This is a genomic window from Paraplanobispora siamensis, from assembly GCF_016863175.1.
Taxonomy (GTDB): Bacteria; Actinomycetota; Actinomycetes; order Streptosporangiales; family Streptosporangiaceae; genus Planobispora; species Planobispora siamensis.
In genome coordinates, this window is record NZ_BOOJ01000024.1 from 1 (window position 1) to 57,671 (window position 57,671).

The 57,671-nt window shown below is 72.8% G+C and carries 43 protein-coding genes (1 of these 43 running past the window's edge); 26 read left to right on the forward strand and 17 right to left on the reverse strand.

Annotation, left to right across the window (positions count from 1 at the left end; genetic code table 11):
- Positions 1-262: 262 nt before the first annotated feature.
- Together Psi01_RS13085 and Psi01_RS13090 are read right to left on the reverse strand one after the other, a co-directional pair.
- A complete protein-coding gene (locus Psi01_RS13085; RefSeq protein ID WP_204064264.1) occupies positions 263-976 on the reverse strand; it encodes a JAB domain-containing protein in 714 nt (237 codons plus the stop codon).
- Between the two features lie 255 nt (positions 977-1,231).
- Complete coding sequence (locus Psi01_RS13090; RefSeq protein WP_204064265.1) at positions 1,232-1,957, reverse strand: GntR family transcriptional regulator; 726 nt, start codon at positions 1,955-1,957, stop codon at positions 1,232-1,234.
- A 416-nt stretch (positions 1,958-2,373) separates the two neighbouring features.
- Here Psi01_RS13090 and dapA point away from each other — a divergent pair, with 416 nt between their 5' ends.
- The 5 genes from dapA to Psi01_RS13115 all read left to right on the forward strand — a co-directional run bounded on the left by dapA (position 2,374) and on the right by Psi01_RS13115 (position 7,694).
- Positions 2,374-3,300: a 4-hydroxy-tetrahydrodipicolinate synthase gene (dapA, locus tag Psi01_RS13095; protein ID WP_204064266.1), complete on the forward strand. Its 927-nt coding sequence runs from the start codon at positions 2,374-2,376 to the stop codon at positions 3,298-3,300.
- A gap of 166 nt (positions 3,301-3,466) precedes the next feature.
- Entirely contained in the window at positions 3,467-5,152 is a 1,686-nt protein-coding gene (locus tag Psi01_RS13100) for a ribonuclease J (protein WP_204064267.1), read from the forward strand.
- 201 nt (positions 5,153-5,353) lie between these two features.
- The gene (gene kduI, locus Psi01_RS13105; protein ID WP_204064268.1) at positions 5,354-6,157 is read left to right on the forward strand and encodes a 5-dehydro-4-deoxy-D-glucuronate isomerase; all 804 of its coding nucleotides are present in this window, start codon (positions 5,354-5,356) and stop codon (positions 6,155-6,157) included.
- Positions 6,157-6,912 carry an SDR family oxidoreductase gene (locus Psi01_RS13110; RefSeq protein ID WP_204064269.1) on the forward strand — a complete coding sequence of 252 codons (756 nt, stop codon included), beginning with the start codon at positions 6,157-6,159 and terminating at the stop codon, positions 6,910-6,912. The genes kduI and Psi01_RS13110 overlap by 1 nt, the downstream gene beginning before the upstream one ends.
- A 17-nt stretch (positions 6,913-6,929) precedes the next feature.
- The gene (locus tag Psi01_RS13115; RefSeq protein WP_204064270.1) at positions 6,930-7,694 is read left to right on the forward strand and encodes an IclR family transcriptional regulator; all 765 of its coding nucleotides are present in this window, start codon (positions 6,930-6,932) and stop codon (positions 7,692-7,694) included.
- A gap of 74 nt (positions 7,695-7,768) precedes the next feature.
- On the opposite strand, the gene Psi01_RS13120 is transcribed toward Psi01_RS13115, so the two are convergent.
- Entirely contained in the window at positions 7,769-8,701 is a 933-nt protein-coding gene (locus Psi01_RS13120) for a sugar kinase (protein WP_204064271.1), read from the reverse strand.
- A 51-nt stretch (positions 8,702-8,752) separates the two neighbouring features.
- Here Psi01_RS13120 and Psi01_RS13125 point away from each other — a divergent pair, with 51 nt between their 5' ends.
- A complete protein-coding gene (locus Psi01_RS13125) occupies positions 8,753-8,938 on the forward strand; it encodes a tautomerase family protein (protein WP_204064272.1) in 186 nt (61 codons plus the stop codon).
- 114 nt (positions 8,939-9,052) lie between these two features.
- Here the strand turns inward: Psi01_RS13125 and Psi01_RS13130 are convergent, their stop codons facing one another.
- Positions 9,053-10,549, reverse strand: a complete 1,497-nt coding sequence (locus tag Psi01_RS13130) for a sodium:solute symporter family protein (protein WP_204064273.1) — start codon at positions 10,547-10,549, stop codon at positions 9,053-9,055.
- Positions 10,550-10,813: 264 nt separating this feature from the next.
- On the opposite strand from Psi01_RS13130, the gene Psi01_RS13135 reads away from it, so the two are divergent.
- From Psi01_RS13135 to Psi01_RS13160, 6 genes are all read left to right on the forward strand, one after another.
- On the forward strand, positions 10,814-13,354 hold the full coding sequence (locus tag Psi01_RS13135; RefSeq protein WP_204064274.1) for a DNA translocase FtsK: 2,541 nt from the start codon (positions 10,814-10,816) through the stop codon (positions 13,352-13,354).
- A gap of 81 nt (positions 13,355-13,435) precedes the next feature.
- Positions 13,436-14,317 (forward strand): helix-turn-helix domain-containing protein, encoded by an 882-nt coding sequence (locus Psi01_RS13140; protein WP_239127580.1) that lies wholly within the window; start codon positions 13,436-13,438, stop codon positions 14,315-14,317.
- Between the two features lie 73 nt (positions 14,318-14,390).
- The gene (rimO, locus tag Psi01_RS13145; RefSeq protein WP_204064275.1) at positions 14,391-15,800 is read left to right on the forward strand and encodes a 30S ribosomal protein S12 methylthiotransferase RimO; all 1,410 of its coding nucleotides are present in this window, start codon (positions 14,391-14,393) and stop codon (positions 15,798-15,800) included.
- Between the two features lie 25 nt (positions 15,801-15,825).
- A complete protein-coding gene (gene pgsA, locus Psi01_RS13150) occupies positions 15,826-16,434 on the forward strand; it encodes a CDP-diacylglycerol--glycerol-3-phosphate 3-phosphatidyltransferase (protein ID WP_204064276.1) in 609 nt (202 codons plus the stop codon).
- Positions 16,431-16,934, forward strand: coding sequence for a CinA family protein (locus tag Psi01_RS13155; RefSeq protein WP_204064277.1), 504 nt, complete (start codon positions 16,431-16,433; stop codon positions 16,932-16,934). The genes pgsA and Psi01_RS13155 overlap by 4 nt, the downstream gene beginning before the upstream one ends.
- A gap of 207 nt (positions 16,935-17,141) precedes the next feature.
- The gene (locus Psi01_RS13160; protein ID WP_203873147.1) at positions 17,142-17,537 is read left to right on the forward strand and encodes a helix-turn-helix domain-containing protein; all 396 of its coding nucleotides are present in this window, start codon (positions 17,142-17,144) and stop codon (positions 17,535-17,537) included.
- Positions 17,538-17,615: 78 nt separating this feature from the next.
- Here the strand turns inward: Psi01_RS13160 and Psi01_RS13165 are convergent, their stop codons facing one another.
- Together Psi01_RS13165 and Psi01_RS13170 are read right to left on the reverse strand one after the other, a co-directional pair.
- A complete protein-coding gene (locus tag Psi01_RS13165; RefSeq protein WP_204064278.1) occupies positions 17,616-18,404 on the reverse strand; it encodes an Fpg/Nei family DNA glycosylase in 789 nt (262 codons plus the stop codon).
- A gap of 166 nt (positions 18,405-18,570) precedes the next feature.
- Positions 18,571-19,020: an RrF2 family transcriptional regulator gene (locus tag Psi01_RS13170; protein WP_204064279.1), complete on the reverse strand. Its 450-nt coding sequence runs from the start codon at positions 19,018-19,020 to the stop codon at positions 18,571-18,573.
- Between the two features lie 258 nt (positions 19,021-19,278).
- Here Psi01_RS13170 and Psi01_RS13175 point away from each other — a divergent pair, with 258 nt between their 5' ends.
- Positions 19,279-20,457 carry an ROK family transcriptional regulator gene (locus tag Psi01_RS13175; RefSeq protein ID WP_204064280.1) on the forward strand — a complete coding sequence of 393 codons (1,179 nt, stop codon included), beginning with the start codon at positions 19,279-19,281 and terminating at the stop codon, positions 20,455-20,457.
- Positions 20,458-20,586: 129 nt separating this feature from the next.
- Here the strand turns inward: Psi01_RS13175 and Psi01_RS13180 are convergent, their stop codons facing one another.
- From Psi01_RS13180 to Psi01_RS13195, 4 genes are all read right to left on the reverse strand, one after another.
- Positions 20,587-22,041: a glycoside hydrolase family 3 protein gene (locus Psi01_RS13180; RefSeq protein WP_204064281.1), complete on the reverse strand. Its 1,455-nt coding sequence runs from the start codon at positions 22,039-22,041 to the stop codon at positions 20,587-20,589.
- 99 nt (positions 22,042-22,140) lie between these two features.
- Positions 22,141-22,992 (reverse strand): carbohydrate ABC transporter permease, encoded by an 852-nt coding sequence (locus Psi01_RS13185; protein ID WP_204064357.1) that lies wholly within the window; start codon positions 22,990-22,992, stop codon positions 22,141-22,143.
- Between the two features lie 59 nt (positions 22,993-23,051).
- Positions 23,052-24,062: a carbohydrate ABC transporter permease gene (locus Psi01_RS13190; RefSeq protein WP_204064282.1), complete on the reverse strand. Its 1,011-nt coding sequence runs from the start codon at positions 24,060-24,062 to the stop codon at positions 23,052-23,054.
- A gap of 2 nt (positions 24,063-24,064) precedes the next feature.
- Positions 24,065-25,387: an extracellular solute-binding protein gene (locus Psi01_RS13195; protein ID WP_204064283.1), complete on the reverse strand. Its 1,323-nt coding sequence runs from the start codon at positions 25,385-25,387 to the stop codon at positions 24,065-24,067.
- 209 nt (positions 25,388-25,596) lie between these two features.
- On the opposite strand from Psi01_RS13195, the gene Psi01_RS13200 reads away from it, so the two are divergent.
- A complete protein-coding gene (locus tag Psi01_RS13200) occupies positions 25,597-26,757 on the forward strand; it encodes an ROK family transcriptional regulator (protein ID WP_204064284.1) in 1,161 nt (386 codons plus the stop codon).
- 23 nt (positions 26,758-26,780) lie between these two features.
- On the forward strand, positions 26,781-27,413 hold the full coding sequence (locus Psi01_RS13205; protein ID WP_239127582.1) for a M15 family metallopeptidase: 633 nt from the start codon (positions 26,781-26,783) through the stop codon (positions 27,411-27,413).
- 12 nt (positions 27,414-27,425) lie between these two features.
- Here Psi01_RS13205 and Psi01_RS13210 read toward each other — a convergent pair whose 3' ends face one another.
- The 5 genes from Psi01_RS13210 to Psi01_RS13230 all read right to left on the reverse strand — a co-directional run bounded on the left by Psi01_RS13210 (position 27,426) and on the right by Psi01_RS13230 (position 34,255).
- The gene (locus Psi01_RS13210) at positions 27,426-29,264 is read right to left on the reverse strand and encodes a N,N-dimethylformamidase beta subunit family domain-containing protein (protein ID WP_204064286.1); all 1,839 of its coding nucleotides are present in this window, start codon (positions 29,262-29,264) and stop codon (positions 27,426-27,428) included.
- A 67-nt stretch (positions 29,265-29,331) separates the two neighbouring features.
- Positions 29,332-30,681, reverse strand: coding sequence for a condensation domain-containing protein (locus Psi01_RS13215; protein WP_239127612.1), 1,350 nt, complete (start codon positions 30,679-30,681; stop codon positions 29,332-29,334).
- Positions 30,681-30,920, reverse strand: a complete 240-nt coding sequence (locus Psi01_RS13220; RefSeq protein WP_204064288.1) for an acyl carrier protein — start codon at positions 30,918-30,920, stop codon at positions 30,681-30,683. The genes Psi01_RS13215 and Psi01_RS13220 overlap by 1 nt, the downstream gene beginning before the upstream one ends.
- Complete coding sequence (locus Psi01_RS13225) at positions 30,913-31,131, reverse strand: MbtH family protein (RefSeq protein ID WP_204064289.1); 219 nt, start codon at positions 31,129-31,131, stop codon at positions 30,913-30,915. Before Psi01_RS13225 ends, Psi01_RS13220 begins: the two co-directional genes overlap by 8 nt.
- A 1-nt stretch (position 31,132) precedes the next feature.
- Complete coding sequence (locus Psi01_RS13230; RefSeq protein ID WP_204064290.1) at positions 31,133-34,255, reverse strand: non-ribosomal peptide synthetase; 3,123 nt, start codon at positions 34,253-34,255, stop codon at positions 31,133-31,135.
- Positions 34,256-34,617: 362 nt separating this feature from the next.
- Here Psi01_RS13230 and Psi01_RS13235 point away from each other — a divergent pair, with 362 nt between their 5' ends.
- From Psi01_RS13235 to Psi01_RS13265, 7 genes are all read left to right on the forward strand, one after another.
- Positions 34,618-36,123 (forward strand): class I adenylate-forming enzyme family protein, encoded by a 1,506-nt coding sequence (locus Psi01_RS13235; protein ID WP_204064291.1) that lies wholly within the window; start codon positions 34,618-34,620, stop codon positions 36,121-36,123.
- A gap of 7 nt (positions 36,124-36,130) precedes the next feature.
- Positions 36,131-37,456: a condensation domain-containing protein gene (locus Psi01_RS13240; protein ID WP_204064292.1), complete on the forward strand. Its 1,326-nt coding sequence runs from the start codon at positions 36,131-36,133 to the stop codon at positions 37,454-37,456.
- Positions 37,457-37,566: 110 nt separating this feature from the next.
- Positions 37,567-37,797 (forward strand): phosphopantetheine-binding protein, encoded by a 231-nt coding sequence (locus Psi01_RS13245; RefSeq protein ID WP_203873131.1) that lies wholly within the window; start codon positions 37,567-37,569, stop codon positions 37,795-37,797.
- Positions 37,790-38,734: a thiamine pyrophosphate-dependent dehydrogenase E1 component subunit alpha gene (locus Psi01_RS13250; RefSeq protein ID WP_204064293.1), complete on the forward strand. Its 945-nt coding sequence runs from the start codon at positions 37,790-37,792 to the stop codon at positions 38,732-38,734. The genes Psi01_RS13245 and Psi01_RS13250 overlap by 8 nt, the downstream gene beginning before the upstream one ends.
- Positions 38,725-39,714: an alpha-ketoacid dehydrogenase subunit beta gene (locus Psi01_RS13255; RefSeq protein ID WP_204064294.1), complete on the forward strand. Its 990-nt coding sequence runs from the start codon at positions 38,725-38,727 to the stop codon at positions 39,712-39,714. The genes Psi01_RS13250 and Psi01_RS13255 overlap by 10 nt, the downstream gene beginning before the upstream one ends.
- The gene (locus Psi01_RS13260; RefSeq protein WP_204064295.1) at positions 39,707-41,011 is read left to right on the forward strand and encodes a 2-oxo acid dehydrogenase subunit E2; all 1,305 of its coding nucleotides are present in this window, start codon (positions 39,707-39,709) and stop codon (positions 41,009-41,011) included. The genes Psi01_RS13255 and Psi01_RS13260 overlap by 8 nt, the downstream gene beginning before the upstream one ends.
- Positions 41,008-46,596: a non-ribosomal peptide synthetase/MFS transporter gene (locus tag Psi01_RS13265; RefSeq protein WP_239127584.1), complete on the forward strand. Its 5,589-nt coding sequence runs from the start codon at positions 41,008-41,010 to the stop codon at positions 46,594-46,596. The genes Psi01_RS13260 and Psi01_RS13265 overlap by 4 nt, the downstream gene beginning before the upstream one ends.
- Here the strand turns inward: Psi01_RS13265 and Psi01_RS13270 are convergent.
- Positions 46,580-47,197: a hypothetical protein gene (locus Psi01_RS13270; protein WP_204064296.1), complete on the reverse strand. Its 618-nt coding sequence runs from the start codon at positions 47,195-47,197 to the stop codon at positions 46,580-46,582. The genes Psi01_RS13265 and Psi01_RS13270 overlap by 17 nt on opposite strands.
- A gap of 221 nt (positions 47,198-47,418) precedes the next feature.
- On the opposite strand from Psi01_RS13270, the gene Psi01_RS13275 reads away from it, so the two are divergent.
- Positions 47,419-49,641 (forward strand): sensor histidine kinase, encoded by a 2,223-nt coding sequence (locus tag Psi01_RS13275; protein WP_239127586.1) that lies wholly within the window; start codon positions 47,419-47,421, stop codon positions 49,639-49,641.
- Positions 49,642-49,795: 154 nt separating this feature from the next.
- A complete protein-coding gene (locus Psi01_RS13280) occupies positions 49,796-50,482 on the forward strand; it encodes a response regulator (protein WP_204064297.1) in 687 nt (228 codons plus the stop codon).
- 129 nt (positions 50,483-50,611) lie between these two features.
- On the opposite strand, the gene Psi01_RS13285 is transcribed toward Psi01_RS13280, so the two are convergent.
- Entirely contained in the window at positions 50,612-55,795 is a 5,184-nt protein-coding gene (locus Psi01_RS13285; RefSeq protein ID WP_239127588.1) for an Lhr family helicase, read from the reverse strand.
- Positions 55,796-55,926: 131 nt separating this feature from the next.
- Here Psi01_RS13285 and Psi01_RS13290 point away from each other — a divergent pair, with 131 nt between their 5' ends.
- Positions 55,927-57,264, forward strand: a complete 1,338-nt coding sequence (locus Psi01_RS13290; protein ID WP_204064299.1) for a pyridoxal phosphate-dependent decarboxylase family protein — start codon at positions 55,927-55,929, stop codon at positions 57,262-57,264.
- A 77-nt stretch (positions 57,265-57,341) separates the two neighbouring features.
- Positions 57,342-57,671 carry the 5' portion of a VOC family protein gene (locus tag Psi01_RS13295; protein ID WP_203873123.1) on the forward strand. The gene runs 159 nt beyond the window's last position, so the window shows 330 of its 489 coding nt (coding positions 1-330); its start codon is at positions 57,342-57,344; its stop codon lies off the right edge, out of view.

Consider the following 57,671-nt stretch of genomic DNA (forward strand, 5'->3'; position numbering starts at 1 on the left):
CCGGGTGCTCCGGTGTCCTGGTGTTCGGGTGTCCTCGCATCTGAGTGGTCGGGTGTTCTGGTGTTGGGGCGTCCTCATGTCCGAGTGGTCGGATGCCCCGGTGTCGTGGGTGGGCTCGGCATCGTCGGCGCAGCCTGGGTGGGCAGCACCCGCCCTGCCGCGGACCCGCCTCACGGGTGGGCAGCACCCGCCCTGCCGGCGGGCGCATCCCGCAGCCGGGTCTGCGCGGCGCGCACCGGCGCACCCCCTGCCGCTTCGGGACTCACCCGGCTGACGGCTCTGGGAGATTCAGGGGGTCCGGGAGGTTCGGTGTGTCCCCGGGATCCGGGATGCGGCGCCAGGCGGTGTCGGTGACGATCAGGTGGTCGAGGAAGCGCAGGCCCACGGTCTCGGCGGCTCGGCGCAGACGGGCGGTGACGTCGAGGTCGGCGGGGCTGGGGTCGAGGCGGCCGCTGGGGTGGTTGTGGGCCAGGCCGAAGGAGGCGCCGCCGGAGGTGAGGACGGTCGTGACGATCTCGCGGACGGGGGCGAGGGCGTGGTCGCTGCCGCCCTCGCTGACGATCACCCGCCGGATCACGGAGCCGCCGGGGTCGCAGACCACGGCGACCACGCGCTCGTGGCCGAGGCAGCGCAGCAGGGGAGAGGCGACCGCGGCCAGGTCGCCCGAGCAGGTGACGCGGTGGCGCTCCGGCTCCTTCTGCGCCTGCCGTACGAGATGGAAGGCGGCGACGACCCGGGCCGCCTTGGCCGGGCCGACGCCCGGGACCGTCATCAGGCGGTGGGCGTCGGAGCGGGCCAGCCCGCGCAGGTCGCCGCAGTGGGCGATCAGGCGGGAGGCGAGCTCGATCGCGTTGGCGCCCCGGCTGCCCGAGCCGAGCAGTAACGCCAGGAGCTCGCGGTCGGCCAGGGCCGCCGCCCCGGTCGACAGGAGCCGCTCGCGCGGCTGGTCGCTCGGGGGCATGTCCTTGACGCGCAATCGGCACCTCCGGCGTGGGAAACCGTCCCCGTTCTACCAGCGGGTGCCGACATTCCGTGCCGGCGTGATCACCGTGGGTCCGCGCGGACGCGCCGGTCCGGCTCAGGTGATCCTGCCCGGGGATGCGGGGCCGGGCAGGTCCTCAGGAGCGCGGGGGAGGCCTCAGGAGCGCAGAGGGCGCCGAGGACGCAGGGGGCGCCGAGGACGCAGGAGCGCCAGGGACGCGGAGGGCGCCTCGGTCGTGCGGGGAGCGCCTCAGGGGTGTAAAGAGTGGGAGTAGACCAGCCGGAAGCGGTCGCCGGGGATGACGATGTCGCTGGTCTCGACGGGCCGGTCGCCGGCCCAGTGGGTGCGTTCGACGTGCAGGACGTGCACGCCGGCGGGGAGGGCGAGCGCGTCGCTCTCGGAGGGCTGGGGCACGCGCGTGTAGACCTCCTCGACGACCTCGGTGATCTTCATGCCGGCCGACGAGATGCGGTTGATCAGGGCCCGCTGGGTCTCGTCCGACACGGGCTCGCCGAGCCCGGCGGGTTCGTAGGAGGTCGCCAGCTGGACGGGTTTGCCGTCGCCGCGGAACACGTAGCGGATGCGGGTGACGGGGGCCGACTCCTTCAGGCGCAGGCGCTGGGCGATGTCGGGGGTGGCCTCGGCGGGTTCGGCGCGCCAGTCCCAGGTGGTACGGGCGCCCTGCGACGGCAGGTCGGCCCCGAAGGGGACGCGGTTGTCGTGGAACCGCCATCGGTACAGCGGCAGGAGCACGGGTCTGGCCCGGACGTAGTGACCGGAGCCGACGCGGCCGACGATGAGGCCTTCGGCGGCGAGCACGCGTAACGCGTGGCGTGCCGCGGTTTCACCGACGCCGTATTTACGGGTGAGCTGGGCTCGCGAGGGGATCGGGGCGCCGGGGGGCAGTGATCCGTCGACGATCTGGCGGCGGATGTCTGCGACGACGCGCAGGTAGACCGGATCGGAACTTGCCACGTGATCCATCCCAAGGTTCTTGGACGATGCCCCATCCTGGCGTATTCGGCGGAAAACTCAGGGTAATGGCGGTAATTTGGAGCTCCAACTTTAGGCCCTTCCACAGGCCTTCTCTCGGAAGGGAAAAATCTCTCGGAGATCGTGTAACGCCTCCGTGGGCGTCCCCGATTGAACGGTAGAGGTCGTCGATGTGTGTACCCCCGAGCACATATCGGCGGCCTCTTTCGCGTGCGCGGAGGAAGTTCTGGGGCTTTGATCGGGAAATGTCCCATAAAAGTAGAGTTATGGGTTATTAGTGCTTCTTTGGGATTATTGACCGTTCGGTGGGCCCGTACACGGCCGTGAGCACCCCGCCGGGCGGGCGGAGCGGGGTGGCGGCGTCCACCGTTCCGCCGGATCCGGGTACCGTTCCGTCTATGGCAGCACCAATGACGACCTCCGACGCCCCCTTCGGCCGCATGCTGACCGCCATGGTGACCCCGTTCACCGATGACGGCGCGGTCGACTACGAGGCGGTGCAGCGCCTGGCGACCTACCTGGTGGACGAGCAGAGCAACGACGGCCTCGTGGTGAGCGGCACGACGGGCGAGTCCCCGACCACCACCGACGAGGAGAAGGAGCGCCTTCTGCGCGCCGTCCTGGAAGCGGTCGGCGACCGCGCCGTCGTGGTGGCCGGAGCGGGAAGCAACGACACCCACCACAGCATCGAGCTGGCCCGCGCCGCCGAGCGCGCCGGGGCCCACGGCCTGCTGGTGGTCACGCCGTACTACAACAAGCCCCCGCAGGAGGGGCTCTACCGGCACTTCACCGCCGTGGCCGACGCCACGGGGCTGCCGGTCATGCTCTACGACATCCCCGGCCGCAGCGGCGTGCCGATCCAGAGTGAGACCCTCATCCGGCTGGCGCAGCACGAGCGCATCGTCGCGGTGAAGGACGCCAAGGCCGACCTCTTCGCGGGGTCGCAGGTGATGGCGGCCACCGACCTGATCTTCTACTCGGGCGACGACACCCTGAACCTGCCCTGGCTCTCGGTCGGCGCCGCCGGATGCGTGAGCGTCGTGGGCCACGTCGTGGGCGCCGAGATCGCCACCATGATGGAGCTGTACCGCTCCGGCGACGTCGCCGGAGCGCTGGCCGTCCACCGCCGCCTGCTCCCGGTCGTCACCGGGATCATGATGCAGGCCGGGGGAGCGATCATGGCCAAGGCGGCGCTGGCGCTGGTGGGCCGGCCGGTGGGGCCCGCGCGGCTGCCGCTGGTGGAGGCCACCGAACAGCAGATCGCGCGACTGCGCGAGGACCTCGTCGCGGGCGGCGTGAAGCTGTCCGACGGGGTCGTGGCATGAAACGGAACGTCGCGGCCGCAGAGAGCCGCTGGAGGGAGGAACGACGGTTTGAACGACCGACGCAGGGACCCGATGGAGTCCGGAGTGCTCGGCGAGGGGGCAGTCCGGTCGTCCGGGAGGTTCGTTCGTACATGTGAGTTCGTACATGTGAGAGAGGTGTGACCGGATGAGTCACCCCCATCCCGAACTCGGCCCGCCTCCTCCGCTTCCCGAGGGCGCGCTGCGCATCGTGGCGCTGGGCGGGCTCGGGGAGATCGGCCGCAACATGGCGGTGTTCGAGTTCGACGGCCGCCTGCTGATCGTCGACTGCGGAGTGCTGTTCCCCGAACCGGAGCAGCCCGGAGTCGACCTGATCCTGCCCGACTTCGACTACATCCGCGACCGCCTGGACGACGTCGAGGCCGTGGTGCTGACGCACGCCCACGAGGACCACATCGGCGCGGTGCCGTACCTCCTGCGCGAACGCCGGGACATCCCGGTCGTCGGCTCCAGGCTCACCCTGGCGCTGATCGAGGCCAAGCTGACCGAGCACCGCATCCAGCCGGTCAAGGTCGAGGTCGCCGAGGAGCAGCGGCACCGGTTCGGGCCGTTCGGCTGCGAGTTCTTCGCGGTCAACCACTCGATCCCGGACGCGCTGGCGGTCGCGATCAGGACGCCCGCGGGCATCGTCCTGCACACCGGCGACTTCCGGATGGACCAGCTGCCCAGCGACGGGCGCCTGACCGACCTGGGCGGGTTCGCCAGGCTCGGCCGCGAGGGCGTCGACCTGCTGATGTCCGACTCCACCAACGCCGAGGTGCCGGGCTTCGTCACCAGCGAGCGGGAGATCGCGCCGGTCATCGACGAGGTGGTCCGCACCGCGACCAAGCGCGTGATCGTGGCCAGCTTCGCCTCCCACATCCACCGCGTCCAGCAGGTCATGGACTCCGCGGAGAGGCACGGCCGCAAGGTCGCGCTGATCGGCCGTTCCATGGTCCGCAACATGGGTGTGGCGCGCGACCTGGGCTACCTGAAGGTGCCGCCGGGCCTGATCGTCGACTCCAAGGAGATCGAGGGCTGGCCGCCGGAGGACGTGGTGCTGATCTGCACCGGTTCCCAGGGCGAGCCGATGGCCGCGCTGTCGCGCATGGCCAACCGCGACCACCCGATCCGCATCGCCGAGGGCGACACCGTGCTGCTGGCCTCCTCTCTGGTGCCCGGCAACGAGACGGCCGTCACGAAGGTGATCAACGGGCTGACCCGCTGGGGCGCCCGCGTCGTGCACAAGGGCAACGCCAAGGTGCACGTGTCCGGGCACGCGGCCGCGGGTGAGCTGCTGTACGTGCTCAACCTGACCCGGCCGTCCAACTTCATGCCGGTGCACGGCGAGTGGCGGCACCTGCGGGCGCACGCCAAGCTGGCCGCGCTGACCGGCGTGCCCGACGACCACATCGTGATCGCCGAGGACGGCGTGGTGGTCGACCTCATCGACGGCCGCGCGCGGATCTCGGGCGCCGTCCAGGCCGGCTACGTCTACGTGGACGGCACCTCCGTCGGCGACGTGACCGACTTCGCGCTGAAGGACCGCAGGATCCTGGGCGAGGAGGGATTCATCTCGATCGTCGTCGTGGTCGACTCGAACACCGGCAAGCTGACGGCCGGGCCCGAGATCCACGCCCGCGGCTCGGGCATCGACCCCGACCGCTTCGACGAGGTCATCCCCCAGGTCGAGAGGGCCCTGGAGGACAACGCCGCCGACGGGGTGGTCGACATCCAGCAGATCCGCCGCGTGGTCCGCAGGACCGTGGGCCGCTGGGTGAGCGACACCTACCGCCGCCGCCCGATGATCATCCCGGTGGTCGTCGAGGTCTGAGCCGCCCGCCCGTACGGCGACGCGGACCGGGGTGCTCCCGCCCGCGCACCCTGTCGTCTCCGACACCGCCTCCCGGCCTGATGCGCCGGGAGGCGGTGTCGTTGTATGCTCCTATCGTTTCATGTAGCAATTTTTCATTCTGTGTAATGAAACAAACTCAGTGAAGACAGAGTCGGAACACGAGCGGGACGTGGAGGGGCGATGGAGGTACGGCACGCCACGGCGCCGGATCAGATCCCGGGGGCGACGACCGACTGGTTGCGCGCCCGGTTCCTGGTGGAGGACCTGTTCGCCCCCGGTGAGGTGCGGCTGGTCTACTCGCACGAGGACCGGATGGCGGTGGGCGGGGCGGTGGGGCCGGCGCGCCTGCCCAACCCCGATCCGCTGCGCGCGGAGCACTTCCTGGAGCGGCGCGAGCTGGGCGTGGTCAACGTGGGCGGGCCCGGCGTGGTGACGGTGGACGGCACGCCGTACGAGCTGGGGGGCAAGGAGTGTCTCTACGTCGGCCGCGGGGCCCGCGAGGTGACCTTCGACGAGGGCGCGTTCTATCTCGTCTCCACCCCGGCGCACACCGAGCACCCGACGGCCAAGAGCACGCTGGAGGACGCCGAGCCCGTACGGCTGGGCGGCGCGGAGGGCTCCAACGACCGCACGATCTACAAGCACATCCACGCCAAGGGCGTCCAGAGCTGCCAGCTCGTGCTCGGCGTCACCGTGCTGGAGCCCGGCAGCATGTGGAACACCATGCCCTGCCACACCCACGAGCGCAGGACCGAGGTCTACTTCTACTTCGGCCTCCCCGAGGACCAGCGGGTGATCCACCTGATGGGACGCCCCGAGGAGACCCGCAACCTGGTGGTCGCCGACCGGCAGGCGGTGATATCGCCTCCCTGGTCGGTGCACTGCGGCTTCGGCACCCGCAGCTACTCCTTCGTGTGGGCGATGGGCGGGGAGAACCAGGCCTACGACGACATGGAGCAGGTCGCGATCGGGGAGCTGCGCTGATGCCCGCACCGGGGGAGATGTTCTCGCTGGAGGGCAGGACGGCGCTCGTGACCGGGGCCCGCACGGGCATCGGCCGGGCGCTGGCCGTGGGCCTGGCCGAGGCCGGGGCCGACCTGGTGCTGCACGGGCGCGACGACGACCTCGACGAGGTCGAGGCCGAGGTCCGCAAGACCGGCCGTCAGGCCTCCCGGTGGGTCCTGGACCTGTCGCGGCCCGGCCGGATCCCCGAGGCGGCGGCCACGCTCGGCAGGATCGACGTGCTCGTCAACAACGCCGGGGTGATCCGCCGGGCACCCGCCGCCGAGCACTCCTACGCCGACTTCCGAGAGGTGCTCGACGTCGACCTCGACGCGGTCTTCCTGCTCAGCAAGGCCGTAGGGGCGGGGATGCTGGCCCGGGGAACCGGGAAGATCATCACGATCGCGTCGATGCTCTCCTTCCAGGGCGGCCTGAACGTGCCCGGCTACACCGCGGCCAAGCACGCCGTGGCGGGGCTGACCAAGGCGCTGGCCGTCGAGTGGGCGGCCTCGGGGGTGCAGGTCAACGCCATCGCCCCCGGCTACATCGCCACCGACAACACCGAGCGGCTGCGCGCCGACCCGGTCAGGGAGGCCGAGATCAGAGGGCGCATCCCCGCCGGCCGGTGGGGCGTGCCCGAGGACATCGTGGGCGCGGCGGTCTTCCTGGCCTCGGGCGCCTCCGACTATGTCAACGGGCACGTGCTGGCGGTCGACGGGGGATGGCTGGCCCGCTGACCACTAGGCTTTCGGGCGTGGTCAGGGAAGGCAGTTCCATCGACAAGGCGCTGGCGGTGCTGGAGGCTCTCGCCGAGCACCACCGCGTGACCGACATCGCCGCGGCGACGGGCGTGTCGAAGTCGACCGTCCACCGCATCCTGCAGTCGCTGGTGGACTGGGGGTTCGCGCGGGCGGACGGCAACGGGGGCTACGAGCCCGGCCCGCGCATCCTCACCCTGGCGGGCCGGGTGATGAACCGGTTCGACCCGGCGCGCCAGGCGTCCGGGGCGCTGGGCGCCCTGCACGAGAAGATCGGCTACACCACGCACTTCGCGATCCGCAGCGGTGACGAGGCGGTCTACGTCGACAAGCTGGAGGGGCGGCGGCCGTACCAGATGCCCTCGCGCGTCGGGATGAGCCTGCGCCTGCACTGCACCGCCATCGGCAAGGCGATCCTCGCCCAGCTGCCCGCCGAGGAGGTGCGCGCGATCTGCGCCCGCACCGGGCTGCCCGGGATGACCCCCAACACGATCACCACCGTCGACGGTCTCCTGACCCACCTGGCCGAGGTCCGCGCGCAGGGCTACGCCTTCGACGAGGAGGAGAACCTGCCCGAGATCCTGTGCGTGGGAGCCCCGGTCTTCGACCACACGGGCCTCGTCCTGGGCGGGATCTCCGTCTCCGCGCTCAAGATGGACATGACCCCGCAGGAGCTGGAGCGCCTGGCCCCAGAGGTCGTGGCGGCCGCCCGCGAGGTCTCCGCCGCGCTCGGCGCGCCCCAGCCCGCGGCCGGCCGCTGACCGCCCGTGCCGGTCTTCCCGGACCCCTGACGAGCCTGTGACGAGTTTCTGCGGCCGCCGAGGGCGCGGGGTGATCAGCCGATCAGCTTGCGGATCTCGTCGGGGGTGGCGACGCGGCCGGTGCCTCCCCGGCCGGTGAGGTTGACCGAGGCGGCGGCGGCCCCCGCCCTGACCGCGTCGGGCAGGCTCTCGCCCCGGGCCAGCCAGGCGGCCATGACGCCGGTGAAGGCGTCGCCCGCACCCGTCTGGTCGACCACCTCGGTGACGGGGTAGGCGGGGATCAGGGTCGTCCCGCCTCCGGCCTCGGCCAGCAGCACCCCCTGCCCGCCCATGGTCACCGCCACGGCGGCCGCGCCCATCTCCAGGCAGGCGCGCCCGATCTCCTCGGGGTCGGTACGGCCGAGCAGCGCCTGCCCGTCGCCGGGGGAGGAGATCTTGACCACCGCGGCGTGCGGGGCCACGTCCCGCAGGACCGCCGCCCCGGCCTCGGGGGTGGTGAGGCGGGAGCGGAAGTTGGCGTCGTAGACGACCCGTCCCGAGGCCGTCGCGGCGGCGTGCCGTACGGCGTCCGCGCAGGAGGCGGAGAGCGCCGCGGTGATGCCGCCCAGCACCACCACCCGGGCCCCGGCCACCGGGGACCGGTCGACGTCGCCGCGGTCCATGCGCGAGGCGGCGCTGCCGTACCGCATGTAGCAGAAGGCCCGCTCTCCCGAGGGGTCGGCGCCCAGCACGTAGGCGCCGGTGGAGCCCTCGCCGGGAGTCGTCCACCGGGTGTCCACGCCCCTGGCGGCGGCGAAGGCGCTCAGGCGCTCGCCGAACTCGTCGGCGCCGACGCGGGTCACCAGCGCCACCCGCGCCTCCTGCGCCGCGGCGGCGACGGAGGCGTTGAGCGCGTCGCCGGAGAAGGACAGGCGGAAGCTCACGGCCTCCGTCAGCGCCTGGTCGGCGGAGAACTCCACCAGCGGCTCGCCCAGCACGATCACGTCCACGGCGGCTCCTTGTTTCATGTAATGGAATGTGGTCTCATGTTATGCGACAACATTGAGCTGGAGGACAGTATGCCGAACATCACCGTCGAGTTGCTCTCGGGGAGGACCCTGGATCAGCGCAGGGAGTTCGTCGCCGCGGTGACCGACGCCGCCGTCGACGTGCTGAAGGCCCGCCGTGAGGCGGTGCGCATCGTCTTCACCGAGATCGAGAAGTCCGATGTGGCCAACGGCGGCGTTCTGGAGTCCGACAAATAGCCGGTGAGGGCCTTGCGGGGCCTTGCGGGGCCTCGGGGCATGGAGAAGGGGGCCGGATGATCCGGCCCCCTTCTCGTTGTGCTCAGGCGGTCGTGCGCTCAAGCGATCGTGTGCTCAGGCGGTCGCTGTGGCCCGCTCGGCCTCGGGGTCGGTGTCGAGCGAGTCGACCAGCGCGTCGCGGTCCGGGGTGTTCTCCGGCTTCAGCAGGCCGATGGCCACGTAGAGGACCAGCGAGGTGACCAGCGGCACCCCCACCACCATCGCGGTGTCCTTGGACTCCACGATCCACTTGATGCAGGCCCACACGCCCAGTCCCGCGGCCCAGGAGACGATCGCGGCGGTCGGTCCGCTCCGTTTGAACCAGGGCAGCAGCCCCAGCATCAGCGGGATGGAGATCGGCCCCATGGTGGCCGCGACGAGATCCACGACGATCTTCAGGACCACCCCCTGGCCCTCGGTGGAGATCGCGATGACCATGCTGATGAGCACGAAGGTGAACGTCGTCACCCGGGCGAAGGTCAGCTCGGCCCGCTCCGACAGCTCCCGCACCTTGCGTACGAGCACCGGCGCGATGTCCCGGGTGACGACGGAGGAGATCACGTTGGCGTCGGAGGCGACCATGGCCATGGTGTGGGAGAAGAAGCCCGCGAGCACCAGCCCGATCACGCCCTGCGGCAGCAGGGTCTGCGCCAGCCGTACGTAGGCCTCCTCGGCGTTGGCCAGGCCCGGCACGATGAGCGGGGCGGCGAACATCGGGATGAACAGGATCAGCGGCCAGACCAGCCACAGCGCGCTGGACAGCAGCGCCGAGCGCTTGGCCGCCGAGCCTGAGGGCGAGGCCATGTAGCGCTGGGCGAGGTTCCACATGCCGCCGTTGTACTCGAAGGTCTTGATGAACAGCATGGCCAGGAAGAACGTCGTGGTGTACGGCCCGGCGAACGGGTCGCCGTGGCCCTCGGGCAGCTTGTCCCACATGGTCCACAACGTCGAGACACCGTCCAGGTGGGACATGATCGCGACGAACATGGCGACGCCGGCTACGCCCTGGATGACGAACTGGCCGAAGTCGGTGAGCACGTCGGCCCAGAGGCCGCCGGCGGTGATGTAGACCAGGGTGACGGCCCCGGTGATGAGGATGCCCCAGGCGATGGGGATCCCGGCGAAGCCGCGCAGCAGCACCGCGATCGCCACCCACTTGGCGGCGATGTCCACGACCTTCAGCAACGCGCCGCTGTAGGCCAGCACCTGCTGGGTGGGCAGGTTGTAGCGCCGGGCCAGGTACTCCAGCGGCGAGGCCACCCCGTGCTTGGAGCGGAGCCGGTTCCAGCGGGCCGCCCAGACGAACGCGCCGATGCCGACGCCGAGACCGATGGTCAGGGCCCACCAGACATACATGGCCAGGCCGTAGTTGTAGGCGACCGCGGCGAACGCCACGAACATGATCGCGCTGTAGCCCGACATGTGGTGGGAGATGCCGGACAGCCACCAGGGGATCCGGCCGCCTGCGGTGAAGAAGTCGACCACGTTCCGGATCCGGCCCTTCGACCACACGCCGATGCCGACCATCACGAGGAAGTACGCGCCCAGAACGGACCAGTCGAGTACGGACATGTGTCTCCTCCCAACGTCCTGTTGGCAAGGAGGTTCTACTACATGAAACGCTATGTCAATACATGGGACGGAATGCGGTTTCCTTCTTCGCAAAGTGCGGCGGATCCGCCTGTGAGGTCATGGCGGCCGTGTCCTGAATGAGACTTTCCCGCTCACCGGGTGGACGCCTTCCGGGCTGCCGGGCCGGGCTGCCGAAACGGGATCTTCCCGCCCCCTCGGCGTGCCTGCGGGCGAACCACCCGTCTCGTGGCTAGCCTCCCTACCATGGCCACCCGTACGTCTAAAGGCGCCCAAGGAAAGCCCCCGGGCAAGGGAGCCGCCGGCCGTTCGAGGCCCGCTCAGGCCCGTACGGCCTCCGCCAGGCGGGCCTCCGGCGCCCGGCCGAAGTCCCCCGCCCGCAGGCCCGCGACCTCCCAGCCCGACCCGATCGGCTGGGTCTTCACGATGATCGGCAAGCTCTTCGTGGGCATCTGGATGCTGCTGGCGGGCGGCATCGGCAGCGCGGCGCGGGCCCTGGGCCGGAACGCGCGGGAGCTCGACCCGGTGCACCGCCGCGACGGCCTGGGCCTGGCCGTGATCGCCGGGGCGATCGTGCTGGCCGCGATGACCTGGCGCACCCCCACGGGCGCGGTCTCCGAGGTGGTCGGCACCGTCATGCGCGGCGTCTTCGGGGCGCTGGCCTGGCTGGTCCCGATCTTCCTGGCGCTGCTGGCCTGGCGGCTGCTGCGCCACCCCGACCAGAACACCGACACCGGCCGGATGATGATCGGGTGCTCCGCCCTGACGATCGGCGTGCTCGGCGTCGTGCACGTCGCCAACGGCACGCCGTACCCCTCCGGCGGCGCCACCGACGGCATGGACAAGGTGTCGGCCGCGGGCGGCATGATCGGCTTCGTCGTCTCCGCGCCGCCCGACAGCATCCTGCCGGTCTTCATCACGATCCCGCTGCTGCTGCTCCTGTCCGGCTTCGGGGTGCTGGTCATCACCGCCACCCCGGTGCACCGCATCCCCGAGCGGCTGGCCGAGATCAGGCACATGCTCTTCACCCGGGACGTCCCGGCCGCGCCGCGCGCCCCCCGCGCGCCCGCCGGGCGGCCCGCGCGCAAGAAGGGCGGCGGCCCGGCCCGGGACCCGCAGGAGGAGGGCGAGGGCCGCGACGGCGTCAAGCCCTACGACACGCCCGTGATCGCCGACGGAGCGGACAAGCTCGCCGACCACTCGCCGGAGATCGTGCCGGGTCTGGTGGACCCGGAGGAGGAGCCCCCGGCCCGCAGGAGCGAGCCCCCCGCGCCCACCCCGGCGCCCCGCAAGGTCGAGCAGCTCGTGCTCTCGCCGCAGGCCGGGCCGTACACCCTGCCCGACCCCCAGCTGCTGCGGCCGGGCAGCGCCCCCAAGCCGCAGACCAAGGCCAACACGGTCGTCGTCAACGCGCTCACCAGCGTGCTGGAGCAGTTCTCGATCGACGCCCAGGTGATCGGCTTCACCCGGGGCCCGACGGTGACGCGCTACGAGATCGAGCTGGGCCCGGCGGTCAAGGTCGAGAAGGTGACGGCGCTCACCAAGAACATCGCCTACGCGGTCAAGTCGGCCGACGTGCGGATCCTGTCGCCCATCCCGGGCCGGTCGGCGATCGGCGTCGAGATCCCCAACACCGACAAGGACCTGGTCTCGCTCGGCGACATCCTGCGCTCGCAGGTGGCCCAGGCCGACCACCACCCGATGATCGTGGGCCTGGGCAAGGACGTCGAGGGCCGCACGATAGTGGCCAACCTGGCCAAGATGCCGCACCTGCTCATCGCCGGCGCCACCGGCGCGGGCAAGTCGGTCTGCGTCAACGGCCTGATCTCCTCGGTCCTGATGCGGGCCACCCCGGACGAGGTCCGGATGGTGCTGGTCGACCCCAAGCGGGTGGAGCTGAGCGTCTACGAGGGCATCCCGCACCTGATCACGCCGATCATCACCAACCCCAAGAAGGCCGCCGAGGCCCTGGAGTGGGTTGTGGGGGAGATGGACCGCCGCTACGACGACCTGGCGGCCAGCGGGTTCCGGCACGTGGACGACTTCAACAAGGCCGTGCGCGCGGGCAAGCTGGTCCCCCCGCCCGGCAGCGAGCGGGTCTACCAGCCCTACCCCTACCTGCTGGTCATCGTCGACGAGCTGGCGGACCTGATGATGGTCGCCCCCCGCGACGTCGAGGACTCCATCGTGCGCATCACCCAGCTCGCCCGCGCCGCGGGCATCCACCTGGTGATCGCCACCCAGCGGCCGTCCGTGGACGTCGTCACCGGCCTGATCAAGGCCAACGTGCCCTCCCGGCTGGCCTTCGCCACCTCGTCCCTGGCCGACTCCCGGGTCATCCTGGACCAGCCGGGCGCCGAGAAGCTGGTGGGCCAGGGCGACGCGCTGTTCCTGCCGATGGGCGCGAGCAAGCCCATGCGCCTGCAGAACGCCTTCATCTCCGAGAAGGAGATCGTGGAGGTCGTCGCCCACTGCAAGGCGCAGATGGCGGTCGAGTACCGCGAGGACGTCGCCGCGGCGGCCACCGCCAAGAAGGAGATCGACGAGGACATCGGCGACGACCTCGACCTGCTGATCCAGGCCGCCGAGCTCATCGTGACCACCCAGTTCGGCTCCACCTCGATGCTCCAGCGCAAGCTGCGGGTGGGCTTCGCCAAGGCGGGCCGCCTGATGGACCTGCTGGAGAGCCGCAACGTGGTCGGTCCGAGCGAGGGGTCCAAGGCCCGCGAGGTGCTGGTCAAACCGGACGATCTTCCGGGGCTGCTCGCCGATCTGCGCGGAGAATGACCCCCCTCTCCCCCTTTTCAACCGTTACTGCTTGAATGAGAGTGACTACGCAGCGTCGGGGGACGGGGGAGGCGTACACACGTGCGAAAAGCGGGGGCGGAAGGGCGCGACAAGGACTACGGCGGGGGCCACCGAAAGGACCGCAGCGGGGACCACAGCGGGGACCACGGTGAGGACGGGACGGCGGAGCCGCGGCACGCCCGCAAGAGCATCGGCGCCGTTCTGGCGGAGGCCCGCCAGGCGGCGGGCCTCAGCGTGCAGCAGCTGAGCGCGCGCTCGTGCGTGCGCGAGACGCTGATCGACGCGATCGAGAAGGACGACTTCTCCCCGTGCGGGGGAGACTTCTACGCCCGGGGGCACGTGCGCAACCTGGCCTCGATCCTCGGCCTCGACGCCGAGGCCCTGGTGCACGAGTTCGACGAGCTGCACGGCGGCGTGCCGCTGCCGGTTCGGGCGGCCAGCGTCTTCCAGGTGGAGAGGCCCATCAAGATCCGTGACCGCCGCTCGCCCAACTGGTCGATGGCCATGGGGGTCGCGCTGGCCGTCATCGTCGTGTTCGGCGTGGTGAAGACGATGGGCGGGGCGGGGGACACCACCACGGCGGAGATGCAGGCGAGCTCGATACCGCCTCCCTCGTCGTCGCCCTCCATGGCGCTGGCGCCGGAACAGCCGCGGCAGGCGACCGCTCTGGCGGCCGGCAGCCGCAGCGACACGGTCGTGCTCGAGGTGAAGGCCAAGCGCTCCTCCAGCCTCCAGGTCAGGGACTCCAAGGGGCGCCGGCTGTTCGCCGGCACACTGAAGGCGGGTAAAACCTCCGTGTGGAAGGCCAAGGCAGGGGTGCGGGTCACCTTCGGCGACGCGGGAGCCGTCTCCCTGCAGGTGAACGGCAAGGAGGTGGGCTCGCCCGGTCGCTCGGGACAGCGGATCCAGCGTTACTACAAGGCCTCCGCGAAGACCGGCTGAGTTCCCGGGCGGGGGACTGGAGCGGGGGAGGTGCATCGGGTAGTGGCCAACTCCCGATACCGTAGTGTTCACCATGTCATCCCGCCGAACCGCATCGCTGATCACACTGGGCTGCGCGCGCAACGAGGTCGACTCCGAGGAGCTCGCCGCGCGGCTTGAGGCTGCCGGCTGGCAGCTGGGCGACGACGACCCCGATGTCATCGTCGTCAACACCTGTGGCTTCATCGACTCAGCGAAAAAGGACTCCATCGACACGCTGCTCGCCGCTGCCGACTCCGGGGCCAAGGTGGTCGCTGCGGGCTGCATGGCCGAGAGGTACGGTGACCAGCTCGCCGACGCCCTGCCCGAGGCGGCGGCCGTCATCTCCTTCGACGACTACACCGAGATCGGCACGCGCCTGGACGACGTGCTGGCGGGCCGGCCGCTGGTCCCGCACAGCCCGCGCGACCGCAGGACGCTGCTGCCCATCTCTCCGGTCGAGCGTGCCGCGGCCCCCAAGGCCAGCATCCCCGGCCACGGCGAGCTGCCCGAGGGCCTGGCCCCGGCCAGCGGCCCCAGGCCGTTGCGCAAGCGCCTGGGCGACGGGCCGGTGGCCTCGCTGAAGCTGGCCTCCGGCTGCGACCGGCGCTGCACCTTCTGCGCCATCCCCGCCTTCCGCGGCGCCTACGTCTCGCGCGGCCCCGAGGAGCTGCTGTCCGAGGCCGCCTGGCTGGCCACGGAGGGCGTCAAGGAGCTCGTGCTGGTCAGCGAGAACTCCACCTCCTACGGCAAGGACCTCGGCGACCTGCGGGCGCTGGAGAAGCTGCTGCCCTCCCTGGCGGCGGTCGAGGGGATCGAGCGGGTGCGGGTCAGCTACCTGCAGCCGGCCGAGCTCCGCCCGGGCCTGCTGGAGACGATCGCCGTGACCGAGGGCGTGGCCCCGTACTTCGACCTGTCCTTCCAGCACGCCAGCGGCTCCGTGCTGCGCCGGATGCGCCGCTTCGGCGACCTCAGGCGCTTCCTGGGCCTGCTGGAGAGCATCCGGGCCCTGGTCCCCGAGGCGGGTGTGCGCTCCAACTTCATCGTCGGCTTCCCCGGCGAGACGGAGGAGGAGTTCGCCGAGCTGGTCGGCTTCCTGCAGGAGGCCAGGCTCGACGTGATCGGCGTCTTCGGCTACTCCGACGAGGAGGGCACCGAGGCCGCGACGCTGCCCGGCAAGCTGGACCAGGAGACCGTGGACGCCCGTGTGGCCGCCCTCACCGAGCTGGCCGAGGAGCTCATGGCCCAGCGGGCCGAGGAGCGGATCGGCACCGAGGTCGACGTCCTCATCGAGGAGGACCTCGGCGACGGCGGCTACGAGGGCCGTGCGGCCCACCAGGGGCCCGAGGTCGACGGCTCCGTCACGGTGCAGGGCATCGGGCTGGTCCCCGGGCAGATCGTCCGGGCCGTGGTCGTCGACTCCGAGGGGGTCGACCTGATCGCACGCATCAAGGTCGCACCATGAGTGCGCCGCCGGGCCGGGAGAGCGTATGACCAACACGCCAGAGACCGGCACCAACGTGACGCCGGCGATCACGGGCCCCAAGGTGAGCGCGTGGAACATCGCCAACGTCGTGACGGTGATACGACTGGCGATGGTTCCGTTCTTCACGGTCTGCCTGTTCCTGCCGGGCACCGGCTGGCGGGTCACCGCACTGGTGGTCTTCCTGGTGGCCTCGCTGACCGACCTCCTGGACGGTGAGCTGGCGCGCCGCTACGGCCTGGTCACCGACTTCGGGAAGATCGCCGATCCGATCGCCGACAAGGCGCTCATCGGCGCCGCCCTGATCAGCCTGTCGATCCTGGGCGAGCTGACGTGGTGGGCGACCGCGGTGATCATCGGCAGGGAGCTCGGCGTCACGATGCTGCGCTTCGCGGTCCTGCGGCACGGCGTCATCCCGGCCAGCTACGGCGGCAAGGTCAAGACCGTCCTGCAGATCCTCGCCATCACCTTCTACATGTGGCCCGGGGTGCCCGACCTGGTCCGCTGGATCACCATGGGCGCGGCGGTCCTGGTGACCGTCGGCACCGGGGTCGACTACGTGGTGCGGGCGATCAAGCTGCGGCAGGTGGCCAGACGGGCGCGGGCCGAGCGATGAGCCCGGGCCCGTCTGCCGCCGCCCGGGTGCTCGCGCTGCTCGTCCGCCGGGGCGAGACGGTGGCGACGGCCGAGTCGCTGACGGCCGGGATGATCGGCGCGGCGCTGACCGTCCCGCCTGGCGCCTCCGCCGCCTTCGTGGGCGGCGTCCTGTCCTACGCCACCGAGCTCAAGCGGCGCCTGCTCGGCGTCCCCGCCGATCTGCTGGAGCGCGAGGGCGCGGTGCATCCTGGGGTCGCCGCGGCGATGGCGGACGGGGTGCGCGAGCTCACCGGCGCCACCTATGGTCTGGCGGCCACCGGGGTGGCCGGGCCCGATCCGCAGGACGGGAAACCGGTAGGCACCGTTCACCTGGCCGTTAGCGGTCCGGGCGGGCGGGTATGGCACCGGGATGTGGACCTCGGCGGGACGCGCGCACAGATCCGGGAGCAGACCGTGAATGAGGCTGTGGATCTGCTGAGAGATGTTCTGGAGTCGAACTCTGGGGAACATTCAGGATGATTACCGCGTTACGTCCCCAGCGAACATGCTCACGACGGTCTGCCGCGGTGTCGGTCGATGCGGGTACGGTGGATCTGTGAGTGAGGGCAGCGTCAAGCGATGATGACGGCGAGGCGAATGTACGAAGGGTCGCGTTCGAAGAACGGGCGGCACGAACCGGCCGCGCGGAGCGTCGTGAAGGCGTCCGCGCCGGGGAGGGAGCGACAGATGGTCCTGCTGCGTCAGCTGCTCGGTGACGTGCTGCGGCGGCTGCGGGTGCGGCAGGGTCGCACCTTGCGTGAGGTCTCCACACTGGCTCGGGTCTCTCTCGGCTATCTGTCCGAGGTGGAGCGCGGTCAGAAGGAGGCTTCGTCCGAGCTGCTCGCGTCGATCTGCGGTGCGCTGGGCGTGCCGTTGTCCCAGGTGCTCCGTGAGGTGTCCGACCAGTTCGCGCTGGCCGAGCTCCAGCACGCCCCGGTGCTGGCCGACGTGCCCGAGCGGGAGCGTCTGCCCATCGCCGAGACCGTGCCGGGATCCCTTCCCGAGGACGCGTTCGAGGGCTTCCGGGCCGTCGTTCCGCCCATCGAGCACACCCCCGACGTCAAGGACATGGTCGCCGCCTGACGGCGGGCCGCGTCCCCTTCCGCTCCGCCGAGGGCCGGCGGGCGGTCTCCCGACCGTGCGCGCCGACGACTCCGGCCGTCACTCAGGCTGGCAGCGGCGGCACCAGTGGATCAGTCGTTCCTGTGGCTGCGGTCCCATCTCCCCGCGGCTGATCCTGCCCCCGCACCGCAGGCAGGGCCGTCCCGCCCTTCCGTAGACCCACATGTCCCGCCCCGGGCGCAGATCCCCGGTGGTCGTCCGCTCGACCCGCTCCTTGTTGGCCTCCAGCAACCTGCGGGCGATCTCCACGAGCCCCCTCACGTCCTGCACCGCCTCCACCGGCCGCCACGGCGAGACCTTCGACAGGAACAACGTCTCGGCCCGGTAGATGGTGCCGATGCCCGCCAGGTTGCGCTGGTCGAGCAGCGCCTCCCCGATGGTCCGGCCGGGCTGGGCCAGCAGCCGCCGTACGGCCTCATCCGGGTCCCAGTCGGGCCCCAGCAGGTCGGGGCCGAGGTGGCCGACGACCCGGTCCTCCTGGTCGGTCCTGAGCAGGTCCACCATCCCCAGCCGTACGCCCACGGCCTGCCACTCGGCGTTGGCGAGCACCAGCCGCACCAGGTCGCCGCGGTCGCCGACCGGAGTCCGGCGCCCCGCGGGAGCCAGGCGCCAGGAACCCTCCATCCGCAGGTGGGTGTGCACGGTCAGGCCGCCTTCGACGCGGGTGAGCAGGTGCTTGCCGCGGGAGACGGTCTCCAGCACGGTCCTGCCGGTCAGGTCGGCGGTGGCGTAGCGGGGCACGCGGAAGTCCGAACGGGTCAGGGTCCGGCCGTCCAGCGCCCGGCGGAGCCGCCCCGCGGTGCGGTAGACGACGTCGCCTTCGGGCATGCGATCAGCGTATAGGCCGGTCCCCGGAGCGCGGGCCGGCCCCGGGTGACGGGTCGGCCCCCGGGTGACGGGTCGGCCCCCGGGTGACGGGTCGGTGGGCCGGTGGCGCGTGTACGGTGTCCGTCGCGGGATCGGTTCCAGGCGGTGTGTGTACGGCGTCCGGCGGTCAGTCCCAGGCGGCGGGGTCGGCGGCGAGCTGGCGGACCCGCTGGGGGAGCGCGCCGGTGGCCACGCTGTCGAGCGTGACCTCCTCCAGGATGGCCCGCTCGCTGGCGCGCAGCGCGATCCAGACCTGCTGCAACGACTCGGCGGGCCCGCGGTAGCCGACGTGCTCGGGGCGCTCGCCCCGCACGTTGGCCAGCGGGCCGTCCACGGCCCGGATCACGTCGGCCAGGGTGATCTCCGTGGCGGGCCTGGCCAGCACGTAACCGCCCTCGGGGCCGCGCTGACCCCGCACCAGGCCGGCGCGGCGCATCTGGAGCAGGATGTTCTCCAGGTATTTGGGCGGCATGTCCTGCTCCTTGGCGAGCTCGCCCACGGTGGTTGGGCCGTCGCCGGCGGCCGCGAGCTCGGCTGCGGCGCGCAGGGCATAGTCGACACGAGCGGATAGGCGCATACGATCGATTATCCCGGCTTCCGCCCACTGCTCGGGCGCGTGGTCCGCCGTTCGCGGGCGCTCGCATCCGCCGGATGACCGACGCGCCCGCCGGCGGAGAACGGAAACGTCCTCCCACCGGCCACGGGAGCGCTCCCATAGGTCCCGGGGAATTCGCGTCCTCGCGCTAAGCTTCTGGAAGCTTTGTTAAATGGATGGGATCGTTATTCAGCCTGATCGTCACGGTGACGGGGAAACGGCGAAAAAGAGAGCTTGCATATGGAGCGACGTCCTGGCGTGCCCAGGCTGCTGCGAGAGATCAACGACCGGGCCGCCCTGGAACTGCTGCTCACCTCCGGGCCGTTGACGCGGGGTCAGATCGGGGAGCTCACCGGTCTGTCCAAGGTGACGGCGTCCCAGACGCTGGCCCGCCTGGAGGAGCGGGGGCTGGTCGAGGTGGCCGGCGAGCAGGCGGGCGGCAGAGGGCCCAACGCGGCGCTGTACGGCATCGTCTCCTCCTCCGCCTATGTGGCCGGGCTGGACGTCGGCCCGGAGTTCGTCACCACCGCCGTGGCCGACATCCGCGGGGACATCGTCGCCGAGGCGACCGTCGCGCCCGACGAGCACGACGACCCGGTCGCGGTCGTGCACAACGCTGTGGTCAAGGCCTGCCGGTCGGCCAAGGTCGCGCTCTCCAAGCTGCGGGCGGTCGTGATCGGCACGCCCGGCGTGGTCGACCCGCGCACCGGCGACGTGCGCTTCTCCTTCGACCTGCCGGGCTGGCACGAGGGCATCCACGAGGCGCTCGCCCGCGACCTGCGCCGCGACGTGAAGATCGAGAACGACGTGAACCTCGTCGCCGTCGCCGAGCGCACCCTCGGTGCCGCCCGCGGCGCCGACGACTTCGTGCTGCTGTGGGTGGGCCGCGGCATCGGCCTGGGCGTCGTGCTCGGCGGGCGGCTGCACCGCGGCCGCTCCGGCAGCGCGGGCGAGATCGGCTACCTCCCGGTGCCGGGGGTGCCGCTGGCGGCGGACGTGCGGGCCGTACCCGGCCGGCTGCCCTCGCTGGCGGGCGGTCTGCAGTCCCTGGTGAGCGCCGAGACGGTGACCGAGCTGGCCGCCTCGTACGGTTTCGTGGGGCGCAACGCGGCCGAGTGCGTGGCCGCCGCGGTCGGCGCGGGCGAGCGCGGCGAGCCCCTGCTGGACGACATCGCGGGCAGGCTGGCGCTGGGCGTGGCGTCGGTGTGCGTGGTGCTCGACCCCGGACTGGTCGTGCTCGCCGGAGAGGTCAGCCAGGCGGGCGGGAGCACGCTCACCGGGCGGATCGAGGAGGCCGTGGCCCGCATCTGCCCGGTGCGCCCGCAGGTGCTGCCCAGCGAGGTGGACGGCAACCCGGTCCTGCGCGGAGCCGTCCTGGCGGCCCTGGAGCAGGCCCGCGAGGAGATCTTCGCCTCCTGACGCGGGCCCGCCGTTCCGGGAGCGCGCGGCCCGGCCGGACGGGTGCGGTGTCTCGCGGGGCGCCGAACGGCCGTCGCGCCTGCGGGAGCACGCGGGCCCGGCGGGCGGGCGGCGTGTCCCGTGGGACGGTCAGACGCCGAGGAGCTCGGCGGCGGCCTGGGCGTTGGCGCGGGCGGCGCCGTAGGTGGCGAGGTAGGCGGCGGCCTTCGGGCGCCAGATCGGCAGGCCCATCTCCACCACCGTGGTGTCGGGGCGGGCGGCCAGCAGCTCGGAGACCACCGACTGGCTGGCCTCGTAGCGGTGGGCGTCCTTGACGACCACGATCAGGGAGCGGCCGCCGGCGCGCTCCAGGATGGCCGCGACGTCGGCGCCCTCCGGCTTGATCCGGATGACCTCGGCCTGGGAGAGCCAGGGGGTGAAGCCCCAGGGCACGTCGCCGACCGCGATGGTCGGCGGGGTGTCGACCTCGACCACCAGGGGGTCGACCAGCGGGGAGGCCGATCCGGTCAGGGTGACCGCGCGCCGGGCGGCGGTCAGGCCGATCACGCTCTCCCCGGCGGAGACCTGCCGGGGCTCGGCGAACCAGGCGCGCAGGCGGGCCACGCGCTCGGCGGCCTCCTCGAGGCGGGAGGCGGACAGGCGGCCGTCCCGGACCGCCTCGACGATGCCGGTGATGATCTCCTGGACGTCGGACTCGGCGGGGATCGGTCCCAGGCACAGCAGGTCGGTGCCGGCCGCCAGGGACAGCACCGCGCCCCCGGCCAGGCCGTAGGAGTCGGTGATCGCCTTCATGTCCAGGGCGTCGGAGACCACGACGCCGTCGTAGCCCAGCTCGCCCCGGAGCAGGCCGGTCAGGGCGGCGGGCGAGAGCGTCGCGGGAAGGTCGCCGGTCAGGGCGGGCACCCGGACGTGCGCGGTCATGACGGACTTCGTGCCGGCCTCGATGGCGGCGCGGAAGGGCACGAGCTCACGCGAGTACAGCAGGTCCATGGTGGCCTCGACGAGCGGGACCTCCAGGTGGGAGTCCTGGCGGGTGGCGCCGTGGCCGGGGAAGTGCTTGACGCAGGCGGCCACGCCCGCGGCCTGCAGGCCGTGCACGGCGGCGACGGTGTGCCGGGCGACGAGCTCGGCGTCGGAGCCGAAGGAGCGGGTGCCGATCACCGGGTTGTCGTCGGCGGTGTTGACGTCGGCGTCGGGGGCCATGTCCAGGTTGACGCCGCAGCGCGCCAGGTCGTCGGCGATGGAGCAGTAGACGTTGCGGGTCAGCTCGACGTCGTCCACGGCGCCCAGGGCGGCGTTGCCGGGGTAGGGGCTGCCCACGTGGTAGGCGAGCCGGGTGACGTCGCCGCCCTCCTCGTCCAGCGAGATGACCGGGTCGCCGGCCGCGCGCAGGCTCGCGGTCAGAGCGGACAGCTGGGCGGGGTCGGCGACGTTGAAGCCGAACAGGGTGACGCCGCCGAGACCGTCCTCCAGCCCTCGCATGACCCAGTCGGGAGCGGTGGTCCCCTGGAAGGCGACGAGAAGCGTGCCGGCCGCCAGGCGGTACAGCCCCCGCTCGCTGGGGCCCGTGATGAGCTCGGACATGGCGCTGCAGCGCTCCTTACCTGTAGGGAATAGGGGAATGCGGGCAGGGCTGGTACGGCCCGCGCCTCGTGAGCGCGGGCCGTACCAGCGCCAGGGGGATCAGCCCTTGACGGCGCCCGCGACGAGGCCGGAGACCATCCGCCGCTGCACCAGGAGGAAGAAGACGACGACCGGGATGGTCATCATCGTGGAGCCGGCCATGATGGCGCCCCAGTCGACACCCCGTTGCCCGAAGAAGAACTGCAGGGCGACGGGCATCGTGTAGCCGGATGACTCCGACATCAGGATCAACGCGAAGATCAGCTCGTTCCACGCGGTGATGAAGGAGAAGATGCTGGTCGCGACCAGCCCGGGGGCCACGAGCGGGAACAGGACCCGCCAGAAGGTCGTGAACCGGCTCGCGCCGTCGATCCAGGCCGCCTCCTCCAGCGACTTGGGCACCGCGGCGACGAACGTGCGCAGCATCCAGACGCCGAAGGGCAGCGTCAGGCCGACGTTGATCACGATCAAGCCGAGCAGGTTGTCGTAGAGACCGAGCCGCCTGACGTTGAGGAAGAGCGGGATGAGCAGGGCCTCGGCCGGGATCATCTGCACGACGAGGAGCAGGATCAGGAAGCTGGTGCGCCCCCGGAACCGGAACCGCGCGATGGCGGTGGCGGCCAGCAGCGCGAAGACCGCGCCGATGAGCACGGTGCCCAGGGCGACGATCGCGCTGTTGCGCATGTAGACCCAGATCGAGTTGCCGGCCACGCCCTCGGTGAGGATCCGCTCGACGTGCTCGAAGGTGATCTCTCTCGGGATGGGGATGAAGTCGGTGGTGAAGATCTGGTCGTTGGTCTTGAGCGCGGTGGAGACCATCCAGTAGACGGGGAAGGTCGCGAACAGGAAGACCAGGACACCGGCGGTGTTGAGAGCCGCCCTGGACAGCCGCTTGCGGGCCAGCGGGCTCATCCCGGAGGAGGAGGGCCGCCGGCGGGACGCCGGTGCGGTCCGGGGGGAGAGCGAGGTCGTCACAGCTCCTCCGTTTTCACGATCTGCCGGATGTAGACGGCGGTGACGATGAGCAGCAGCACCGTCAGGATCACCGCGATCGCCGCGCCGGTGCCCATCTTGGGCGGGCTGCGGAAGGCCTCGGCGAAGGAGAACATCGACAGGTTGAAGGCCTCGCGGTTGGTCGGCCCGTTCATCAGCACGTACAGCTGGCTGAAGACCTTGAAGTTCCAGATGATCGACAGGATCGTCAGGACGGAGAAGACCGGCTTGAGCAGAGGCAGGGTGATCTTCCTGAAGGTCCGCCAGGCACTGGAGCCGTCGACCCGGGCCGCCTCGTACAGCTCCGAGGGGATGCCCTTGAGCCCGGCCAGCACCGAGACCGCGATGAACGGGAACGAGGCCCACACGACGCAGACGATCAGTGCGATGTAGAGGCTGAACGGATCGTTGAGCCAGGGCTCACCGGTCCAGTCCGCGCGGCCGAACAGCATCTCGGAGAACCAGTCGGGGAGCAGGTTGAGTCCCCAGTTGATCATTCCGGCGTCGGCGTCGAAGAGCCAGCGCCAGATGACGCCCTGGGCGACCGGCGGGACCGCCCAGGCGGACATGATGCCGACGATCACGAGTGCGGACATCCGCCTGCTCAGCTTGTTGAGCAGGGTGCCCACCGCGGTGCCCAGGACCAGGGTCAGGGTCACCGTGATGACGGCGAACACCACGGTGTTGCGGAGAGAGGACCAGAAGATCTCGTTGTCGAGGATCTGCGTGTAGTTGTCCCCGCCGACCCAGTCCGCGGGGACGCCGCGGATCTGGCGCAGCCCCACCTTCTGGAACGAGATCACGATCATCTGGATCAGCGGGTAGAGCAGCAGGCCCGCGATGACCAGGAGGCCGGGGACGATCAGGACGTACGGGATCACCCAGGCGGGAAGCCCGCTGGCCTTCGCCTGGCGCCTGGAGCGCTTGGGGGACCGCTCCGGGGTGGGGAGGTTGCCCCCACCCCGGGCGATCGTCGACGTGTTCGTCATCGTTACTGCTGGTTCAGGATCTCTTCGAGTTCCGTGTTGGCCTTGGCCAGGGCCTCGTCAGCGGTGGCCTTGCCCTCGATGACCGAGCGGGCCGCGTTCTGCAGCACGGCCTTGGTCTCGTTGGCCTCGGTCCAGTTGGGGTCGGCCGGGAAGGCCTTGGCCTTGGCGAAGGCCGCCGCGAACGGAGCCTGGGCCGGGTCCTCGCTCAGCTTGGCAAGGGCGTCCGGGTAGACCGGCAGCAGGCCGCCCTCGGTGGCGTAGCGGGTCGCCCACTCCTTGGTGGTGGCCAGCTTCACGAACTCGGTCGCGAGCTCCTTGTTCTTGGCGTCGTTCCAGACGGCGATGTCGTTGCCGCCGAAGAAGGACGCGGCCTCACCGCCGGCCTTGGAGGGCAGCGGGAAGAAGCCGAGCTTGTCGCCCTTGAGCTTGCCCTTGCTGTCCTCCTCGATCCCGGGCAGGTCCCAGCCGGCGGTCAGGTACATGCCGACCTTGTCGTTGGCGAAGCGCCGGCGGATGTCGACCGTGTTCTGGGTCAGACGGGACTTGCCGGACAGGCCCTCGGTCACCAGGCCCGTGTAGGTGGCGAAGCCGGCCTTGAAGGCGGGGTCGGTCACCTTGCCGACCCACTTGTCGCCCTCCTTGACGGCGTAGTCGCCGCCCTCGGTCCAGGCGAGCGCGCCGAGGAGGTGGTTGGCGTCGGAGCCGCCGTTGAAGGCGAAGCCGTCGACGTCCTTGCCCTTCTCCTCCTGGATCTTCTTGGCCGCGGCGACCAACTCGTCCCAGGTCTTCGGAACCTCGATCTTGAGGTCCTCGAACCAGTCCTTGCGGTAGAGGACCGCGCGGGAGCCGCCGCCCCACGGCACGGCGTAGACCTCGTTGTCGATGGTCTCGAGGCCGAGCAGGTTCTTGGGGATCTCCGCCTGCTCGCCGCCGCCGACCACGGCGGTGACCGGGTGCAGGGCGTCCTGGCTCTGCCACAGCGGGACCTGGTCGTTGCCGATCTCGGTGACGTCCGGGCCGGCGCCGCCGGCGGCGGCCGCGGTGAACTTGTCGTTCACCTGGGGCCAGGGGATCCACTCGACCTTGACCTTCGCGCCGGTCTGCTGCTCGAAGGCGGCGACCAGCGCGTCCGTGTACTTCTGGGCGGCCGGGTTGCTGTCCCCGAGACGCCAGACGGTGAGCGTCTCACCAGCGAACTTCGGGCCGGCGGCCGAGGCGTCGGCCTTGGGCGCGGTCTCGGTGGGCTCGCTGGAACCGCAGGCTGCGAGGCCCAGGGCCAGAGCGGCGGTGGTGGCCGTCGTAACGGCGATCCTTGCGATCTTCACTGTGGGGTTCTCCCTTCCCGGCTTTCGTCGGGTTCGCGCTCATCTGTATCGGCTCGGGTCCCCGCGACCCTCTGCACTCACTAGGAGCGGTCGGCGCTATCGCAGTCCCAGGGCTCGATTACTTGCCGCCGGACTGCCTGCGGCTAAACTAACAAGAAACTTTCTTAAAAGAAACGATCGTTAGCGGATCGTGACGGGGGAGGCCGATCGTGCCAAGACGTCCGGGAACGCCCAGGCTGCTGCGCCAGCTCAACGACCGCGCGGCACTGGAGCTCCTGCTGGCCAGCGGCCCGTTGACCCGGGCTGAGCTGGGAGAGCATACCGGCCTGTCCAAGGTCACGGCGGGTCAGCTGCTGTCCCGGCTGGAGGAGCGGGCCCTGGTCTCGGTGGTCGGCGAGCAGGCCGGCGGTCGCGGTCCCAACGCCGCACTTTACGGCGTGGTGCCCTCGTGCGCCTATGTCGCCGGCCTCGACGTACTGCCCGACCGGATCAGCGCGGGGATCGCCGACATCACCGGCGAGCTCGTCGCCGAGGTCTTCGCCGACCCCACCGGTCACGAGGACCCGGTACGGCTGGTGCGCGGCGTCGTAGAGAAGGCCTGCGCGACGGCGGGCATCGGGCTCTCCCGGCTGCGCGCCTTCGTGATCGGCGCCCGGGGCGTCGTCGACCCCCGGACCGGCGACATGCGCTTCTCCTTCGACCTGCCCTCCTGGCACGAGGGGGTGCTGGCCGAGCTCCGCCGGGACCTGGGCATCCCGGTGACGATCGAGAACGACGTGAACCTGGCCGCGCTGGCCGAGCGCTCCCACGGCGCCGCCCGGGGCATGGACGACTTCGTGCTCGTGTGGGCCGGCGTCGGCCAGGGCCTGGGGGTCATGCTCGGCGGGCGCCTGCACCGCGGTTTCACCGGCGGCGCGGGCGAGATCGGCTGGCTGCCGGTCCCCGGCGAGCCGCTGCCGACCGACGTGAGCGAGCCTCAGTCGGGCTCCTTCCAGCGGCTGGTCGGCGGGGACGCCGTCACCGGCCTGGCGGGCTCGTACGGCGTCGCCGGCGAGTCGGTGGGCGATCGGGTCCGTACGGCCGTGGCCACCGGTTCCGAGGGCTTCCTCGACGAGCTCGCCGGGCGGCTGGCGGTCGGCGTGGCGGCGGTGGCCGTGGTCCTGGACCCCGAGCTGATCGTGCTCGGCGGCGACGTCGGCCGGGCCGGCGCCGACGCCCTGGCGACCAGGGTCGAGGAGGCGGTGGCCCGGGTCTGCCCGAGTCAGCCCCGGGTGGTGACCACCGAGGTCGAAGGCGATCCCGTCCTGCGCGGGGCCCTGGTCTCGGCGCTCCAGCGGGCCCGCGAAGAGGTGTTCTCCGACACGGTGTGACAATGGCCTATATGCGGGAAATCGTGTTGATCTCTGACCCCCAAGTCGTCTCGATTCCGATCGAGGAGAACGAAGAGCCACTGATCGACATCCGGGGGCGGCTGCGGGTCGACGACCGGCTGGCCGATCCCGAGGGGGCCTTCGCGCTGCTGCGGCAGGGACTGGTGGAACGGCTGGAGCAGGCGCAGTCGCAGCTCCCGGCCGGCTACCGGCTGCTGGTCGTGGAGGGCTACCGTCCGCTCGCCACGCAGCGGAAGATCTTCGAGGACTACTCGGCGTTCCTGCGGGAGGCGTTCCCCGGGATATCGCCCGACGAGCTGCGTGAGGCGGCCAGCCGGTACGTCTCACCCGTCGAGGTCGCCCCGCACACCGCGGGCGCGGCGGTGGACCTGACCCTGTGCACCGAGGACGGCGCCGAGATCGACATGGGCACGGCCGTCAACGCCACCCCCGAGCAGAGCAACGGCGCCTGTTACACCGCGGCCCCCGGCCTGTCGGCCGAGGCCCGTCACCACCGCAAGCTCATGGGCGCGGCCCTGGAGCACGCGGGCCTGGTGAACTATCCCACCGAGTGGTGGCACTGGTCCTACGGCGACCGCTACTGGGCCATGGTCACCCACGCTCCCGCGGCCCATTACGGTCCCCGGCAGGGGTGATCCCCCCGCCCGCTAGGCGGGGTCGGGGTCGGGCGCGCAGGGGCGCCAGGAGAGGGGCCGGTCGGCGGCCGTGCCGATCAGCCGTCCGGCGTGGGCGGTCAGGACGGTGGTGCCGCCGGCGTCGCACAGGTCCGTCCACGGCTCCGCGGCGGCCAGCGGCAGGCGGGTGCGCACGCGGCCGGCCGCGTCCACGGCGTAGAGGCGGCCGTTGGCGGCGGTGAGGGTCACCACGCCCGGGGCGGTGTCCACCGGTGTCCAGGAGCCGCCGTCGGCGGGCAGGTGCCACAGGGTCTCGCCGGTGGAGGCGAACATCGCCCCGTTGGTCGTGGCCAGGCCGTCCGCGCCGGGGGGCGCCTGGCCGAGCGAGGTCCACGAGCCGTCGGGTTCGCGCAGGACCAGGCGGCCGTCCTCGGTCAGGCCGTACAGGCCGATGGGCCGGACGACGGTCGCTTCGCGGGGCACCGCCAGGGCGATCACCCCGGGGGTGGTCCCCACGTGCCGCCAGCGCAGGTTCTGCCCGGAGACCTCGCGCGCCAGCAGCGAGCCGTCCCGGCCCGCGGCGTACAGCGTCGAGTCCAGGACGGCCAGCGCGCGCGGCGAGTCCGCCGTCCCGATCACCTCCCAGCCGCGGACCGGCGCGGAGAGCCGGTCCAGCACGTTGCGGGTGATCCGGTCCACGGCCGGAGTGTGCAGGGCGTTGCCCCAGTTCACGGTGGCGGCGTTGAACACCGTCCCGGCGCCCAGGCGCATGACGCCCATGGTGGCCATGCCGCCCTGGCCGTACCGGTGCCAGTGGCGCAGGTCGGCGGTGGCCAGGATGACGAAGGACGGGGGAGTGCCGTCGCGGCCGGTGGCCAGCGGGACGCCGTCGACCTCGGTGAAGTCGCACGCGTCGGTCTCGTAGCCGATCGCGCCCTGGCCGAACTTGTCGCCCTCGCCCAGCCCGGTCCCCGCGAACGCCCAGTGCTCGGGGAAGCGCACGACGTAGGACTCGTCGTGCATGCGCTGCATGTACGGTCCCCACGTCCCCGCGCCCCGGCGGAAGCTCACCCCGATCATCGCGTTCTCCGGCCGGTCGACCGGCGAGCCGGACCACTCGACGGTGGTCAGGCCCGGCTCCACCGCGGACAGCGGGTCGGAGACGGCGTCGCGGTGGCAGACCATGGTGCGCCCGCCGTCCTCCAGCCGGAACTGCCACCAGCAGGTGTTGCCGGAGAACACCGCGAGGTTGCCGCCCCGGCGGACGAACTCCTCGACGGCGTCGCGCATGCCCGCCGACCAGTACTCGTCGTGGCCGTTGACCACCAGCAGGCGGTAGCCGGACAGCAGCTCCCCGCCCTCGTGCAGGTCCAGGCCCGAGCAGTAGTCCACCCGGTACCCGGCGGGCCCGAGCCAGCGGATCATGCCCTCCTCCCAGCGCTCCGGCGGCGGGCCGCCGCCCGGCCGGTCGAAGGAGACGCGCGCGGCCCGGGTGGGCTCCTCGCTCCAGTAGAGCGACTCGCCGGGGATCCCGGCCCGGTTGTAGGCCTGCCAGGTCGGGAACGGGATCGACAGCAGGATCGGCGAGCTCGGCCGGGCCGCGCGGACCGCGAAGTACACCTCGCAGCCGTCCTCGCCGGAGTCCTCGCCCGAGGTGAAGACGGCCCGGTAGAGCGAGCTGGCCCACTCGGCGGGGATGTCCAGGTTCCACAGCGGGCCGTCGAACTCCGCGTCGAGCACGCCCCGGCCGGAGGCGACGTCCTCGACGCGCACCAGGCCCTGCAGCGGCGCCCGCGAGGTGTGGGCCAGGTGGAATGCGAGCCGTTCGCCCTGGGCGCGGGAGGTGGACTCGGCGTAGGCGTAGACGGTCATCGCGTCCCCTTCGACGTCGACGTTGAGGCCCGCGGCCGGGGCCTCGGTGACAGGGCCGGTGAGGAGGTCAACCGACGAGCTCCGGCACCTGCCGGAAGGCCGCCGTCACCAGCGCCGACTCCAGGTCGAGCAGATAGCGCTCCATGGCCGGCCGGGGCATGAACCGGGTGTCGGCGGTCACCGAGACTCCCAGCCCGCCGGGCTCGGCGGTCAGGTGCAGGCAGAACCGGCAGTTGAGCCGGTCCTGGCTGAGCGGCCAGGTCAGCGTGGTGTCGTCCAGCGCCCGCCGTACCGTCCGCTCGTCGTGGGAGGCGTCGGCGCGGTCGGTGAAGCGCATGTCGTTGAAGCAGCAGTAGGGATGGACGGCCGTGCCCCGCTCCAGGCTCACCGCCGCCGTCAGCCGGTCGCGGTCGCGGGGGTCGTGGTAGGCGGAGCGGTAGGCGCGCAGCGCGGCCGGCCGGGCCTCCCGCAGCAGCCCGGCGGTGTCCCCGGGGTCCGCGCGGCCGGAGTCGAGGACGAACAGTCCCTCCTGGGAAAGGGTGGTGACCGCGTTCACGGTGTCGCCGCGGAAGCGGTTGCCCACGATCGGCAGCATCGCGCACACCTCGTGCCCGGTCACGCCGGACACCAGCCGGGAGGAGAAGGCCAGCAGCACGGTCGAGGTGCTCGTGGCGTGCAGGGCGGCGATGCGCTGGACGGCCAGGTCCATCGCCCGGGACACCAGCTTGGCCCGCCACACCGGCGGGTCCGCGGCCTCGCCCGAGGGGCGGTCGAACATGGTCGGCGGGATGCGCCGGTACTCGCCCTCCCAGTGCTCGGCGGCGATCTGCGCCACCCGCCGGCCGGGCCCGGACTCCTGCCAGCGGGCCAGGTCCAGCGGCTGCGGCGGGGGCGGGCCGGGTACGGCGCCGCGCATCAGCAGCAGCCGCAGGTCGCGCACGGCGACCTCGGCGCCCAGCCCGTCGGTGGCCAGGTGGCAGAAGGCGAGCACGATGTGGGTCACCTCGCCGCCGTCGACCACCAGCCCGGCCCGCAGCGGCCATTCGGCGGCGTAGTCGAAGGCGGTCGCGGTCAGCTCCTCCAGCAGGCGCTCAGGGTCGCCGGCGGTGACGGTGAGCGGGATCGTGCCGGAGTCCCGCAGCGCCTGGTACGGCTCCGCGCAGTCCAGGATCCGCGTCCCCGAGCCGTCCGCGTCCATCAGGGTCCGCAGCGACTCGTGCCGCTCCACCAGGGCGCCGAGCATCGCGGCGGCCCCCTCCGGGCTCAGCGGCCTGGCCCGTCCGGGCACCGGCAGGATCCGGCCGAAGTTGAAGTAGCGGTCGTCCGGCGCGGTCTTGCGGACGGTGTCCCAGATGGCCCGCTGGCCCCAGGTCAGCGGGGCCGTGCCCGACCGGCCCCCGGAGAAGCGGATCTCCATCACGCCGCCCCGGTGACGTAGCGCTCCAGGGCGTCCAGGTCCTCCAGCACGCCGGCTCCGGCGCGGGAGAGGTCGAACTCGATGCCGAACTCGCTCTCCACCGCGTCGATCAGCCGCATCTGCGCCAGGGAGGTGACCCCCAGCGCGGACAGCGGCACCGTGGCCTCCATCGCCTCCCGGGCGGTGACCGCCCCGTCCGAGGCCGAGGCCACCATCGCGGCCAGTCGTTCCCTAAGCATCGGGCGTTCCCTCCGGGGTGGTCCGGGCCGCGGGCCCTTCGATGCCTCTCGCGCTGAGCGGGCGCAGGTCCGTCCAGACCCGCTCGATGTGGTCCAGGCACTCCTGCCGGTCGCCGGCGGTGCCCTCCGCGCGCCAGCCGGAGGGCAGCTCCCGGTCGGCCGGCCAGATCGAATACTGCTCCTCGTGGTTGACCACGACGAGGTGGCTCATCTCAGCTCCCTGCTTCCATGAGGCGTGCCGCCTCCTCTTCCGACAACTCGGTGATCTCGGCGATCAGCAGCTCCTCCACCGCGGTTGCGAGCCCGGCCACGGTGCTGCGCGCGAACAGCGTGCGGATCGGCACGTCCACCTCGGCGAGCGCGCGGATCCTGGCCACGACCCTGGCGGCGGTCAGCGAGTGGCCGCCCAGGGCGAAGAAGTCGTCGAAGGCGCCGATCCCGGTGACGCCGAGGATCTCGGCGAAGACCTCGGCCACCAGCTCCTCGGCGTCGCTGCGCGGGGGGACGTGCTCGCGGGCCGCGGCGACCGGCTCGGGCAGCGCGGAACGGTCGATCTTCCCGTTGGGCGTCAGCGGCAGCGCGTCCACCGCGGTGAGCACGGCGGGCACCATGTAGCCGGGCAGCTGCCGCTCCAGGTGCTCGCGCACCCGGTCGAGCAGGTCCCGGTGCGCGTCCCCGTCGTTTTCCGTTCCTCCTGCGCCCGGCGTCTCTCCTGCGTCCGGCACGACGTAGGCCACCAGCAGGTCGCCGCGGACCGCCGCGACGGACTGCCGGACGCCCGGGCAGGCGTCCATCACGGCCTCGATCTCGCCCGGCTCGATCCGGTGGCCGCGCAGCTTGACCTGGTTGTCGGTGCGGCCGAGGAACTCCAGCGTCCCGTCGCGCAGCAGCCGTACCCGGTCGCCCGTGCGGTAGCGGCGCGAGCCGTCCGGGCCGGGGACGAAGCGCTCGGCGGTCAGCGCGGGACGGCCCAGGTAGCCGGTGGCCACCCCGGCGCCGCCGATGAGCAGCTCGCCGGGGACCCCGAGGGGGACCGTCTCACCGGAGGCGTCCACGACGTGGACCGTGGTGTTGGCGATCGGGCGGCCGATCACGATCTCCCGGGGATCGGCGGGCACCTCCCAGGCGGTGGACCAGATCGTCGTCTCCGTCGGGCCGTACACGTTGAGCAGGCGTGCCACGCGCGGGCGCAGCTCGCGGGCCAGCGACGCGGGCAGCGGCTCGCCGCCGGTCAGCGCCGTCACCCGGGGCAGGTCCCCGGTCAGCAGCACCCGCCAGCCCGACGGCGTGGCCTGCACGTGGGTGACCCCGCTCTCACGGACCAGCCGGGCCAGGAGCTCCCCGTCCCTGGCCGCCCCGGCATCGGCGATCACCACCCGGCCGCCGGTCACCAGCGGCAGGTACAGCTCCAGCGCGGAGATGTCGAACGACAGCGAGGTCAGGCCCAGCCACGTGTCGCGCGGGGTGGAGCCCACCAGCGAGCGCATCGCCAGCAGGAAGTTGACCAGCGCGCGGTTGGGGACCACCACGCCCTTGGGCCGCCCGGTGGAGCCGGAGGTGTACAGCACGTACGCGGTGTCACCGGGGCGGGGCCGGTCGGGGACGGTGCCGTCCGGGGCGGGGGGCAGGTCGTCGAGCGAGGTCAGCACCAGGGCGGCCGCCGAGTCCTCGAGCACGTAGGCGATGCGGGCCTCGGGATAGTCGGGGTCCACCGGCAGGTAGGCCGCCCCGCTCATCGCCGTGCCCAGCAGGGCGACGAGCATGTCGGCGCCGCGCTCCATCCGGATCGCGACCAGGGATCCGCGGCCCGCGCCCGCCGCGGCCAGCCGGGCGGCGAGGTCCGCGGCCCGGGCGGTCAGCTCCGCGTAGGTCAGCGTGTCCTCGCCGCAGACGACGGCCACCGCGTCCGGGGTGGCCTCGGCCTGCGCCAGCACCATCTCGGCCAGGGTCGTCTCCGGCAGCCCGGCCCCGGTCTCCGCGTTCCAGGCGTCGATCGCGGCCAGCTCCGCCCGCGGCAGCATGCGCAGCGCGCTGACGGGCGTGCCGGGGTCGGCGACGGCCGCGTCGAGCAGCTCCAGGAAGCGCTCGACGAACCCGGCCACGGTCTCGGGGTCGAACAGCTCGGTGCTGTAGATGACCCGGCCGCTCAGGGCGCCGTCCGGCTCGGCGGCCATGTCCACCGACAGGTCGTGGCGCGCGGGGTGCCATCCGTTGGGGAACGGCAGGGCCGTCACCCCGGGCAGCGGGTCGTACTCCTCGCCGTGGGTGTGCAGGGCGAACATCGTCTGGAAGACCGGCGTGCGGCTGAGATCGCGCCGCACGTCGAGCTCGGCGACCAGGCGCTCGAACGGGACGTCCTGCCGGGAGATCGCGTCCAGCACCGAGCGCCGGGTGCGCTGCAGCAGCTCGGTGAAGGACGGGTCGCCGGACAGGTCGCAGCGGATGGGCAGCGTGCTCGACAGGAATCCGATCACGGACTCCAGCTCGACGCGGTTGCGGCCGGCCGACGGGGCGCCCACGCAGAAGTCGTCCTGGCCGGTGTGCCGGGCCAGCAGCACCTGGTAGGCGGCGAACAGCACCATGTACGGCGTGCAGCGCGCCCGGCGGGCGAGATCGGCGATCCCGGCGGCCCGCCCGGGCTCGATCCGGAAGTCGAGCGCGGCCCCGGCCGCGGACCGCTGGGCGGGGCGGGGCCGGTCGGCGGGCAGGTCCAGCGGGGGAACCCCGGCCAGATGCTCGACCCACCAGCGCAGGTCGGTCTCCGTCCAGCGCGCCCGGCGGGCGTGCTCGCCGTACTGGAGCGGCGGGCCGGGCAGGGGCGCGGCGCCGCGGCTGCCGTAGTGGGCGGCCACCTCGGCACGCAGCACGTTGAGCGACCAGCCGTCGCTGTTGATGTGGTGCACGACGACGCACAGGACGTGGTCGTCCGGGGCCAGCTCGATCAGGGAGACCAGGAACGGCGGGGCGGCGGTCAGGTCGAAGGCGGTGTTGGTGAGCCCGGCGACCAGGTCCCGCGCCTCCTGCTCGTCGCGGGCGGTCAGGTGCCGGACGGCCACCGGCGCGGGCGGGCCGACGACCGCCACGGGCTGCCCGTCCGTCTCGCGGAAGCGGGTGCGCAGGCTCTCGTGCCGGGCCGCGACCGCGGTGAACGCGGCGGCCAGAGCGGCCTTGTCAAGGTGACCTTTCAACCTGTAAACGTAGGAGGTGTTGTAGCTCGGATCGGCCGGGTCGAAGCGGTAGAGGAACCAGAGCCGCCGCTGACTGTGCGAGAGGGGATGCTCATGCACGAGGTCGGCGTGCGGTCGGCCGGCAGAGACGGTCTGCGGCTGGGGCACGGGGTCTCCTTCGGCGGGTGCGGGCTCACGTGCGTACGGGCGCAGGAAAATGACGGGCGACAAGGCCCGGGGCGCGCGTATCCGCCCAGCTGAGTGCGCTTCCAGAAAGGCGTCTTTCCGGAAAGAAACCTTTCAGTTGGGTACGGCTCGCCAGTTTTACACCTCCTTCGAGGGTGCGCAAGACCCCGGATGCCCGGGGTGGCGGGGGCTGCCCCGCGTGTTGCCGCAAAGGGCTTGCGCTGCTGTTTCGATCATGTAAGACTGACGCTCGAATCGGAATAGTAAAGATTCTTTCCTGTTGAGGCCGTAGCGACCGCACGCTTTTGGCTCTCATACATCCGATCTTTTGTTGGGAGGTTCACGTGGTGAACCTGACCGTCACCCAATTGCTGAGAGACCGGGCGCTGGCCGACCCCGAGGGGGTCGCGCTGATCGTGCAGGGCTCGGCGCCGCTGACCTACGGCCGGTGGGACGAACGCTCCACCGAGCTGGCGAACGGCCTGGTGGAGCGCGGTGTCGGCCGCGGCGACCGGGTGGGCCTGGTGTTCGGCAACGGGGACTGGGCGGACTACGCGGTGGCGTTCTTCGGGGTGCTCAAGGCGGGGGCGGCGGCCGTACCGCTGTCGGACGCCCTCGCCCCCGCCGACCTGCGGTTCATGCTCGGTCACTGCGGCGCTGTGGGGGTCGTCCACGCCGAGGGGCTGCAGGTGCCCGCGGACGGCTGGACCGTGACACCCGAGGGCCTGCGGGCGGGGGCGCCGGCGCAGACCTCCTATGAGAAGAGCGCCGGGGACGCCGTGACGGACCCTCCCCGGCCGGACGATCTCGCGCAGATCCTCTACACCTCCGGCACCACCGGCCGCCCCAAGGGCGTGGCCGCCACCCACGCCAACCTGGCGTACGGCTGCGGCGCGAAGCGGCGCCCGTTCGCGCACTCCCGGCATCTGGTGCACGCCTTCCCGATCGGCACCAACGCCGGTCAGACGATGCTGATCAACGCGCTCGACGCCCACCCGGCCGTGGTGACCCTGCCGCGCTTCACCCCGGGCCGCTTCGCCGCGCTGATCGAGTCCTACCGGGCCGGGACGGTCTTCCTCGTCCCGGCGATGGCCATCGAACTGCTCAACGCGGGGGTCGCCGGGCGCCACGACCTGTCCAGCGTGCTGCTGCTCGGCTCCGCCGCCGCGCCCCTGCCCGCGCCGGTCGCGGCGGCCCTGACCGAGGCCTTCCCCAACGCGATGATCACCAACTACTACACCTCGACCGAGGCTGCCCCCGCTCAGACGATCATGATGTTCGATCCCGAGCGGCCCGGCAGCGTGGGCCGGGCGGTGGCCGGAGGACGGGTCAGGATCGCCACCCCGCAGGGGGAACCGCTCCCGCAGGGGGAGACGGGCGAGGTCTGGATGCGCTCCCCGGCCGCGCCGCGCTCCTACTACGGCGACCCCGGCAGCGGGACCTTCCGCGACGGCTGGATCCGGATGGGCGACCTGGGCTACCTGGACCCCGACGGATACCTCTATCTCGTCGACCGCGAGAGCGACGTGGTCAAGTCCGGTGCCCACAAGGTCTCCACGATCCACGTCGAGGAGACCGTGTTCGGGCATCCGGACGTGGTCGAGGCGGCCGCGTTCGGGGTGCCGCACCCGGTGATGGGGACCGTCGTGGCCGTGGCCATGGTCGTCCGCGAGGCCGTGACGGCCGAGGAACTGCGCCTGTTCCTGACCGGCCGGCTCGCGCCGCACGAGATGCCGGCCCACGTGGTCACGCTCGACGCGCTGCCCCGCAACGCGGGCGGCAAGGTGGACAAACGGGCCCTGCGCGCCTCTCTGACCGCCCCCGCGGACATGGCCCTGGCTCATGAGTGAGGAGTCCATGAGCGAGGGGTCCATGAGCGGGGAACGGGCCGCCCTGCCGAACCCGCCGCCGGGCCCGGAGGGCGCCGAGGTCACCTTCCTGCAGCAGGGGATGTGGGTGACCGAGCAGACGGGCGCCGCGGGAACCGCCTACCACATGCCGATCCTGGTCCACCTGCGCGGCGAGGCGGACCCCGGCGCTCTGACGGCGGCCTGTTCCGCGGTCGTGGACCGCCACCCGATGCTGGGCTCGGTGGTGGCGGAGGCGGCCGGCGGCCTGCGGCTGGCGCCCGGCGCCCCCGTGCCGGTACGGCGCACGCGGATCCCGGCGGCGGACATCCCGCCCGGGGACGCGGCCACGTCGGGGAACGCGGCCATGGCGGGCGACCCGGACACCTGGCCCGGGGAACTGCGGGAGGAGATCCTCGCGCCGTTCGACATGGAGAAGGGGCCGCTGGCCCGTTTCGCCCTCGCCGAGACCGGCCCCGGGCGGCACACCCTCGTCTTCACCGCCCACCACCTGGTCTTCGACGGCCACTCCAAGGACATCCTGGTCCGCGACCTGGCCGCCCTGCACAACGGTGAGCGGCTCACCTCGCTGCCCGCGCTCGACCACGGCCGGGCCGAGCGCGAGCGGGTCGCCGCCGAGCTGCCGGCGGCCAGGGAGTTCTGGGCGGCCCGGTGGCGGGAGCCGGGTGAGACGACGGTGCTCGGCCGGAAGCTGCGCTCCCGCCGGGCGGCCGAGGGCCGTACCCTCCGCTTCTCCGCCGAGTTCGCGCCCGTCGCCGGTCTGACCCGGTTCGAGACGTTCCTGGCCGCGCTGCACGCCCTGCTGGCCGGGTACGGCAACGCCTCCGTCACCACGGCCGTGGACCTGTCCACCCGGCCCGCCGAGGCCGCCGGGCACATCGGGGTGTTCGTCAACGAGCTGCCCGTCGCCTCGGAACCGGAGCCGGGGGAGAGCTTCCACACCTTCGCCGCGGGCCTGCGGGCCGGGCTGCGGGAGATCTACCGGTTCCGCCGGGTCCCGCTGAGCCGGGCGCTGCCCCGCCTGCGGCCGCACGCCGCGCTGGCCCCCGTCTCGGTCAGCTACCGCACCAGCAGTGTCCCGGACCCGGTCTTCACCGGCCTGGAGTGCGCGGTGGACCGTACCGTCCCCAACGGCCGCGTCCGCGGCGCGCTGCACCTGCAGTGCGTGGACGGGCCGGACGGCCTGGCCGTCGCCCTGCGCCACGACCCCGAGGCGGTGCCCGACGCCGGTCAGGTGGCCGCCGACCTGCGCCTGCTGCTGCGAGGGGCCGCCCGCGACCCCGACCTGCGCCTGCGCGACCTGGCCCGCCGCTGACCGACCCCGCCGACGACCACAGCAGAGCCACCCGAAACGCCACTCGAAACGCCACTCGAAGCGCCATCCGAAGAACCACCGCAAGCCCGCACGATCCTCTGGAGCACGACATGGGTTCCGTCACCACCCTCACCGACCAGATCCGGGAGATCTGGGAGGAGGTCCTGGGCATCTCGCCGATCGACGACCACGACGACGTCTTCGACCTGGGCGGCCACTCCCTGACCATCACGCAGATCATCGTCCGGATGCGCAAGCGCCTGGGCGTCGAGGTCGAGCTGGACGACTTCTTCGACAACCCGACCATCGCCGGAATCGTCAAGCTCCTCGGCGATGACTGAGACGCTCACCCCGGCCCTCGGCCCGGCGACGGGCGGGCCCCCGCTCTCCCGCCTGGCCGACGACGACCTCGAACTCCTGCTGCTGATCCGGCACTTCGAGCTGACGCTGCTCCAGCTGTACGGCAGGGGGGAGCTGAACGGCACCACCCACACCTGCCTGGGCCAGGAGTACGTCCCGGTGGCGCTGCGCCCGCTGCTGGGCCCCGGCGACTTCGTCTTCAGCAACCACCGGGGCCACGGCCACTACCTGGCCCGCTTCGGCGACGCGCACGGGCTCCTGGCGGAGATCATGGGCCGGGAGGGCGCGGTCTGCGGCGGGGTGGGCGGCAGCCAGCACATCCACCGCGACCGCTACCTGTCCACCGGGGTGCAGGGCGAGAGCCTGCCGGTGGCCGCCGGCGTCGCGCTCCACCTGCGCAGGACCGAGCCGGGCGCGCTGGCCTGCGTCCACATCGGCGACGGCACCTGGGGCGAGGGCGCGGTCTACGAGGCGCTGAACATGGCCGCGCTGTGGAGCCTGCCGCTGCTGGTCGTGGTGGAGAACAACGGCATCGCCCAGTCCACGCCCACCGCCGCGCAGATGGCCGGGACCGTCGCCGGGCGGGCGGCGGCGTTCGGCGTCGACCACCACCTGGTCGTCTCCGCCGACGTCAACGAGATCCGCACCGGGCTGGAGCCGCTGGTCGCGCGGGTCAGGGAGGGCCGGCCGCTGGTCGTGGAGTTCGTCACCCACCGCCTCGGCCCGCACAGCAAGGGCGACGACACCCGCCCGCCGGAGGCGATCCGGGCGGCGGAGGAGAACGACTGGTACGCCCGCTACGCCCAGGACCACCCCGAGCACTTCCACCGGTTCGACGGCCCGGCCCGGGCCCTGGTCCAGGGCGTGGCCGACGAGGTCGCCGCCCGCCCGCCGTCGAGGTGGTCGCCGTGCGCGTAGCCGAGAACCTCAACGCCGCCCTGCACGGCCTGCTCGACGACGATCCCACGGCGTACGTGCTGGGCGAGGACGTCCTCGACCCGTACGGCGGCGCCTTCAAGGTCACCAAGGGGCTCTCCACCCGCTTCCCCGACCGGGTGATCACCACGCCGATCAGCGAGGGCGGTCTCACCGGGGTCGCGGCCGGGCTCGCGCTGACCGGCAACACCGCGGTGGCCGAGATCATGTTCGGCGACTTCGCCGCGCTCGCCTTCGACCAGCTGTGCAACTTCGCCGCCAAGTCGGTCTCGATGTACGGCTCCCGCCTGCCGCTGCGCATGATCGTGCGCTGTCCCACCGGCGGCGGCCGGGGCTACGGCCCCACGCACAGCCAGAGCCTGCAGAAGCACTTCGTCGGCATGCCGGGCCTGGCGCTGTACGAGATGTCGCCCTTCCACGACAACCGCGACGTGCTCGCGGCCATGGTGGACCGGGGCGAGCCGTGCCTGTTCTTCGAGGACAAGGTCCTGTACACCAGGCCGATGGGCCAGGCGGACCCGCTGTTCCGGGCGCGCCTCGACGGTGGGCTGGCCGTGGTGGACCCGGTCGTGCCCGAGCTGGCCGCCCGCCCCGACTACGTGATCGTCACGCCGGGAGGGACGGCGCACCGGGCTCTGGAGGCGATGCGGTCGCTACTGGTGGAGGAGGAGATCTCCGGCCGGCTGCTGGTGCCGTCCCGGCTGTACCCGCTGGACGTCGAGGCGCTGCTGCCCCACCTCGGCGGGGTCGTGCTGGTGGCCGAGGAGGGCACCGCCGGCGGCACCTGGGGCGGCGAGGTCGCCCACCTGGTCCACCAGCGGATCTGGGAGCGGCTGCGCGGCCCCGTCCGCCTGGTCCACTCCGCGGCGTCGGTCATCCCCACCGCCGCCCACCTGGAGCGGGAGGTCCTGCTCACCGCGTCCGCGATCCACCACGCCGTACGGGAGGCCCTGCGTGGCTGACGTCCTCGTCCCCAAGCTGAACAACCAGGACACCGAGTATCTGGTCGTGGAGTGGCTCGTCGGCGACGGCCTGCCGGTGCGCGCCGGAGAGCCGGTGGCGGTCCTGGAGACCTCCAAGGCCGCCGACGAGATCGAGGCGGAGGCCTCGGGACGGCTGGTCCACGTCGCGGCCAAGGACGCGTGGATCGCCCCGGGCGCCGTCCTGGCCCGCATCCTCTCCGAGGACGGCACCGTCTCCGCGGATTCCGGGGACTCCGGGGACTCCGGGAACGGCGCCGCTTCCGGGCCCCGTACGGACTCCGGCGCGGCCACCGAGGCCACTGCGGCACCCGGGACGCCCGCCGGTGCGGGCGACTCGGTGATCACAGCCCCGGCCCGCGCCGCGATGCGGGAGCTGGGCGTCTCCGAGGAGCGGGTGCTCGCCCTGGGCCTGCCGCTGGTGCGCCGGGCCGACGTCGAACGCCTCGCCGGAGCGGGCGCCCCCGCGGGCGGCCCGGAGCCGGCGGGTCCGGAGACAGCGGCTCTGGAGACGGCGGGCGCCGGAGCGGGCGACGCGGGGACGGATCACGCGGAGGCCGCCCCTCCGCAGGAGGACGGCACGGCCGGCGGGTACGAGCTGCCGCGCGTGCAGCGGGCCGTGGCCAGGGCCGTGACCCTCTCCCACCGGACGGTCCCGGCCGCCTACACCGTCATGCGCTTCGACGTCGGCCCCGCCCTGGAACGGGCCCGCGAGCTGACCCGCGAGGTGCGCAGGCCCGTCGGCCTGCCCGAGCTGTTCGTGCAGGCGGTGGCCGGGCTGCACGGGCGCTTCCCGCTGCTGTTCGCCTCCGTCGAGGACACCGCCGACGCGACCGGTACAGAGAGGGCGGCCGGCCCCGGCGGGTCGCGGGTCCGGCTCCCGGACGCCCCCCGCGTCGGGGTCACCTTCGACCTGGGCGAGGGACTGTACGTGCCGGTCATCCGTGAGACCGGCTCCCTGCGCGACATCGCCGCCGCGATGATGCGCCACCGGCTGGCCGCCGCCGGGGGCGACTTCCGGGAGAGGGACCTGAGCGGGGCGAACATCACCGTCACCCTGCACACCGACGCCGACGTCGTCCTCGCCGTCCCGATCGTCCTGCCCGGTACGGCCGCCGCCCTCGCGGTGACCTCCCCCCGGCCGGAGCTCACCCTGGCCGCCGACGGGTCGGTGACCACGCGGACCGTCGCCGACATCGGCCTGGCCTACGACCACCGCATCGTCAACGGCCGGGACGCCGCCCTGTTCCTGGCCGCACTCCGCCAGGAGATCCAGTGACCGAGACCACGACACCGCCCGCGCCCGGGGAACTGCCGGCCGGGACCGCGACCGCGCCGCCCGCGACCGCGGACCTGTCGGATGCCAAGCGGGCGCTGCTCGCCCGGCGGCTGCGGCGCCGGGAGGAGACCAGGGCGATCACGCCCCGCCCGCCCGGCACCGCCCCGCCGCTCTCCCACGCCCAGGAGCGCCTGTGGTTCCTGGAGCAGTACCGGCCGGGCATGACCGCCTACACCGTCCCCGCCGTCGTCCGGCTGCGCTGCCCGCTCGACGAGGACGCCCTGCGCCGCGCCCTGGCGGGGGTCGCCGCCCGCCACGAGGCGCTGCGGATGCGGTTCCCGACCACCGAGGACGGCACCGCGGAGCTGGTCGTCGACGAGCCCGGGCCGGTCCGGCTCGACGTCGCCGAGGCGGCGGACGAGGACGCGGCGCTGGAGCTGTTCGACGCGGAGCTGGCCGTACCGTTCGACCTGGAGCGCGGCCCGCTGCTGCGCGCCGTACTGGCCAGGATCGCGCCCGACGACCACATGCTGCTGGTCGCCGCGCACCACGCCGTCGTCGACGGCTGGTCCTACGACATCGTCTTCCGGGAACTGCTCGCCCTGTACGACGGCGAGACCCCGCCGCCCCCGCCGATCGGCTACGGCGACTACGCGATCTGGCAGCGCGGGCGCGACCTGCGCCGCGAGATCGACCACTGGCGCGACCGGCTGGCCGGGCTGCCCGCGATCGAGCTGCCCACCGACCGGCCGCGCCCGGCCGAGCAGGGCTACGACGGCGCCGCGCTCCCCGTCCGCATCGACGCCGATCTCACCCGGCGGCTCACCGAGCTGGGCCGCAGCGTGAACGCCACGCCGTACATGACGCTGCTGGCGGCCTACCAGGTGCTGCTGGCGCGCTACTCGGGACAGACGGACTTCGGGGTCGGCTCGCCGGTGGCCGGGCGCGGCCTGCCCGAGCTGGAGAACGTCGTCGGCATGTTCGTCAACACGCTGGTGCTCCGGGCGGACCTGGACGGCGACCCGCCGTTCACCGCGTTCCTGGAGCGGGTGCGGGAGAGCGCGCTGGACGCCTACGCCCACCAGGAGCTGCCGTTCGACCGCCTGGTCACCGAGCTGAACGTGGTGCGCGACGTCAGCCGCGCCCCGCTGGCCCAGGTCTCCTTCGCCCTGCAGAACTACGCCGACGGCGGCGACGACCCGCGGCTGACCTATCTCCCCCCGCCGGTCAGGACCACCCGCCACGATCTGGCGCTGTACCTGTTCGAGACCCCCGAGGGGCTGACCGGGCACTTCACCTACAACACCGAGCTGTTCGACCGGGAGACCGTGGAACTGCTGGCGGCCCGGTTCGAGACGCTGCTGCGCTCCGTCGTCGCCGCCCCGGACACCCCGGTCGGGCAGCTGTCGATCCTCTCCGGCGACGAGCGGGACCTCGTGCTGCGCCTGGGCTCGGCCGCCGATCCGCAGCCGACCGGCCACCGCCTGCTCGGCGACATCGTGACCGCCCAGGCCGCGCTGACCCCGGACGCGACCGCCGTGGTCTGCGAGCCCGCCCCCGGCGGGGCGCCGGGCGGTTCCCCGGCCCGGCTGACCTACGCCGGGCTGGACCGCCGGACGAAGGCGATCGCCGCGCTGCTGCGCGGGAGGCACGGCGTCGGCCCGGACGTCCGGGTCGGCGTCCTGCTCGACCGCTCCACCGACCTGGCCGCGGCCGTCCTCGGCGTGCTGGCCGCGGGCGGCGCCTACGTCCCGCTCGACCCCAAGCAGCCGCGCGACCGGCTGGCGTACATGCTGCAGGACTCCGGGGCCGTCGCCGTCCTGACCACCGCCGACCAGCGGGACCTCGTCCCGGACGGCTGCCCGGTGGTCTGCCTGGACACCGAGACACTGGAGGAGACCGGGTTCGAGGATCCCGGGACCGCCCCCGGGCACCTGGCGTACGTGATCTACACCTCCGGCACGACCGGGCGGCCCAAGGGCGTCGGCGTCCAGCACCGGCAGGTGCTGAACTACCTGGCAGGGGTCCGCGAGCGCTTCGCCGTCGAGCCGGGGTCGGTCTTCACCCTGCTCCAGTCGCTCTCCTTCGACTTCGGTGTGACGATCTTCTATCTGTCGCTGCTCACCGGGGGCGAGCTGCACCTGCTCGACCCGCAGGCCCCGGTCGAGGACCTCGCCGGGCCGCTGGGCCGTACCGACTACCTGAAGATGACCCCGTCCCACCTCGCCTCGCTCCTCGCCGCCGCGGACCCCCGTGAGCTGCTCCCGCGCAAGCTGCTCATCCTCGGCGGCGAGGCCTCCACCTGGTCGTGGGCCAGGGAACTGGCCGGGCACACGAGCGTGGCCAACCACTACGGGCCCACCGAGGCCACGGTCGGCGTGGCCACCCACGCCGTCACCTCCGCGCCGGAGACCGCGCTGACCCTGCCGGTCGGCGGTCCGCTGCCCGGCGTCCGGCTGTACGTGCTGGACGAGCACCTGCGCCTGGTGCCGCCCGGCATGATCGGCGAGATCTACATCGGCGGCGACCGCCTGGCCCGCGGCTATCTCGGGCAGCCGGGCCTGACCGCCGACCGCTTCCTGCCCGACCCGTACGGCACGCCCGGCTCCCGCATGTACCGCACCGGCGACCTCGGCCGCTGGCTGCCCACCGGGGAGCTGTCCTTCCTGGGCCGCCGCGACCTGCAGGTCAAGGTCCGCGGCTACCGGGTGGAGCTGCCGGAGATCGAGTCGGTCCTGGCCGACCAGGAGGAGATCGCGCAGGCCGTCGTGGAGCTGCGCGGCGACCGGCTGGTCGGCTATCTCGTCGGCGAGCGCGTCCCGGTGGGCGAGCTGCGCGCCAGGCTCGCCGACCGGCTGCCCGAGTACATGATCCCTGGGCGGTTCGTCTGGCTGGACGAGCTGCCCCTGAAGTCGCACGGCAAGGTCGACCGCGCCCGGCTCCCCGAGCCCGGCGACGAGCGCCCCGACGACGCCGGGTTCGCACCGCCCGAGACGCCCCTGGAAGAGGGCGTCGCGCAGGTGTGGGCCGAGGTGCTCGGGCTGGCCCGGGTCGGCGTGCTGGACGACTTCTTCGACCTGGGCGGACATTCGCTGCTCGCCGCACAGGTGGTCGCCCGCCTGCGGAGGATCATCCCCGCGGGCGGGCGCCAGGTCAGCATCCTCGACCTGTTCAAGCACCGGACCGTCCGCGAGCTGGCCCGGCTCGCCGAGACCGCCGCCGACGGACCGCGCCCGCTCCTGCACCGCCTCACCCCGCCCCGCCCCGCCACGACGCTGGCCGGGACCCTGGTCTGCGTGCCGTACAACGGCGGCAGCGCGGCCATCTACCAGCCGCTGGCCGACGAGCTCCCGCAGGACTGGGCGCTGCACGCGGTGGCGGTCCCCGGCCAGGAGCTGGGCCTGTCCGAGGAGACCCGGCCGGTCGCCGAGGTCGCCGAGGGCTGCGTGGCGGAGATCCTGGCCGGTGTCCGCGGCCCGGTCGTGCTGTACGGCCACTGCGGGCTGGGCGTCATGCTCACCGTGGAGATCGCGCGCCGCCTGGAGGCCGCCGGACGGGCCGTCGAGGCCGTCTACCTCGGCGGGATCTTCCCCTTCGCCCGGCCGTCCTCCCTGCTGGGCAGGGTCGCCGACCTGCTCGACCGGTTCCGCAGCGACCAGGCGTGGGCCAACGCGCTGCGCGCGGCCGGGCTCGACATCGACGAGCTCAGCCGCGAGGAGCTCGCGATGATGATCGAGAACCGGCGGGAGGGCACCCGGGAGACCGAGCGCTACTTCACCCGGCTGCTGGCCGAGGGGGTCGAACCGCTCCGGGCGCCGATCGTCTCGGTCGTGGGCGAGCGCGACCCGGCGACGGAGTTCTACCAGGAGCGCTACCGCGAGTGGCACCTGCTGACCGGTTCCGCGTCACTGGTCGTCCTGGACGAGGCGGGGCACTTCTTCCTGAAGTACCGGGCGGCGGAACTGGCCGACATTATCACCGGCGCGCACCACGCCGTCGCCTCCGGCGAGACCGGGTCGCTGCGCCGTACGGAGCGGTCGACCTGGTGGCTGGAGGGCGTCTCCCACCGGCCCCCGGGCGCCGCGGACTCCCCGGACGCCTCGGATCCGGCGGCCTCCACGGATGCCCCGGGCTCCTCGGGCGCTCCGGCCTCGGCGGGCACCCCCGGCACGATCCGGCCCCTCCCCTCCGGGACGGAGGCCTCCGGCGGGCCGGCGCCGAGCATGAAGCGCTTCGGGGCGGTGGCCGCCGGGCAGCTGGTGTCGATCATCGGATCGTCGCTCACCGAGTTCGCGGTTCCGCTGTGGATCTACGTCACCACCGGCTCGCTCGCGAACTTCGCGCTGTTCTCGGTCCTGGCCCTGCTGCCCGGCCTGCTGGTCTCCCCGCTGGCCGGAGCGCTGGTCGACCGCTACGACCGGCGCCGCGTCATGCTGGCCGGGGACGTCGGCGCGTTCGGCACCCAGCTCGGCCTCGGCGTCCTGCTGTGGACGGGCAACCTGCAGGTGTGGCACATCTATCCGCTGCTGGTCGTGCTCTCGGTCTCGCTGACCTTCCAGCGTCTGGCCTACAACTCCGCGATCCCGCAGCTGGTCCCCAAACGCTTCCTCGGTCATGCCAACGGTGTGGTCCAGATGGTCACCGGGACGGCGCAGCTGGTCGTCCCGCTGGCCGCCGTCGGCCTGATGGCGGTCATCGGCCTGGAGGGCATCCTCATCCTGGACGTCGTCTCCTACGTGTTCGCGATCACGGTCCTGCTCCTGGTCCGCTTCCCGAAGACGATGGCGGCCAGGCGCCGCGAGTCGCTGGTCGCCGAGATGGTCGAGGGCTGGAAGTTCTCCTGGGGCAACCGGTGGTTCCGCGCGATGCTGATCTTCTTCCTGGTGCTGAACGTCTTCCTGTCCCCGCTGTTCCTGCTCATCTCGCCGCTCGTGCTGGGCTTCAGCACCCTGGCCGACGTGGGCCGCGTCTCGTTCTTCGGCGGGCTCGGCGTCTTCCTCGGCGGTCTGGTGATCACCGTCTGGGGTGGCCCGCGCCGCCTGCGGATGCGCGGCGTGCTGCTGACCACCCTGGCTCTGGCCCTCTTCTGCCTGGTCACCGGGGTGCGGGAGGACCTGGTGGTGATCGCGGTGGGCGCGTTCGGCATGTCGTTCTGGCTGGCCGTGCTCAACGGCGTCTACGCCACGATCGTGCAGGTCAAGGTGCCGCAGCGGTTCCACGGCCGGGTCATGGCGCTGAACCAGCTCATCGCCCTGTCGGCGCTGCCGGTCGGCTTCGGCCTGGTCGCGCCGTACGGCAGCGCCCTGTTCGAGCCGCTGCTGCTGCCCGGCGGGCCGCTGGCCGGCACCGTCGGCGCGGTGATCGGCGTCGGCGAGGGGCGCGGCGTCGGCCTGATGTACGTGCTGTTCGCGGTCGCGATCGCGGTCATCGCGCTGGTCGCGATGCGGACCCGGACCCTGTCCCGCTTCGACACGGAGATGCCGGACGCCGTCCCGGACGACCTGGTCGGCCTGCGGGCCGTACAGGAGCGCGCCGACGCGGAGGACGCGGAACCCGTCGCGAAGGTGATCATGCTCCGGAGGTGACGACCTCGGCCGCCGCCCCGCGCGGGGACAGGGCGGCGGCCGGGCGCAGCGCCAGCAGCAGTCCCAGCACGGCGTAGGAGCCCAGCAGCCAGGCGGCGCTCACATAGACGCCCACCCCCATCCCGATCGTGTTCTTCACCGGGATCATGATGAGCAGCCAGGCCCCGCAGGCCAGCGGATACCAGCGCAGCGGGCCGCGCCACCGGCCCGCCGCGGCCACGGCGACGCCCATGATCAGAGTGCACAGGTTGGCCAGCGGCCAGCACACGTCCGTCACGACCAGCCAACCTGTCAGCTCGTCGTGGGAGCGGTAGCCGAAGGAGGCGATGTTGTACACCAGCGCCCCCACCAGCAGGACGAACTGCACGATCGGGATCACCCGGCCCCCGGCGGCGGCCCGGGTCGCCATGATCGTCCAGGTGAGCGCGGCGACGCCCAGCAGGTAGAGGATCCCGGTGACGGTCCCGAAGTGATCGATGCGCGTCTGGATGGTCTCGCCCGCCATGATCGTCCCCGCCGCCCAGGCGACCGCTCCGACGGACAGCGCCACCCCCGCGAGGCGTATCCGCGTCAGCGGCTTCTCCGTGGTGCGTTCTTCCATGGCGGTTCCCTTCGTGGTCGGTCTCCGTCGCTCTCGTCGTCCGGAGGAGACCAGCGTCGGCGCGGCGCGTCCCGGGCGGCCAGGGAGCGCGCGGCCGTCGCCGTCCCGGATCGGCCCGTCTCCGGCGGGGGCGGCGATCCCCGGCCCGAAGGACGGGCGTCCCGTCCCGCCGGGACGGCGGACCCGGGAGGCAGGGACCCTCGTAATGGGACAATTCGGACGTGGCTCCTCACCCTGACCCCGGAACTCCCACCGGACCCGGCGTCTCCGCCGACGTCCCGGATCCGGCGGTCCCGACCGGGTCCCGTACCTCCGGAGGCAGCCGGGACGCCGGGGTGTCGCGCCTCCTCGGCGCCGGGCCGTACGACCGGCTGATCAGGACGGCGGCCCTCGTCCTGGCCGTGCTCTGCGTTCTCGCCGCCACCGGGGGCCTGTGGGCGGGGGCGCGGCTCGGCGGGGCGGTCCGGCCCGACCCGATCGCCTGGCCGTCGTGGACCTCGGCGGCCGCCGGGCTCGTCCTGGCCGTGGCGGGAGCCGTACTCGTCCACCGCCTGCCCCGGCACCCGATGGCCTGGCTGCTGCTCGGCGGGGGAGCGGTGGTCTCCGCCGGGGGATTCTGCGCCGCCTACGCCGGGCTGTCCGTCCTGCGGCACGGCGGCGACCTGCCGCTCACCACGGCCGCGCTGTTCGTCGGCGGGCGCTCCGGCCCACTGGAGAACCTGATCGTCCCCCTGGTGCTGCTGCTGTTCCCCGACGGGAGGCTGCCCTCGCCGCGCTGGCGCCTGCCGGCCGGAGTGGCGCTGGGCTGCGTCGGGCTGGTGATCCTGATCCTGTTCACCATCCCGTGGCGGATCATCTCCGAGGGCGACCCGGTCTTCCCCGGCCTGGCCGGGATCGAGCTGGACCCGATCACCCCCGCGTTGCCTGACCCGGTGTGGCAGGCCACCCGGGTGATCATCGTGGGGCTCCTGCTGGTCAGTGTGGCCATCCCGGTGGCGGCCTTCGTCGGCCGGTTCCGCGGCTCCGACCCCGAGCTGCGCGTACGGCTGCGCTGGATGCTGCTCGCGGCCCTGGTCAACCTCGTGATCATCGCTGCGATCTTCGCCCTCAGGCCCTACGTGCCGAACGTCGTGGAGGTGCTGTGGCCGGTCTGCCTGGGCGTCGTCGCGCTCGCCGTCATCATCGCCGTCGTCCGGCACCGGCTCTACGACGTGGACCTGCTGCTCGGCCGGGCGATCCTGTACGGCGGCCTGGCCGCGGCCGTGATCACCGTGGACACGGCCGTCTTCGTGGCCGCGGGCACGCTGGTCGACGACCCCGTGGCCGCGGTGGTCGGCGCCGGGGCGGTCGGGGTGCTCTACGCGCCGCTGCGGCTGCGCATCCAGCGCTGGACCGACCGGGTCCTGACCGGCAGGGACGATCCGTACGACGTGGTCTCCGCGCTGGCCGAACGGCTGGAGGAGTCCGTCGGCCCGGACGAGCTGCTGCGCGAGGTGGCCCTGGTGCTGTCGACCGCGTTCCGCTCGCCGTACGTCCGGGTCGAGCTGGACCGATCCGGCGGGGGCACGCACGTCGTCGAGCACGGCGCCCCCCGTGACGACGTGGTGGTGCTGCCCTTCGCCTACCGGGAGACGCAGATCGGACGGCTGGCCCTGGTGCCCCGCACCGGCGCCCGGCTGTCCGACGCCGACCAGCGACTGCTGGCCGACGTCCTGCGCCAGGCCGCCGCGGCCGCCCGGGCCACCGCGCTCACCGAGGAGATCCAGCGCAGCCGCGAGCAGCTCGTCACCGGCGTCGCGGAGGAACGCCGCAGGCTCCGCCGGGACCTGCACGACGGCCTCGGCCCCCTGCTCGCCGGGGCCGCCCTCAAGATCGAGGCGGCCCGCAACCTGGCCGGACGGGACCTGACGGCCGCCGACGCGGCCCTGGCCGACGTGCGCGGGGACCTTTCCACGGTGCTGGCGGACGTGCGCCGCCTGGTGCACGACCTGCGCCCTCCGGCGCTGGACCAGTTCGGGCTGGCCGGGGCGGTGGAAAAGCGGGCGGCCGGGTTCGCCGGGGGCGCCCTGGAGGTGAGCGTCCGCGCCGAGGGCGACCTGTCGGGACTGCCGGCCGCGGTCGAGGTCGCCGCCTACCGGATCGCGACCGAGGCGCTGGCCAACGTCTCCCGCCACGCCCGGGCCACCGTCTGCGCGGTCCGGCTGTCCGCCGTCCCGGACGCCCTGGAGGTGGAGGTCACCGACGACGGGCTCGGCCTGCCGCCCGTGATCTCCGCCGGCGTCGGCCTGGTCGCCATGCGCGAACGCGCCGAGGAACTGGGCGGGCACTGCACGGTGACGCCCCGACCCGTCGGCGGCACCCGGGTCCACGCGTTCATCCCGTACGGCACCGCCGCCCGCGCTCAGTCCCCGGTCCCCGCCGGTACGGCCCGGAGCCCGGGATGACGCCCGGCGGAACCCGTCCGGGAAGCCGTCCTCCCCCGGTCTGACGGGCCGAGGTCACCTCCCGTGGTGAGGCGTCCGGGAGGGCGTCGCGGGGGCGGGTAGCCTATGACCCTCCCGGGCCGGAGCCCGCGAGGTCCGCACCGAAAGAGATCCGATGGCCCCCGATTCCGCCTCCCCGCCGAGCGGTTCCGCGCTTCCGCGCGTCCTGTTGGCCGACGACCACCCGGTCTACCGCGACGGGCTCCGCATGATGCTCGCCTCCACCGGGGCCGTCGACGTGGTCGCCACCGCCGCCGACGGAGTGGAGGCCGTCGTCCTCGCCGAACGGCTGCGGCCCGACGTCGTGGTGATGGACCTGCAGATGCCCAAGCTGGGCGGGACCGAGGCGACCCGGAGGATCGTCGCGTCCCGGCCCGGCACCGGGGTGCTGGTGCTGACCATGCACGACGACGACGAGAGCGTCTTCGCCGCGATGCTGGCCGGGGCCAGGGGATACCTGGTCAAGGGCGCCGACCAGGTGGAGATCCTGCGCGCCATCACCGCCGTGGCCGGCGGGGAGGTCATCTTCGGCCCGGCCCTCGCCGGCCGGGTCACCGCCTACTTCGCCCGCCTGGCCACCCTCCGCCCGGCGGCGGAGGAGCCGTTCCCGCAGCTGACCGCCCGCGAGCGGGAGGTGCTCGACCTCATCGCGGCCGGGCTGTCCAACCGGGCGATCGCCGAACGGCTGGTGCTGGCCCCCAAGACCGTCCGCAACAACGTGTCCAACGTCCTGGCCAAACTCCAGGTCGCCGACCGCGCCGAGGCCATCATCCGCGCCCGCGACGCCGGCCTCGGCCGCTGACCGTAATCCGGAGGGGCGCACTCCGCCGGACGTTGTGGCCGATCTCCGGGTCACCGACGGCGCGGAGGCCGTCGGCCGGATCCCGGGAGGGCGGGCCCTGTCGCCGGCTGGAGCCCGCCTCGCGGGTGATCAGGCGCGCAGCCGCAGGCCTCTCGGGGTCGGGTGGAAGCCCGCCGCCTCCAGGGCGGCGGCCAGCGGCGAGTCGTTGACCGCGGTGCCGTCGGCCCGCTCCACGGTCAGCTTCCCGAGCGCGCCGTCGCGTACGGCCAGCGCGAGGGCGTCCACGGCGGGCTGGAGGCGGTCGCCGTCGGTGAAGGACAGCAGCGTCTTGCCGCCGCGCTCGACGTACAGGACCAGGTGGCCGTCCACGAGCACCACCAGGGCGCCCGCCTTGCGGCCCGGCTTGTGGGACACGTCGCCGGGATGAGCCGGCCACGGCAGCGCCGCGCCGTACGGATTGGCCGGATCGGCCGCCGCCAGCACCACGGCCCGCCGCGCGGCCTCGCCCGCCCGGCCCGGGGCCCGGCCCGGGGCGCGGTGCCGGTCACCGGTCCCCGGCGCGGGAAGGCCGGGCGAATCCCACGCGGATGAGCGGGAGGCGTTCCATGGCTCGGCGGACTCGGATGAGGAGGTGCTCCACGGCTCGGCGGACTCGGATGAGGAGGTGCTCCACGGGTCGGGGTCGCCCGGCGGGGGCGGGGGGTTCTGCGGGACGGCGGCGCGCATGCGGTCGACGGCTCCCGGCAGGGCGAACTGGGCGCCGCCCAGGCCCTCGACGAAGTAGCCCCGGCGGCACCGGCCGCTCTCCTCGAACGCGCGCAGCACCTGGTAGACGGCGGAGAACCCGCCGGGGAGCCGCTCGGCCGTGACCGCGCCCCTGGTCACCACGCCGTGCCGCTCCAGCAGCACCTCCGCCTGGGCGTGGGCGCGCTGGGTGGCGTCACCGGCCGGCTCCGGAAGCAGCCACCAGCGCCCGCCCACGGTGGGCGGGCCGCTCCGGCTGGGCAGCACGGCCCGGCGCCTGCGCGTGGAGGCGGGCCGGTGGGCGGGCCGTCCCGTGCCGAGCGTCGCCCGGAGCGGGGCGAGCGTGTCACCCGTGACCAGCCCGGCCCACACCAGGTCCCACACCGCCGCGGCGAGCGTCGTGTCATCCGGGGCGAGCGCCGACCGCGCCGCGGGGCTCCCACCGCCGGAGGTGATCCCCGCCCGCGCCGACGACCTGCGTCCGGCCGTGATCCACGTCCGGGGCGGCACCGAGCCCTCGGCCGTGATCCCCGCCTGAGGCGGCCCGTCCCCGGCCGCCGTTCCGCCCGTCGCTGTTCCGCCCGTCGCTGTTCCGGCCGTCGTTGTTCCGGCCGACGCCGCGGGGTCCGGTGCTCCGGAGGCGGCGAGGACCGCGCCCACGCGGGCGCCCAGCTCGCGGAAGAACAGGGCGCCTCCGCCGCCGAGGACCTCCAGGACCGCCTCGTGCACCGGGGTCATGGTGATCTCCAGCGGGCCGGGCATCAGCAGCGGGGCGGTGTCGGCGAAGTACAGCGAGATCCAGCCGTCGCCGCCGGGCAGGGACCCCTGCCCCGCCCAGACGACCTCGCCGGAGGATGTCAGCTCGTCGAGCAGGGACGGGTCGTAGCCGGGCACCCGGGACGGCAGGACCAGCGTCTCCAGCGACGAGGCGGGCACCGCCGCGCCCTGGAGCTGCTCGATCGCGGCCACCAGTGCGTCGACCGCCGGCCTGCCCGCGCGCGGGGCGCCGGTGATCCCGTGCCAGGCGGGGGAGAATGCGGCCAGCGTCTCGGCGGGGACCGGCTCCACCTCCTTGCGGAGCCGGGCCAGGGACCTGCGGCGGAGAGTCCGCAGCACCCCGGCGTCGCACCACTCCTCACCCCTGCCGCCGGGCCGGAACTCGCCGTTCACCACCCGGCCGGAGGCCGCCAGGCGGCGCAGCGCGTCGGCGACCACGGCCGGGCCGAGGCCGAACCTGGCGGCGGCCGTACTCGCCGGGAAGGGGGTGCGGGTGCGCGCGTGGCGGGCCATGAGGTCGCCGAGCGGGTCGTCGACCGGCTCCAGGAACACGTGCGGCACGCCCACCGGCAGCGGCGCCCCGAGCGCGTCGCGCAGCCGGGAGGCGTCCTCGATGGCGGCCCACTGCTCCTGTCCGGCCACCCGCACCCGGATCGCCCGCCGCGCGGTCTCCAGCGCGGTCAGCCACGCCGGGTCGCCCTCGCGCAGGGTCACGTCGTCGGCGAGCAGTGGACCGTGGGACCTGAGCAGGTCGGCGAGATCCTCGGCGTCGCGCAGCGGCCGGTCGAGACGGGCCAGCTCGCGCTCGGTCTCGACGATCACGTCGGGGTCGAGCAGCTCGCGCAGGTCGGCCTGGCCCAGCAGCTCGGCCAGCAGGCTCGTGTCCAGCGCGAGCGCCTGGGCGCGGCGCTCGGCCAGCGGGGCGTCCCCCTCGTACATGAACGCGCCGACGTAGTTGAACAGCATCGACGCCGCGAACGGCGAGGCCTGGGACGTCTCGACCTCGACCAGCCGCACCCGCCGCGCCGCGATGTCGCGCATGAGCCGCACCAGGCCCGGCACGTCGAACACGTCCTGCAGGCACTCGCGCATCGTCTCCAGCACGACCGGGAACGAGCCGTAGCGGCTGGCGACGCCAAGCAGGTGGGAGGCCCGCTGGCGCTGCTGCCACAGGGGGGTCCGTTTGCCCGGCGTGCGTCGCGGCAGCAGCAGGGACCGCCCGGCGCACTCGCGGAACCGGGACGCGAACAGCGCCGAGCCGCCCAGCTCCTCGGTGACGACCCGCTCGATCTCCTCGGCGTCGAAGATCGCCACATCCGAGGGCGGATCGGACAGGGTGTCGGGGATGCGCAGGATGATGCCGTCGTCGGAGTGCACGGCCTGCACGTCGACGCCGTAACGCTCGCGCAGCCGCCGTCCGATGGCCAGCGCCCACGGCGCGTGCACCCGCGCGCCGTACGGCGAGTGCACCACGACGCGCCAGTCGCCCAGCTCGTCGTGGAAGCGCTCGACCAGCAGCGTGCGGTCGTCGGGGACGTATCCGGTGGCCGCGCGCTGCTCCTCCAGGTAGGACAGCAGGTTGGCGGTCGCGAAGTCGTCCAGCCCGGCGGCCCTGATCCGCCCGGCGGCGGTGTCTCCGGCGCCCGTCTCGGACAGCTCGCGCAGGAACGCGCCGATCGCCCGGCCCAGCTCGGCGGGGCGGCCCGGGGTGTCGCCGTGCCAGAAGGGCAGCTTGCCGGGCTGCCCGGGGGCGGGGGAGACCAGCACCCGGTCGGCCGTGATGTCCTCGATCCGCCAGGAGGTGGCGCCGAGCACGAAGACGTCGCCGGCCCGGGACTCGTAGACCATCTCCTCGTCCAGCTCGCCCACCCGGGAGGCCTTCTCGCCGACGAGGAAGACGCCGAACAGCCCCCGGTCGGGGATGGTGCCGCCGTTGGTCACCGCCAGCCGCTGCGCTCCGGGACGTCCCTGCAGGGTGCCGGTGACCCGGTCCCACACGATGCGCGGGCGCAGCTCGGCGAACTCCTCGCTGGGATAGCGCCCGGCGAGCATGTCGAGCGTCGCCTCCAGCGCGCTGCGGGGGAGCGTGCGGTACGGCGCGGCGCGGCGGACCACGGTCTCCAGCTCGTCGACGGTCCACTCGTCCATCGCGGTCATCGCGACGATCTGCTGGGCCAGCACGTCGAGCGGGTTGCGCGGATAGCGCATCTCCTCGATCTCGCCCCGCTTCATCCGCTCGGCCACCACGGCCGTCTGGACCAGGTCGCCGCGGTACTTGGGGAAGATCACACCCCGCGAGACCGCGCCCACCTGGTGCCCGGCCCGGCCGATGCGCTGCAGGCCGCTGGCCACGCTGGGCGGCGCCTCCACGCACGCCACCAGGTCGACCGCGCCCATGTCGATGCCGAGCTCCAGGCTGGAGGTCGCCACCACGGCGGGCAGCCGCCCGGACTTGAGCGCCTCCTCGATCTGGGAACGCTCCTCCTTGGACACCGACCCGTGGTGCGCCCGCACGATCTCCGGGACGACCCCCTTGCTCGCCCCCGCCTGGGCCATCATCTCCGCCGGGGTGGAGGCGGACGCGGGGGGCCGGGGGAACCCTCCGGACCAGTGGACCGGCTCGGAGGGCTGCCCGGTCCGTCCGGGCCCGCTTCGCGCGAGGTCGTCCTGCCCGGGGCCGCTTCGCGCGAGGTCGTCCCGTCCGGAGCCGTCGCCCGCGGTGCTCCGCTCCCAGGCCAGCTCGTTGAGGCGGGTGCACAGCCGCTCGGCCAGCCGCCGGGAGTTGGCGAACACGATCGTGGAACTGTGGTCGCCGATCAGATCGAAGAGCCGCTCCTCGACGTGCGGCCAGATGGACCTGCGGGCCGGCCGGTCCGTGAGCCAGGCGTCGTCGTCCTGGCTGGGGCGCGGGGCGGTGTCGATCTCGGTCATGTCCTCGACCGGGACGACGACCTCGACCTCGACGACTTTCTCCGACGGCGGCTGGACGACGGTCGCCGGGCGGGCCCCGCCGAGGAACTCGGCCACCTCGCTCACCGGCCGGACGGTGGCCGACAGCCCGATGCGCTGGGCGGGCGCGGGCAGCAGCGCGTCGAGCCGCTCCAGGGTGAGCGCCAGATGGGCGCCGCGCTTGGTGGCCGCCACCGCGTGCACCTCGTCGACGATGACCGTCTCCACGCCGCTCAGCGCCTCGCGGGCCTGGCTGGTCAGGATCAGGAACAGCGACTCCGGGGTCGTGATGAGGATGTCGGACGGCTTGGCGGCGAACCTGCGCCGCTCCTCGGCCGAGGTGTCGCCGGAGCGGATCGCCACCGAGATCTCCGGCACGGGCAGCCCGAGCCGCCTGGCGGTCTGCCGCAGCCCGGCCAGCGGGGCCCGCAGGTTGCGCTCGACGTCGACGGCCAGGGCCTTGAGCGGTGACACGTAGAGGACCCGGCACCGCCGCGGGGGATCGGCGGCCCCGGCCTTTCCCCGGGTTCCGCGCGGACGCCGGCGACCGCCCTCCGCGGGCGCGTCCACGGGGCCGCCGGAGGCGTCGCCCGAGGCCGGGGCGTCCGCGGGGCCGCCGGAGGCGGGGCCGTCGGCGGACATGCGCTCGGCGGCCAGCCGGTCGAGCGACCACAGGAAGGCGGCCAGGGTCTTGCCGGAGCCGGTCGGCGCGACCACCAGCGTGTTGTCGCCCCGGGCGATCGAGGACCACGCGCCCTCCTGGGCGGCGGTGGGCGCGGCGAAGGCCCCGGCGAACCATTGCCTGGTCACCGGGCTGAAGTGGTCGAGAGCTGATCCGGTCACCGTCCCATAGTGCACCGCGCCACCGACAGAACCGGCGCCGCCCGGAAATGTACAGAAGGGAGAAAAATTCCGCTCGGTAGATCCAAAACGTCTATTACCTGTTTTGGGTGCTTTGTCACCATACTTCTCGGGTGCACAGCTACGACGAGCGCCTGACCAGCCTGGTCTTCGACTACATGAAGGACCGGCTGTCCCTCGATCCCGTCCCCCTCGACAACCCCGGGGTGAAGGACAAGCTCGAGGCCGCCCTGGCCGGGATCATCACTCCCGAGGGCACCGACCCGGAGAAGGTCCTGGACCTCTACGCCACCCAGCTCGCCCCGGCGGTCATCTCCGCCGACAGTCCCAGGTTCCTCTCCTTCATCCCCGCCGCCCCCACCAAGGCCGCCCTGCTGTTCGACATGGTGGTCTCCTGCGCCTCACTCCAGGGCATCTCCTGGCTGGAGGCCTCCGGGGCCATCGCCGCCGAGAACCAGGTGCTCCGCCTGCTCGCGGACAGGGCCGGGATGCCGGAAAGCGCCGGCGGGTGCTTCGTCTCGGGCGGATCGGCGGGCAACCTGTCGGCGCTGGTCGTCGCCCGCGACACCGCCCGCCGCAGGCTCCCCGCCGGCCGTCTGCGCGTCGCGGTCAGCGACCAGGCGCACTCCTCGATCTCCAACACGCTGCGGATCATCGACGTGGACGCGCTCATCGTCCCCTCCGAGGACCACCGCCTGACCGGCGAGGCCCTGCGCGCCGCCCTGGCCGCCGACCCCGACCCGTCGAACGTGATCGCCGTCGTCGCCACCTCCGGCACCACCAACGCCGGGATCATCGACGACCTGGCCGGGGTCGCCGAGGTCGCCCGGGAACGCGACCTGTGGTTCCACGTGGACGGCGCCTACGGCGGCGCGGGGCTGTTCGCGCCCTCGATCCGCCACCGCTACGCCGGGATCGAGCACGCCGACTCCTTCGTCGTGGACCCGCACAAGTGGCTGTTCGCGCCCTTCGACTGCGCGGCGCTGCTGTACAGGAACCCCCGCCTGGCCCGCGCCGTACACACCCAGGACGCCTCCTATCTCGACGTCCTGCACACCGAGGGCGACGAGTGGAACCCCACCGACTACGCCTACCACCTGACCCGGCGCGCCCGGGGGCTGCCGCTGTGGTTCTCCCTGGCGGTGAACGGGACCGACGCCTACACCGACGCCATCGAGAAGGGGCTGAGCCTCGCCCGCGAGACCGCCGCCCTGATCGAACGGACCGGGTACCTGGAGCTGATCCGCGAGCCGGAGCTGTCGGCCGTGCTCTTCCGCCGGGCCGGCTGGACGAGCCGGGACTACCATGACTGGTCCGAGCGGCTGCTGGCCGGGCAGATCGGTTTCGTCACGCCCACCGGATGGGAGGGCGAGACCGTCGCGAGGTTCGCCTTCCTGCATCCCGGCACGACCATGGAGATCGTGGAGGAGATCCTCGCCACCATGGCATGACGCCATGGACAGGTTCAGTCACCGTCGCCACGGAGATAGCTCAGACGAACGTCCGACACATTGAGCGGTGGGACAGTATGAGCATCGATTATCCGGCGATCGAGACGGCACGTGAACGGATCAGGGCGGAGCACCTCCGAGAGCACCGCCCTCCGAGCAGCGCCAGAGGGCTGCACCACTTCGCCCTGATCTCCTCCGACGTCGAAAGGACGATCGCCTTCTACCAAGGACTCCTGGAGTTCCCCCTGACGGAGATCTTCGAGAACCGCGACTACAAGGGCTCCAACCATTTCTTCTTCGACATCGGCAACGGCAACCTGCTGGCTTTCTTCGACTTCCCGGGCCTGGACCTCGACCCCTACAGGGAGGTTGTCGGCGGGCTCCACCACATCGCCATCTCGGTGGAC

Excerpts from the sequence above, each read along its gene's own strand:
- Psi01_RS13225 (WP_204064289.1), bottom strand. The coding sequence starts at position 31,131 with ATGAGCCACCTCGTCGTGGTCAACCACGAGGAGCAGTATTCGATCTGG.
- Psi01_RS13110 (WP_204064269.1), top strand. The coding sequence starts at position 6,157 with ATGCCCGCACCGGGGGAGATGTTCTCGCTGGAGGGCAGGACGGCGCTC.
- Psi01_RS13185 (WP_204064357.1), bottom strand. The coding sequence starts at position 22,992 with ATGAGCCCGCTGGCCCGCAAGCGGCTGTCCAGGGCGGCTCTCAACACC.
- Psi01_RS13215 (WP_239127612.1), bottom strand. The coding sequence starts at position 30,681 with ATGGAGATCCGCTTCTCCGGGGGCCGGTCGGGCACGGCCCCGCTGACC.
- Psi01_RS13160 (WP_203873147.1), top strand. The coding sequence starts at position 17,142 with ATGGTCCTGCTGCGTCAGCTGCTCGGTGACGTGCTGCGGCGGCTGCGG.
- Psi01_RS13245 (WP_203873131.1), top strand. The coding sequence starts at position 37,567 with ATGGGTTCCGTCACCACCCTCACCGACCAGATCCGGGAGATCTGGGAG.
- Psi01_RS13125 (WP_204064272.1), top strand. The coding sequence starts at position 8,753 with ATGCCGAACATCACCGTCGAGTTGCTCTCGGGGAGGACCCTGGATCAG.
- Psi01_RS13280 (WP_204064297.1), top strand. The coding sequence starts at position 49,796 with ATGGCCCCCGATTCCGCCTCCCCGCCGAGCGGTTCCGCGCTTCCGCGC.
- Psi01_RS13130 (WP_204064273.1), bottom strand. The coding sequence starts at position 10,549 with ATGTCCGTACTCGACTGGTCCGTTCTGGGCGCGTACTTCCTCGTGATG.
- Psi01_RS13155 (WP_204064277.1), top strand. The coding sequence starts at position 16,431 with ATGAGCCCGGGCCCGTCTGCCGCCGCCCGGGTGCTCGCGCTGCTCGTC.
- Psi01_RS13270 (WP_204064296.1), bottom strand. The coding sequence starts at position 47,197 with ATGGAAGAACGCACCACGGAGAAGCCGCTGACGCGGATACGCCTCGCG.
- pgsA (WP_204064276.1), top strand. The coding sequence starts at position 15,826 with ATGACCAACACGCCAGAGACCGGCACCAACGTGACGCCGGCGATCACG.
- Psi01_RS13190 (WP_204064282.1), bottom strand. The coding sequence starts at position 24,062 with ATGACGAACACGTCGACGATCGCCCGGGGTGGGGGCAACCTCCCCACC.
- Psi01_RS13120 (WP_204064271.1), bottom strand. The coding sequence starts at position 8,701 with ATGAAACAAGGAGCCGCCGTGGACGTGATCGTGCTGGGCGAGCCGCTG.
- Psi01_RS13180 (WP_204064281.1), bottom strand. The coding sequence starts at position 22,041 with ATGTCCGAGCTCATCACGGGCCCCAGCGAGCGGGGGCTGTACCGCCTG.
- rimO (WP_204064275.1), top strand. The coding sequence starts at position 14,391 with ATGTCATCCCGCCGAACCGCATCGCTGATCACACTGGGCTGCGCGCGC.
- Psi01_RS13100 (WP_204064267.1), top strand. The coding sequence starts at position 3,467 with ATGAGTCACCCCCATCCCGAACTCGGCCCGCCTCCTCCGCTTCCCGAG.
- Psi01_RS13250 (WP_204064293.1), top strand. The coding sequence starts at position 37,790 with ATGACTGAGACGCTCACCCCGGCCCTCGGCCCGGCGACGGGCGGGCCC.
- Psi01_RS13220 (WP_204064288.1), bottom strand. The coding sequence starts at position 30,920 with ATGCTTAGGGAACGACTGGCCGCGATGGTGGCCTCGGCCTCGGACGGG.
- Psi01_RS13165 (WP_204064278.1), bottom strand. The coding sequence starts at position 18,404 with ATGCCCGAAGGCGACGTCGTCTACCGCACCGCGGGGCGGCTCCGCCGG.
- kduI (WP_204064268.1), top strand. The coding sequence starts at position 5,354 with ATGGAGGTACGGCACGCCACGGCGCCGGATCAGATCCCGGGGGCGACG.
- dapA (WP_204064266.1), top strand. The coding sequence starts at position 2,374 with ATGGCAGCACCAATGACGACCTCCGACGCCCCCTTCGGCCGCATGCTG.
- Psi01_RS13210 (WP_204064286.1), bottom strand. The coding sequence starts at position 29,264 with ATGACCGTCTACGCCTACGCCGAGTCCACCTCCCGCGCCCAGGGCGAA.
- Psi01_RS13135 (WP_204064274.1), top strand. The coding sequence starts at position 10,814 with ATGGCCACCCGTACGTCTAAAGGCGCCCAAGGAAAGCCCCCGGGCAAG.
- Psi01_RS13170 (WP_204064279.1), bottom strand. The coding sequence starts at position 19,020 with ATGCGCCTATCCGCTCGTGTCGACTATGCCCTGCGCGCCGCAGCCGAG.
- Psi01_RS13240 (WP_204064292.1), top strand. The coding sequence starts at position 36,131 with ATGAGCGAGGGGTCCATGAGCGGGGAACGGGCCGCCCTGCCGAACCCG.
- Psi01_RS13175 (WP_204064280.1), top strand. The coding sequence starts at position 19,279 with ATGGAGCGACGTCCTGGCGTGCCCAGGCTGCTGCGAGAGATCAACGAC.